This window comes from Salipiger sp. (assembly GCF_048261495.1).
GTDB lineage: Bacteria > Pseudomonadota > Alphaproteobacteria > Rhodobacterales > Rhodobacteraceae > Salipiger.
Genome location: NZ_JBLXFX010000004.1, coordinates 385,657 through 440,256, shown reverse-complemented (window position 1 = coordinate 440,256; position 54,600 = coordinate 385,657). Strand labels below are relative to the sequence as shown.

The 54,600-nt window shown below is 67.0% G+C and carries 48 protein-coding genes and 1 tRNA gene; 28 read left to right on the top strand and 21 right to left on the bottom strand.

Annotation, left to right across the window (positions count from 1 at the left end; genetic code table 11):
• The 7 genes from ACN0RJ_RS11365 to ACN0RJ_RS11335 form a co-directional block, all read right to left on the bottom strand.
• A partial coding sequence (locus tag ACN0RJ_RS11365) for an acetyl-coenzyme A synthetase N-terminal domain-containing protein (RefSeq protein ID WP_417724331.1) occupies positions 1 to 74 on the bottom strand: 74 nt, incomplete at its 3' end.
• A 164-nt stretch (positions 75 to 238) separates the two neighbouring features.
• The gene (locus ACN0RJ_RS11360; RefSeq protein ID WP_417718830.1) at positions 239 to 994 is read right to left on the bottom strand and encodes an ABC transporter ATP-binding protein; all 756 of its coding nucleotides are present in this window, start codon (positions 992 to 994) and stop codon (positions 239 to 241) included.
• 49 nt (positions 995 to 1,043) lie between these two features.
• A complete protein-coding gene (locus ACN0RJ_RS11355; RefSeq protein ID WP_417718831.1) occupies positions 1,044 to 1,208 on the bottom strand; it encodes a hypothetical protein in 165 nt (54 codons plus the stop codon).
• A gap of 27 nt (positions 1,209 to 1,235) precedes the next feature.
• A complete protein-coding gene (locus tag ACN0RJ_RS11350; protein WP_417718832.1) occupies positions 1,236 to 1,991 on the bottom strand; it encodes an ABC transporter ATP-binding protein in 756 nt (251 codons plus the stop codon).
• A gap of 10 nt (positions 1,992 to 2,001) precedes the next feature.
• Entirely contained in the window at positions 2,002 to 3,201 is a 1,200-nt protein-coding gene (locus ACN0RJ_RS11345) for a branched-chain amino acid ABC transporter permease (protein ID WP_417724328.1), read from the bottom strand.
• A 4-nt stretch (positions 3,202 to 3,205) separates the two neighbouring features.
• Positions 3,206 to 4,237 carry a branched-chain amino acid ABC transporter permease gene (locus tag ACN0RJ_RS11340; protein ID WP_417718834.1) on the bottom strand — a complete coding sequence of 344 codons (1,032 nt, stop codon included), beginning with the start codon at positions 4,235 to 4,237 and terminating at the stop codon, positions 3,206 to 3,208.
• 108 nt (positions 4,238 to 4,345) lie between these two features.
• Positions 4,346 to 5,737, bottom strand: coding sequence for an ABC transporter substrate-binding protein (locus ACN0RJ_RS11335; RefSeq protein ID WP_417718835.1), 1,392 nt, complete (start codon positions 5,735 to 5,737; stop codon positions 4,346 to 4,348).
• 225 nt (positions 5,738 to 5,962) lie between these two features.
• Between ACN0RJ_RS11335 and ACN0RJ_RS11330 the strand changes: the two genes are divergently transcribed.
• The 5 genes from ACN0RJ_RS11330 (at position 5,963) to ACN0RJ_RS11310 (ending at position 12,049) form a co-directional block, all read left to right on the top strand.
• Positions 5,963 to 7,273 (top strand): short-chain fatty acyl-CoA regulator family protein, encoded by a 1,311-nt coding sequence (locus ACN0RJ_RS11330; RefSeq protein ID WP_417724327.1) that lies wholly within the window; start codon positions 5,963 to 5,965, stop codon positions 7,271 to 7,273.
• 95 nt (positions 7,274 to 7,368) lie between these two features.
• On the top strand, positions 7,369 to 7,743 hold the full coding sequence (locus tag ACN0RJ_RS11325; RefSeq protein ID WP_417718837.1) for a response regulator transcription factor: 375 nt from the start codon (positions 7,369 to 7,371) through the stop codon (positions 7,741 to 7,743).
• A complete protein-coding gene (locus ACN0RJ_RS11320; RefSeq protein WP_417724326.1) occupies positions 7,740 to 8,102 on the top strand; it encodes a hypothetical protein in 363 nt (120 codons plus the stop codon). Before ACN0RJ_RS11325 ends, ACN0RJ_RS11320 begins: the two co-directional genes overlap by 4 nt.
• Positions 8,099 to 10,780: an ATP-binding protein gene (locus tag ACN0RJ_RS11315; RefSeq protein ID WP_417718839.1), complete on the top strand. Its 2,682-nt coding sequence runs from the start codon at positions 8,099 to 8,101 to the stop codon at positions 10,778 to 10,780. Before ACN0RJ_RS11320 ends, ACN0RJ_RS11315 begins: the two co-directional genes overlap by 4 nt.
• A 96-nt stretch (positions 10,781 to 10,876) precedes the next feature.
• Positions 10,877 to 12,049 carry a FliM/FliN family flagellar motor C-terminal domain-containing protein gene (locus ACN0RJ_RS11310; protein ID WP_417724325.1) on the top strand — a complete coding sequence of 391 codons (1,173 nt, stop codon included), beginning with the start codon at positions 10,877 to 10,879 and terminating at the stop codon, positions 12,047 to 12,049.
• Positions 12,050 to 12,059: 10 nt separating this feature from the next.
• On the opposite strand, the gene ACN0RJ_RS11305 is transcribed toward ACN0RJ_RS11310, so the two are convergent.
• From ACN0RJ_RS11305 to ACN0RJ_RS11290, 4 genes are read right to left on the bottom strand one after another with little or no spacing between them, the layout of a single operon-like run.
• Positions 12,060 to 12,491: a TIGR01244 family sulfur transferase gene (locus ACN0RJ_RS11305; protein ID WP_417718841.1), complete on the bottom strand. Its 432-nt coding sequence runs from the start codon at positions 12,489 to 12,491 to the stop codon at positions 12,060 to 12,062.
• A gap of 11 nt (positions 12,492 to 12,502) precedes the next feature.
• Positions 12,503 to 12,940 carry a DUF6691 family protein gene (locus ACN0RJ_RS11300; RefSeq protein WP_417718842.1) on the bottom strand — a complete coding sequence of 146 codons (438 nt, stop codon included), beginning with the start codon at positions 12,938 to 12,940 and terminating at the stop codon, positions 12,503 to 12,505.
• A gap of 1 nt (position 12,941) precedes the next feature.
• Positions 12,942 to 13,367 (bottom strand): YeeE/YedE family protein, encoded by a 426-nt coding sequence (locus ACN0RJ_RS11295; RefSeq protein WP_417724324.1) that lies wholly within the window; start codon positions 13,365 to 13,367, stop codon positions 12,942 to 12,944.
• 35 nt (positions 13,368 to 13,402) lie between these two features.
• A complete protein-coding gene (locus ACN0RJ_RS11290) occupies positions 13,403 to 14,266 on the bottom strand; it encodes an MBL fold metallo-hydrolase (protein WP_417724323.1) in 864 nt (287 codons plus the stop codon).
• A gap of 208 nt (positions 14,267 to 14,474) precedes the next feature.
• On the opposite strand from ACN0RJ_RS11290, the gene ACN0RJ_RS11285 reads away from it, so the two are divergent.
• Positions 14,475 to 14,687 carry a hypothetical protein gene (locus ACN0RJ_RS11285; protein WP_417724322.1) on the top strand — a complete coding sequence of 71 codons (213 nt, stop codon included), beginning with the start codon at positions 14,475 to 14,477 and terminating at the stop codon, positions 14,685 to 14,687.
• Between the two features lie 124 nt (positions 14,688 to 14,811).
• Positions 14,812 to 16,818, top strand: coding sequence for an enoyl-CoA hydratase-related protein (locus ACN0RJ_RS11280; RefSeq protein ID WP_417724321.1), 2,007 nt, complete (start codon positions 14,812 to 14,814; stop codon positions 16,816 to 16,818).
• Between the two features lie 48 nt (positions 16,819 to 16,866).
• Here ACN0RJ_RS11280 and ACN0RJ_RS11275 read toward each other — a convergent pair whose 3' ends face one another.
• Complete coding sequence (locus ACN0RJ_RS11275) at positions 16,867 to 17,082, bottom strand: hypothetical protein (RefSeq protein ID WP_417724320.1); 216 nt, start codon at positions 17,080 to 17,082, stop codon at positions 16,867 to 16,869.
• Between the two features lie 131 nt (positions 17,083 to 17,213).
• Between ACN0RJ_RS11275 and ACN0RJ_RS11270 the strand changes: the two genes are divergently transcribed.
• Positions 17,214 to 17,468 (top strand): DUF2312 domain-containing protein, encoded by a 255-nt coding sequence (locus tag ACN0RJ_RS11270; protein ID WP_417718848.1) that lies wholly within the window; start codon positions 17,214 to 17,216, stop codon positions 17,466 to 17,468.
• 58 nt (positions 17,469 to 17,526) lie between these two features.
• Here the strand turns inward: ACN0RJ_RS11270 and ACN0RJ_RS11265 are convergent, their stop codons facing one another.
• Positions 17,527 to 18,408, bottom strand: coding sequence for a hypothetical protein (locus tag ACN0RJ_RS11265; RefSeq protein ID WP_417718849.1), 882 nt, complete (start codon positions 18,406 to 18,408; stop codon positions 17,527 to 17,529).
• 83 nt (positions 18,409 to 18,491) lie between these two features.
• Here ACN0RJ_RS11265 and ACN0RJ_RS11260 point away from each other — a divergent pair, with 83 nt between their 5' ends.
• The 3 genes from ACN0RJ_RS11260 (at position 18,492) to ACN0RJ_RS11250 (ending at position 21,014) form a co-directional block, all read left to right on the top strand.
• Positions 18,492 to 20,147 (top strand): ABC transporter permease, encoded by a 1,656-nt coding sequence (locus tag ACN0RJ_RS11260; RefSeq protein ID WP_417724319.1) that lies wholly within the window; start codon positions 18,492 to 18,494, stop codon positions 20,145 to 20,147.
• A gap of 49 nt (positions 20,148 to 20,196) precedes the next feature.
• Positions 20,197 to 20,272: transfer RNA gene (locus ACN0RJ_RS11255), tRNA-Thr, on the top strand.
• A 115-nt stretch (positions 20,273 to 20,387) separates the two neighbouring features.
• Entirely contained in the window at positions 20,388 to 21,014 is a 627-nt protein-coding gene (locus ACN0RJ_RS11250) for an SOS response-associated peptidase (RefSeq protein WP_417718851.1), read from the top strand.
• 16 nt (positions 21,015 to 21,030) lie between these two features.
• Here the strand turns inward: ACN0RJ_RS11250 and ACN0RJ_RS11245 are convergent, their stop codons facing one another.
• The gene (locus tag ACN0RJ_RS11245; RefSeq protein WP_417718852.1) at positions 21,031 to 21,495 is read right to left on the bottom strand and encodes an Lrp/AsnC family transcriptional regulator; all 465 of its coding nucleotides are present in this window, start codon (positions 21,493 to 21,495) and stop codon (positions 21,031 to 21,033) included.
• A 107-nt stretch (positions 21,496 to 21,602) separates the two neighbouring features.
• Here ACN0RJ_RS11245 and ACN0RJ_RS11240 point away from each other — a divergent pair, with 107 nt between their 5' ends.
• From ACN0RJ_RS11240 to ACN0RJ_RS11185, 12 genes are all read left to right on the top strand, one after another.
• Positions 21,603 to 23,063 (top strand): aminotransferase class V-fold PLP-dependent enzyme, encoded by a 1,461-nt coding sequence (locus tag ACN0RJ_RS11240; protein WP_417724318.1) that lies wholly within the window; start codon positions 21,603 to 21,605, stop codon positions 23,061 to 23,063.
• Positions 23,060 to 24,394: an MFS transporter gene (locus tag ACN0RJ_RS11235; protein ID WP_417718854.1), complete on the top strand. Its 1,335-nt coding sequence runs from the start codon at positions 23,060 to 23,062 to the stop codon at positions 24,392 to 24,394. The genes ACN0RJ_RS11240 and ACN0RJ_RS11235 overlap by 4 nt, the downstream gene beginning before the upstream one ends.
• A gap of 38 nt (positions 24,395 to 24,432) precedes the next feature.
• Positions 24,433 to 25,896, top strand: coding sequence for an NAD(P)-binding domain-containing protein (locus ACN0RJ_RS11230; RefSeq protein WP_417724317.1), 1,464 nt, complete (start codon positions 24,433 to 24,435; stop codon positions 25,894 to 25,896).
• Complete coding sequence (locus ACN0RJ_RS11225) at positions 25,893 to 26,372, top strand: hypothetical protein (RefSeq protein ID WP_417724316.1); 480 nt, start codon at positions 25,893 to 25,895, stop codon at positions 26,370 to 26,372. The genes ACN0RJ_RS11230 and ACN0RJ_RS11225 overlap by 4 nt, the downstream gene beginning before the upstream one ends.
• Complete coding sequence (locus tag ACN0RJ_RS11220) at positions 26,369 to 26,956, top strand: peroxidase-related enzyme (RefSeq protein WP_417724315.1); 588 nt, start codon at positions 26,369 to 26,371, stop codon at positions 26,954 to 26,956. The genes ACN0RJ_RS11225 and ACN0RJ_RS11220 overlap by 4 nt, the downstream gene beginning before the upstream one ends.
• Positions 26,953 to 28,059 (top strand): NAD/NADP octopine/nopaline dehydrogenase family protein, encoded by a 1,107-nt coding sequence (locus ACN0RJ_RS11215; RefSeq protein WP_417724314.1) that lies wholly within the window; start codon positions 26,953 to 26,955, stop codon positions 28,057 to 28,059. Before ACN0RJ_RS11220 ends, ACN0RJ_RS11215 begins: the two co-directional genes overlap by 4 nt.
• Before the next feature lie 48 nt (positions 28,060 to 28,107).
• The gene (locus tag ACN0RJ_RS11210; protein ID WP_417718859.1) at positions 28,108 to 29,208 is read left to right on the top strand and encodes an ABC transporter substrate-binding protein; all 1,101 of its coding nucleotides are present in this window, start codon (positions 28,108 to 28,110) and stop codon (positions 29,206 to 29,208) included.
• 73 nt (positions 29,209 to 29,281) lie between these two features.
• Positions 29,282 to 30,268, top strand: coding sequence for an ABC transporter permease (locus tag ACN0RJ_RS11205; protein WP_417724313.1), 987 nt, complete (start codon positions 29,282 to 29,284; stop codon positions 30,266 to 30,268).
• Positions 30,265 to 31,050, top strand: a complete 786-nt coding sequence (locus ACN0RJ_RS11200; protein ID WP_417718861.1) for an ABC transporter permease — start codon at positions 30,265 to 30,267, stop codon at positions 31,048 to 31,050. Before ACN0RJ_RS11205 ends, ACN0RJ_RS11200 begins: the two co-directional genes overlap by 4 nt.
• Before the next feature lie 3 nt (positions 31,051 to 31,053).
• Positions 31,054 to 32,136 carry an ABC transporter ATP-binding protein gene (locus ACN0RJ_RS11195; RefSeq protein ID WP_417718862.1) on the top strand — a complete coding sequence of 361 codons (1,083 nt, stop codon included), beginning with the start codon at positions 31,054 to 31,056 and terminating at the stop codon, positions 32,134 to 32,136.
• Between the two features lie 212 nt (positions 32,137 to 32,348).
• A complete protein-coding gene (locus ACN0RJ_RS11190; RefSeq protein ID WP_417724312.1) occupies positions 32,349 to 33,125 on the top strand; it encodes a siderophore-interacting protein in 777 nt (258 codons plus the stop codon).
• Between the two features lie 188 nt (positions 33,126 to 33,313).
• A complete protein-coding gene (locus ACN0RJ_RS11185; protein WP_417718864.1) occupies positions 33,314 to 35,809 on the top strand; it encodes a pre-peptidase C-terminal domain-containing protein in 2,496 nt (831 codons plus the stop codon).
• Positions 35,810 to 35,869: 60 nt separating this feature from the next.
• Here the strand turns inward: ACN0RJ_RS11185 and ACN0RJ_RS11180 are convergent, their stop codons facing one another.
• The 3 genes from ACN0RJ_RS11180 to ACN0RJ_RS11170 all read right to left on the bottom strand — a co-directional run bounded on the left by ACN0RJ_RS11180 (position 35,870) and on the right by ACN0RJ_RS11170 (position 41,235).
• On the bottom strand, positions 35,870 to 37,039 hold the full coding sequence (locus ACN0RJ_RS11180) for a pyridoxal phosphate-dependent aminotransferase (protein WP_417724311.1): 1,170 nt from the start codon (positions 37,037 to 37,039) through the stop codon (positions 35,870 to 35,872).
• Positions 37,040 to 37,172: 133 nt separating this feature from the next.
• The gene (locus tag ACN0RJ_RS11175; RefSeq protein WP_417718866.1) at positions 37,173 to 37,874 is read right to left on the bottom strand and encodes a hypothetical protein; all 702 of its coding nucleotides are present in this window, start codon (positions 37,872 to 37,874) and stop codon (positions 37,173 to 37,175) included.
• Positions 37,875 to 37,965: 91 nt separating this feature from the next.
• Positions 37,966 to 41,235, bottom strand: a complete 3,270-nt coding sequence (locus ACN0RJ_RS11170) for a chemotaxis protein CheB (protein ID WP_417718867.1) — start codon at positions 41,233 to 41,235, stop codon at positions 37,966 to 37,968.
• 271 nt (positions 41,236 to 41,506) lie between these two features.
• Between ACN0RJ_RS11170 and ACN0RJ_RS11165 the strand changes: the two genes are divergently transcribed.
• The 5 genes from ACN0RJ_RS11165 (at position 41,507) to ACN0RJ_RS11145 (ending at position 50,181) form a co-directional block, all read left to right on the top strand.
• On the top strand, positions 41,507 to 44,917 hold the full coding sequence (locus ACN0RJ_RS11165; RefSeq protein WP_417718868.1) for a DUF2126 domain-containing protein: 3,411 nt from the start codon (positions 41,507 to 41,509) through the stop codon (positions 44,915 to 44,917).
• 4 nt (positions 44,918 to 44,921) lie between these two features.
• On the top strand, positions 44,922 to 47,327 hold the full coding sequence (locus tag ACN0RJ_RS11160) for a circularly permuted type 2 ATP-grasp protein (RefSeq protein ID WP_417724310.1): 2,406 nt from the start codon (positions 44,922 to 44,924) through the stop codon (positions 47,325 to 47,327).
• A 4-nt stretch (positions 47,328 to 47,331) separates the two neighbouring features.
• Entirely contained in the window at positions 47,332 to 48,210 is an 879-nt protein-coding gene (locus ACN0RJ_RS11155) for a transglutaminase family protein (protein ID WP_417718870.1), read from the top strand.
• Positions 48,211 to 48,361: 151 nt separating this feature from the next.
• Positions 48,362 to 49,351, top strand: a complete 990-nt coding sequence (locus tag ACN0RJ_RS11150; RefSeq protein WP_417718871.1) for a hypothetical protein — start codon at positions 48,362 to 48,364, stop codon at positions 49,349 to 49,351.
• A gap of 98 nt (positions 49,352 to 49,449) precedes the next feature.
• The gene (locus tag ACN0RJ_RS11145) at positions 49,450 to 50,181 is read left to right on the top strand and encodes a sulfite exporter TauE/SafE family protein (RefSeq protein WP_417724309.1); all 732 of its coding nucleotides are present in this window, start codon (positions 49,450 to 49,452) and stop codon (positions 50,179 to 50,181) included.
• Between the two features lie 9 nt (positions 50,182 to 50,190).
• Here the strand turns inward: ACN0RJ_RS11145 and ugpC are convergent, their stop codons facing one another.
• The 4 genes from ugpC to ugpB all read right to left on the bottom strand — a co-directional run bounded on the left by ugpC (position 50,191) and on the right by ugpB (position 54,348).
• Positions 50,191 to 51,201 (bottom strand): sn-glycerol-3-phosphate ABC transporter ATP-binding protein UgpC, encoded by a 1,011-nt coding sequence (ugpC, locus tag ACN0RJ_RS11140; RefSeq protein WP_417724308.1) that lies wholly within the window; start codon positions 51,199 to 51,201, stop codon positions 50,191 to 50,193.
• Positions 51,202 to 52,038, bottom strand: coding sequence for a sn-glycerol-3-phosphate ABC transporter permease UgpE (ugpE, locus tag ACN0RJ_RS11135; protein WP_417719221.1), 837 nt, complete (start codon positions 52,036 to 52,038; stop codon positions 51,202 to 51,204).
• A gap of 17 nt (positions 52,039 to 52,055) precedes the next feature.
• Positions 52,056 to 52,937, bottom strand: coding sequence for a sn-glycerol-3-phosphate ABC transporter permease UgpA (gene ugpA, locus ACN0RJ_RS11130; RefSeq protein ID WP_417718874.1), 882 nt, complete (start codon positions 52,935 to 52,937; stop codon positions 52,056 to 52,058).
• Between the two features lie 103 nt (positions 52,938 to 53,040).
• Positions 53,041 to 54,348, bottom strand: a complete 1,308-nt coding sequence (ugpB, locus tag ACN0RJ_RS11125) for a sn-glycerol-3-phosphate ABC transporter substrate-binding protein UgpB (RefSeq protein WP_417724307.1) — start codon at positions 54,346 to 54,348, stop codon at positions 53,041 to 53,043.
• Positions 54,349 to 54,600 lie beyond the last annotated feature (252 nt).

Below are 54,600 nucleotides of genomic sequence, written 5' to 3'. Positions count from 1 at the left end.
GCCGAGATCCACTCCAGCCGCTCCGCCTGCTCCGCCCAGAACCCGTCCGGATCGCTCAGCGACCGCGCATACATCTCGTCATACCGCGCCGCATCGACATGCGCACCAGACGTGAACGACGGCGACGGCGGGTAGGATTTGTTCGTCATGGGATTGCTCCTCCTGTTTCGGGGGCAGGGAAACGCGCCCGGCCCCCGATGACAAGGCTGCTTTGGTCGCAGGAGGGGCCGGAGCGCGTTCAGATGGCAAGATATTCTGCCCGCAGGCTTTCATTTTCAAGCACTTCCGCGGCGGTTCCGTCGAAGACGATGGATCCGGTGTCCAGGATGATCGCCCGGTCGGCCAGTTGCAGCGCCCGCACGGCGTTCTGTTCGACGATGATCGTGGTCATGCCCTGCTCCTTCACGTGGCGCAGGGTCTTTTCGATCTCGTCGACGATCACAGGGGCAAGACCTTCGTAGGGTTCGTCCAGCAGCAACACCTTGATATCGCGCGCGAGCGCCCGGGCGATGGACAACATCTGCTGCTCGCCGCCGGAGAGGGTGACGCCCTCCTGCCTGCGGCGTTCTCCGAGTCGCGGGAAGAGTTCGTAGATCCGCTCGATCGACCAGCCCACCGGCGGCGCGATCTGGGCAAGCTGCAGGTTCTCCTCGACCGTGAGGCCGGGAATGATGCAGCGATCCTCGGGCACGAGGCCGAGGCCCGCGCCCGCCGCCTCGTAGGAGGTCATCTTGTGCAGCGGCTGGTGATCGAGCCAGATCTCGCCCTTCTGCACCTGCGGCGAGCCCATGCGCGCGATCGAGCGCAGCGTCGTCGTCTTGCCCGCCCCGTTGCGCCCGAGCAGGGCGAGGATCTCGCCCTCGTGGACGTTGAAATTGATGCCCTGAACGATGTAGCTCTCGCCGTAATAGGAATGCATGTCCCAGACGGAGAGGAAGGCCGGCGCGGTTTCGGCCATGTTGGCGTTCTTGGAAAAGTCCGGTCTGACGTTCATCTTTTCAGCTCCGTGATTTTGCACTTCGATGGCCGCCCGCGCGGGGCGGTCATATGGGGACGCAGTCGGCTTCGATCCTGTCGGCCCGGTTCCGGGTCCGGATGCGAATGGCGTCCTCTGCCGCTTCGCACTGTTGCCGGGTCTCGAAGACTTCCGTCACGACCTGGCCCAGCGAGTCGTCGGCGGTGTAGATGACGAAGATCAGAAGAAACATCCCGGCCCCCATTCCTGCCCTCCGCCGTCACGCGTGTTCGCCAAGGTAGGCTTCCTGCACCTTGGGATGGCCCTTGATGTTCTCGGGCACGTCCTCGACCAGCGGCGTGCCCTGCGCCAGCACGGTGATCCGGTCGGCGAGCGAGAACACCACGTGCATGTCGTGCTCGATGATCGCCATGGTGATGTCACGCGTGTCCCGGATCTGCTTCAGCAGGTCGATGGTGTTGTTGGTGTCGGCGCGCGCCATGCCGGCGGTCGGTTCGTCCAGCAGCAACAGGCGCGGCTCCTGCACGAGGCACATGGCCATCTCGAGCCTCCGCTTGTCGCCGCGCGACATGGAGGCGGCGTGCATGTTGCGCTTGTCCAGCATCCGGACCTCGGCCAGCATCGCCTCGGCCCGAGTGATCAGGTCGGACTCGGACTGCACGGATTTCACCGCATGCAGGCGGAAGATGCCGTCGCGCCGCGCAAAGAGCGGGATCAGCATGTTCTCCATCACCGTCAGATCGCCGAAGATCTCGGGCGTCTGGAATACGCGGGAAATGCCCATCTGGTTGATTTCGTAGGGTTTGCGCCCCAGCACCGACTGCCCGTCGAACATGACCGAGCCGGTGTCGGGGATCAGCTTGCCGACGAGGCAGTTCAGCAGGGTCGACTTGCCCGCGCCGTTCGGCCCGATGATCGCGTGGACGGTGTTTTCCCGGACCGAGAGGTTGACCTCGGACAGGGCCTTGAGACCGCCGAAGCGCTTGTTCACGTCCTTGACTTCGAGAATGCCCATGGTGCGCTCCTTATTCGGCCGGATCGGTGACGGCGGACTTGCTGTCGCGGGTCTTGCGACCGCGCAGGGCGCGACCGATGCGCTGGCCGCCCTCGACGAGGCCTCCCGGCAGGAAGATCACGATCAGCATGAACATCAGGCCCAGCGTCAGGTGCCAGCCCTTGCCCACGAAGGGATGGACGAGGGTGACGACCACATCCTCCAGCCCGTCGGGCAGCCAGGCGAACCAGCCGTGCAGCACCTGATCGTTGATCTTGGAGAAGATGTTCTCGAAATACTTGATGAAGCCCGCGCCCAGCACCGGGCCGATCAGCGTGCCCGCTCCGCCGAGAATGGTCATCAGCACCACTTCGCCCGAGGCGGTCCACTGCATCCGCTCGGCCCCGGCAAGCGGGTCCATGCAGGCCAGCAACCCGCCGGCGAGCCCCGCATACATGCCGGAAATCACGAAGGCGGCCAGCGTGTAGGGCTTGGCGTTGAGGCCGGTGTAGTAGAGCCGGTTCTGGTTCGACTTGATCGCCCGCAGCATCATCCCGAAGGGCGAGCGGAAGATGCGGATCGCCAGGTAGAAGGCGAGGATCATGATGATCGCGCAGACGTAGTAGCCGACGGAGAAGTTGAAGCTCCAGGCGCCCATGTCGAGCGTGGTGAAGCTGCGCATCTCGAAGCCGAAGAGGCTGGTGACCGGGATGCCGCCGTCCGGCGTCACCGAGACGCCCAGCACGCGCGGATCGTCGAGAGAGATCTGCAGCCCGGTCTCGCCGTTGGTGATCGGTGTCAGCACCGAATAGGCGAGGTTGTAGGACATCTGCGCGAAGGCCAGCGTGAGGATCGAGAAGTAGATCCCCGAGCGGCGCAGCGAGATGTAGCCGATCAGCACCGCGAACAGGCCGGACACGACGATCGCCAGCAGGATCGCGGGGATGACGTTCATGCTGAGCAGCTTGAACATCCACACCGCCGCATAGGAACCCACGCCGAGAAAGGCGGCATGGCCGAAGGACAGGTAGCCCGTCAGGCCGAACAGGATGTTGAAGCCGATGGCGAAGATCCCGAAGATCACGAACCTCTGCATGAGGTCGGGATATCCGGCGTTGAACTGCGCCAGCGTGCTGTCGGTGGGGAAGGGGTTCAGGATGAAGGGCGCGAACAGGGCCAGCGCCACGACGATCAGGAACAGGGTGAAGTCTTTCTTGCCGAGACCGAACATTGACTTAGTCCTCCATCACGCCCTTGCGGCCCATGAGGCCGCGCGGACGGGTCAGCAGAATGATGATGGCGACGAGATAGATGATGATCTGGTCGATACCGGGAAGGATCGCCTTGACCTGGTTCATCGAGGCAAAGCTTTCGAGCACTCCGAGAAGGAAGCCGGCGGCAACGGCACCCGGAAGGGAGCCCATGCCGCCGACGACAACCACCACGAAACTGAGAACCAGGAAATCCATACCCATGTGGTAGTTAGGCGAGTTGATCGGGGCGTACATCACGCCCGCAAGCCCGGCCACCGCGGCCGCGAGGCCGAACATGATGGTGAACTTCCGGTCGATATTGATGCCGAGCAGCCCCACGGTCTCGCGGTCCGCCATGCCCGCGCGCACCACCATGCCGAAGGTGGTGAACTGCAGGAAGGCGAAGACCGCGCCGATGATGAGTGCCGAGAAGGTGAAATAGACGAGGCGCCAGTAGGGGTAGATGATCACGTTGGGATCGAAGCCCAGCATGGTGCCGAAATCGAAGGAGCCGCGAAAGGCGTCGGGCGCCGGGGTGGGGATCGGGTTGGCGCCGAAGATCTGCTTGATGATCTCCTGCATGACGATGGCGAGGCCGAAGGTCACGAGGATCTGATCCGCGTGGGGGCGCTTGTAGAAATGCTTGATGAGACCGCGTTCCATGATGACGCCGAGCGCGATCATCACCGGGATCGAGAACAGGATGGCCAGCGGCACCGCCCAGTCGATGATGGCGCTGCCGGTGGCTTCGCCGAACCAGTCCATGACATAGGGCACGTCGACCTTGAGCGGGTTGCCGAGAAAGTCGGTGCGGCTCTCGTCGATCACCTGGTGGGAGGCTTGCAGCACCCGGCTCAGGGTGACGGCGCAGAACGAGCCGATCATGAACAGCGCGCCGTGGGCGAAGTTGACGACGCCGAGCGTGCCGAAGATCAGCGTGAGTCCCAGCGCGATCAGCGCATAGGCCGAGCCCTTGTCGAGCCCGTTCAGGATTTGCAGGATGATTGCGTCCATTGTCCCAGCCTTCGCGGTCGAAAGAACAGGAAGAGGTCCCGGCACGGGGCCGGGACGCGAGGGTCCCGGCCGCGGCTTGCGCGCGGCCGGGTCAGCGGTGGAGTCGGATCAGGCGCCCGGGTTGCAGCTGCCGAGCGAGCCACCCGCGAACATCGGGTGATCGGGCTCGTACCAGACCTGGGAGACCGGCGTGACTTCGACCACTTCGAGAAGGTCGAACTCGGAGGTCGGGTTTTCCTTCCCGCGCACGACGAGCACGTCCTTGAAGCACTGGTGGTCGGCCGAACGGTAGAGCGTCTGGCCGTTGCCCAGCCCGTCGAACAGGAAGCCCTTGTTGGAGGGCGAGGAGATGCCCGGCAACGAGCTGTCGCCGCCTTCCAGCGCCTCGACCACGGCGCAGGGATCGAAGGAGCCCGCGCGCTGGACCGCGTCCGCATAGAGCAGGGTCTGCACGTAGCAGGTGTGCGCGGCCTGGCTCGGCGGGAAGCCGTACTTGGTTCCGAAGGATTTCACGAAGGTCTTGGTGCCCTCGTCCTGCAGCGACCAGTGCCAGTTGGTCGACCCGAGGATGCCCTTGATCGCCTCACCGGCGCCGCGCGCCATCAGGCGCGAGAACAGCGGCACCACGATCTCGAACTGCTTGCCGTTCACCTGCTTTTCGCGCAGGCCGAACTGCACGGCGTTGGTCAGCGAGTTGACCATGTTTCCGCCGTAGTGGTTCAGGATCAGCACGTCGGCGCCCGAGTTCAGGACCGGCGCGATGTAGGACGAGAAATCGGTCTGTGCCAGCGGGGTGAGCACGTTCTCGACGGTCTCCCAGCCCAGTGCCTCGGTGGCGGCGGCGATGGATTCCTGCTGCGTCCAGCCCCAGGTGTAGTCGGCGGTCAGGTGGTAGGCCTTGCGGTCGGTGCCGTACTGCTTGGCCAGCACCGGCGCCATCGCGGCGGCGGACATGTAGGCGTCGAAGAAGTGACGGAAACCGTTGGCCTTCTTGTCCTTGCCGGTGGTGTCGTTGGAGTGGGTGAGACCCGCCATGAAGATCACGCCGGCCTCCTGGCAGAGGCCCTGCACCGCAACGGCCACGCCCGAGGACGACCCCCCGGTGATCATGATCGCGCCGTCCTTCTGGATCATCGACTGCGCGGAGGCGCGGGCGGCGTCGGATTTGGTCTGGGTGTCGCCGGTGACGTATTCCACCTTCTTGCCCATGATGCCCGTCCCGTCGAGAACCTTGGACGAGAAGGTGTTCAGCATGCCGCCGTCGCCGCCGCCGTTCAGATGCTCGACCGCCAGTTCGTAGGCGCGCAGCTCGTCGGCGCCCTCGTCGGCATAGGGACCGGTCTGCGGCACGTTGAAGCCCAGCGTCACCGAGCCGCCTGTCGGTTCGTTGGTGAACGCGCGGGCCGAGCCTGCGGTGAAGATCGTCGGCAGCGCCACACCCGCGCCGGCGATGGCGCCGGTCTTGAGCATGCCGCGTCGAGTCAGATTGCTCTTGGACATCTAGTTCCTCCCATGTTGCGATTTGCGCGCGGCGGGCCCCTCTTCCCGCCAGGCGCAGGCATGGTTTCCCATGCAAAGCCGATCTTTGCGGGTGAAAGAAAATCACGCAACAACTGCCGCCGGAGAAACAATTTTTTTGTCAAGGAATGCACAGTGTGACATGGTTAACTGTAAATTAATTGATATTGCGCCGCAGAAAGGCGTTGAAAGGACTGGAAAAGGCGGATGGCGCGCGACACGCTCACCGGCTCCCGCATCCGCGAACGGCGGATCATCCTGGGAATGAAGCAGGCCGATCTGGCCCGCGAGGCGGATATCTCTGCCTCCTATCTCAATCTCATCGAACACAACCGCCGCAGAATCGGCGGCAAGCTGCTGCTGCGGATCGCCGGTGTGCTCGCGGTCGAACCCTCGATCCTGACCGAGGGGGCGGAGGCCGCGCTCATCGCCTCCCTGCGCGAGGCGGCGGGGCGGGCGCGCGACAGCAGCGCCGAGCTCGACCGCGTCGACGAATTCGCCGGCCGCTTTCCCGGGTGGGCGCGCCTGCTGGCCGAGAACCGCGCCCGCATCGACACGCTGGAACGCACGGTCGAGACCCTGACGGACCGGCTGGCCCACGATCCCCACCTGGCGGATTCCCTGCACGAGATCCTGTCGACCGTGACCGCGATCCGCTCCGCCGCCTCGATCCTGGTCGAGCCGGGCGGGGTCGATCCCGACTGGCAGCGCCGGTTCCATCGCAACATCCACGAGGACAGCGCCCGGCTGGCCGACAGCAGCCGCAGCCTTGCCGCCTATCTCGAAGCCGAGGGGCAGGCCGCGGCGGGGCGCGGCACGCCGCAGGAAGAGGTCGACGCGGTTCTCGAGGCGCAGGCCTACCATATCGCGGCACTGGACGCGGGCGAGAGCGTCGCCGCCGTGCTGCCGGTTCTGGGCGGCGATCTCACCCCTATGGCGCGGGCGCTTCTGGCGCGGGTGCTCGGGCGCTATGCCGAGGATGCGGCGCGGATGCCGCTCGACGCGGTGCTCGGGGCGCTGGACCGGACCGGGGCCGATCCGCTGAAACTGTCGCGCGCCTTCGGCACCGATCCGGCCTGCGCCATGCGCCGCCTCGCGACGCTGCCGCCGGACGCGCCCTGCGGGGCGGTGGGGCTTGCCATCTGCGACGCCTCCGGTGCGCTGACCTTCCGCAAGCCGCTGCCGGATTTCCCGATCCCGCGCTTCGGGGCGGATTGTCCGCTCTGGCCGCTGTTCCCGGCCCTGAGCCGCCCGATGACGGTCCTGGTGCGGCTGCTGCGCTCGGCCGGGCGGCAGACCGGCACGGTGCGCGCCTTTGCCGTCGCCCATCCCGCGACCCTGCCGGAAGCCAACCGCGAACCGGTCTACGAGGCGCACATGATGATCGCGCCCGTCCGCCACGGGCCCGAGGACACGGTGGAGGAGGTCGGCGTCACCTGCCGCATCTGCCCGCGCGCCGGATGCCCGGCGCGGCGCGAACCGTCCCTGATGGGCGGCGCGGGTCAAGAGGAGTTTTGACACCCGCGAAAACATTGGCGATAACGAATGCGTCACGGGGGAGGAACACCGCGGTGGGGATCGAAGGGGGGTCCTCGACCGGGGGAAGGGAGCGCATGTCGAAACATGTCCTGCTGATCGAGGACGAGCCGAACATCATCGAGGCGATCAGCTTCATCCTGTCCCGCGAGGGGCTGCATGTGGAGACGCACTCCGATGGCACGACCGCGAACGACCGGCTCCGGGCGAACACGCCCGACCTGCTGATCCTCGACGTCATGCTGCCGGGCAAGAGCGGCTACGACATCCTGCGCGACCTGCGCGAGGAGGCGGCGACCGCGCAGCTTCCGGTGCTCATGCTGACCGCGCGCGGCCAGACGCGCGACCGCGAGATGGCCGAACGGGCCGGGGTGAGCGCCTTCATGTCCAAGCCGTTCTCCAATGCCGAGATGGTCCGCATGGTGCGCAGCCTCGTGAACGGGGTGCCATGAGCGAGCGCGATCTGCCCCGCCCCAAGCCGCCGGTCTTTCTGGAACGGCAGGGCTACCGGCGGCGGCGGATGATGGATGCGGCGCGGGTGCTGCCGTTCTTCGGGCTGGTGCTCTGGCTCATTCCGCTGCTGTGGGAAGAGACGGGTTTCGGCGTGGTGCGGTCCTCTTCGGCCATCATCTATCTCTTCGGGGTCTGGGCGCTGCTGGTGATCGGCGCGGCGCTGATCGCCACCGCCCTGCGCGGCAGCGATTCCGATCCGGGCGCCGCCCCGACGCCGAATGCGGCGCCCGAACCGGACCCGGCGACCGCGAGCGGGCCGTCGCAGGAGGCGCCGCCGGGCAGGATCTCCGCGCCATGAGCATGCTCAACACGCTGATCCTGATCGGCATCGCCTATGCGCTGTTCCTGTTCGGCGTGGCCTTCGCCGCCGAGCGCGTGGCCAAGCGCGGGCAGGTGCGCTGGCTGCGCTCGGCCACGGTCTATACCCTGTCGCTGTCGATCTACTGCACCGCCTGGACCTTTTACGGCGCGGTGGGATCGGCGGTGCGGTCGGGGTTCGAATACCTCACCATCTACCTCGGCCCGTCGCTGGTGCTGGTCGGCTGGTGGTGGGTGCTGCGCAAGCTGGTCCGCATCGGGCGGACGCAGCGCATCACCTCGGTCGCGGACCTGATCTCGTCACGCTACGGAAAGTCCAACCTGCTCGGCATCGGGGTCACCATCCTCGCCGTCGTCGGCACCACGCCCTACATCGCGCTTCAGTTGCAATCGGTCACTCTCAGCTTCGAGGTCTTCTCGGCCGGGGATCTCGCCGCGGGCGAGGAAAAGGGCCATACCGCGCTCTGGGTCGCGGCGGGGCTGGCGCTGTTCACGGTGATCTTCGGCACCCGCAACCTCGATGCGAACGAACGGCACAACGGCGTGGTCATGGCCATCGCGGTCGAGGCCATCGTGAAGCTCGCCGCGCTGCTGGCGGTCGGGGTCTTCGTGGTCTGGGGCGCGGCGGACGGCATCGGCGACGTGCTGTCGCGGATCGACGCCTCGCCGCTCGGCCGCTGGCATATCGACGGCGGCCGCTGGGCCGGGCTGATGCTGCTGTCGGCGGCGGCCTTCCTGTGCCTGCCGCGCATCTTCCAGGTGCTGGTGGTCGAGAACGACAACGAGATGCACCTGCGCACGGCAAGCTGGGCCTTTCCGCTCTACCTCGGGCTGATGAGCCTCTTCGTCGTGCCGATCGCGGTGGTCGGCCTCGACCTGCTGCCGCCCGGATCGAACCCGGATCTCTTCGTGCTGACCCTGCCGCTGAGCCTCGGTCACGACGGGTTGGCGGTGCTGTCCTTCCTCGGCGGCTTCAGCTCGGCCACCTCCATGGTGATCGTCGCGGCGATCGCGCTGTCGACGATGGTCTCGAACCACGTGGTCATGCCGATCTGGCTGAAGGTGGCCGAAACCGGGGCCAAGGTTTCGGGGGACGTGCGCAACGTGGTGCTGCTGTCGCGGCGGCTGTCGATCATCGGCGTGGTGATGCTCGGCTTCATGTACTACCGCGTCTCGGGGGGCGGCGCGGCGCTCGCCACCATCGGGCTGGTGAGCTTTGCCGGGGTGGCGCAGGTGCTGCCCGCGATGCTCGGCGGGATCTTCTGGCGCGGCGCGACGCGGGTGGGGGCGCTGACCGGGCTCACGCTGGGGTTCGGCTGCTGGGGCTACACGCTGTTCCTGCCCAGCTTCGGCGAAGGCATCTTCCTGCCCGATGCCTGGATGACCCACGGGGCGTTCGGACTGTCCTTCCTGCGGCCGCAGGCGCTGTTCGGGATCTCGGGCATGGACCCGCTGCTGCACGCGCTGTTCTGGTCGATGACGCTCAACACCTCGGGCTTCGTGCTAGCCTCGCTCGCCAGTTTCCCCTCGCCGCTGGAGCGGTTGCAGGGCGCGCAGTTCGTCAATGTCTTCGATCATTCCACCGGGCCGCGCAGTTGGGCCGGGGGCGTCGCCCAGACCGAGGACCTGATGATCATGGCGCAGCGCATCCTCGGCCCGCGCGAGGCGCAGGCGCTGTTCAACCGCGAGGCGCAGCGCCAGGGTCTGCGGGGCATGCTGCCCGAACCCTCGCCCGAGTTCCTCGAGACGCTGGAGCGGGAGCTGTCGGGCTCCGTCGGGGCGGCGACGGCGCATGCAATGGTGGGGCAGATCGTCGGCGGCATGTCGGTGTCGGTCCAGGATCTCATGGCCGTGGCCGACGAGACCGCGCAGATGATGGAATATTCCGCCCGGCTCGAAACCCAGTCGCGGGAACTGGCGCGTACGGCGGCGCAGCTGCGCGAGGCGAATGCCAAGCTCACGCGCCTCTCGGTGCAGAAGGATGCCTTCCTCAGCCAGATCAGCCACGAGCTGCGCACGCCCATGACCTCGATCCGGGCCTTTTCCGAGATCCTGCGCGACACCGACGGGCTGAGCCCCGCGGACAAGAGCAAGTACGCCTCGATCATCCACGACGAGGCGATTCGCCTCACCCGGCTGCTGGACGACCTGCTGGACCTGTCGGTGCTGGAGAACGGGCAGGTGAGCCTGAACCTGCGCCAGGGCACGCTTGCCGGGGTGCTGGACCGCGCCATCGCGGCGGCGGCGGCCGACGACGAGGGGGTGCGCCTGCGCATCCGGCGCGATCCGGCGGCCGAACAGGTGATGCTGCACACCGATCTCGACCGGCTCGCGCAGGTCTTCATCAACCTGATCGCAAATGCCCGGAAATATTGCGATTCTCCGGTGCCGAAGCTGGATATCCGCATCCAGACCGGCGCCCGCATCGTGGTGGATTTCGTCGACAACGGCACCGGGATCAGCCGTGACGCGCAGGACATGATCTTCGAGAAATTCGCCCGTGTCAGCGATCAGAAGGCGGGCGGCGCCGGGCTCGGCCTCGCGATCTGCCGCCAGATCATGGCCCGCCTCGGAGGCGAGATCACCTATCTTCCGGGGCAGGGCGGCGCGGCCTTTCGGGTGGTGCTTCCGGCCGATCTCGCGCTTGCGGCACAATGAGCCGCGCAGCCCCGGATTCCCGGCAATCTAAAGTGCTTGGTAACCAAATCACGCCATAACTCCGGGGAGATCAGCCGGAGAACAGGCCAGAATATCATGGGAGAAGCCGCAAGACAGGATGTGCTGGGCCAGAAGGCGACAGCCGCGCGCCGCGCTTTCGAGGCGCGCGCCATGTCGCCTGCCAAGGCCCTGCGCCGGGCGCTGTCGCGCACGGCGGATGTCCTGTGGGATCTTGCGCTGGTCACGCATGGCGTCAGCCAGGAAATGCTGGATCAGGACGGGGTGATCGAATCGCTGGCGCCCGACGTGCTGCTCCTGCTGCTGGACGGTCCCGACGGGGCGATCGGCCTTGCCGCCGTCGACCGGGAGGTGATGACCGGCCTGATCGAGATCCAGACCATCCTCCAGGTCACCCAGATGCCGGTCGAGGATCGCCCCCTGACCCAGACCGACGCGGCGATGATGGGGCCGCTGATCGACGGCACCATGACCCGGCTGACGCGCTATCTCGAAGAGCATCCGCTGCTGCCGCAACTCGACGGGTTCCGCTATGGCGCGATGGTCGAGGATGCGCGCACCGCCGCGCTGCTGCTCGACGCGGCGTCCTACCGGATGTTCCGCGTCTCGATCGACCTTGCGCTCGGCCGGCGGCGCGGGGATCTGCTGCTGATCATGCCGGAACGTCCCGGCGCCGTGAAACATGCCGGCGTCGACAGCGCCGCGCCCGCCGACGAACCCGGCCCGCACGAACGCAAGATGAAGCTTCTTCCGGTGCGGATGGACGCGGTGCTGGGCCGCATCAGCCTGCCGCTGAAGGCGGCGCAGGCGCTGAAGCCGGGCGATCTGCTGCCGCTGAAGCCCGAGGCGATGGATGGGGTTACGCTGCAGGCGAGCTACGGCGTGGCCATCGCGGGCGGGCGGCTGGGGCAGATGAACGGCATGCGCGCGGTCCGCATCACCTGGCCGGAGGGTGCCGGTGCCGCCGCCGACGACGACTCGGATCAGGAGGAGCTGCCGAAGAAATCGCGCGACACGCCGAAGGCGGAGCCGGATTTTGCCGCGGAACTGGCGCAGATCGAGGATGCGGAGGAGGTGGCGCTTCCCGCCGACGCCATGACGGAGGAGCTTCCGGACCTGCCGTCCATGGCCTTCGACTCCGGCGATTTCGATCTGGATGCCGCCCTCGGCGATGGCCCGGACGAGGGGGAGGAGGCCGTACCGCTCGATTTCGACTTCGCGGCGGCCCCTCTCGATCTCCCCGAAAGCTGAGCGCGGACGCTCAGCCCTGGCGCAGCGCGATGGCGTCCAGGGTCGGGCGCAGCCCGTCGAGCTGGTAGCCCTGGCGCGCGGCCGCAAACAGGATTTCCTCGGTCGGAAGCGTTCCCGCCTGACCCAGCGCCCACATGATCGTGCTGCGCGTTCCGGACCGGCAATAGGCCAGCACCGCACCGGAGGCCCCGGCGATCAGTTCGGCATGTTGCGCGACGTCGTCCATGGACATGCCGTCGGTCGTCACGGGGATGGTGGCGAAGTCCAGCCCGGCAGCCTGCACCGCCGCGCCGATTGTTTGCGCCTGATGATCGGCCATGACCTCTTCATCGGGGCGGTTGCAGATCACGCGGGTGATGCCGGCCGCAACGATCTGCGGCACGTCTTCGACCGCGATTTGCGGGGATACGAAATATCCGGGGGCGATCTCTTTGAGTTCCATGGCCGCAATCTCTATTCTGCCGGAAGAGCCTTGTCGAGATGTGTGCGCAGATATGGTGCGATCGCCATGCCCGCCAGCATCGCCGCGACGAAGACGTAGAGCGGGGGCCCGGCAAAGCCGAGCGCCGCGATCGACGGTCCGGGGCAGAGCCCGGCCAGCCCCCAGCCCGCGCCGAAGGCGACCGAGCCGAGGATCAGCTTGCGGTCGATCCGGGTCGAGGGCGCCGGCGGAAACGGCGCGCCGGTCAGCGCGCTGCGGCGGCGCGCGGCGATCCGCCATGCCAGCGCCATCGGGATCATCGCGCCGCCCATCACGAAGGCCAGCGTCGGGTCCCAGTCGCCGAAGATGTCGAGCCAGCCCTGCACCTTGGTGGTGTCGGTCATGCCCGAGACGAGCAGTCCGGCCCCGAACAGGCTCCCGGAGAGAAGGGCGAACAGAAGTCGGATCATGTCAGATCGCTCCCAGAAGGTGGCGGAAGATCACGACGCTGACGCCGCCCGCGACGATGTAGACCAGCGTGGCGACGATCCCCCGCAGCGACAGCCGCGAGATGCCGCAGACCCCGTGACCCGAGGTGCAGCCATTGGCGATCCGCGTGCCGATCCCGACCAGCAGCCCGGCCGCGACGAGCACGGGAATCGATCCGGTGATGTGCGTGTCGGCCTCGCCGTAGAGCGGCAGGAGCAGCAGCGGCATGAGCGCCACCCCGGCCAGGAACACCGCGTTCTGCAGGCGGTCGGCGCGGGCCGAGCCGTCCACCAGCCCGCCGATGAGGCCCGAGGCCCCCATGATCCTGCCGTTGAACAGCAGGAAGACGGCCCCGGCGGTGCCGATCAGCAGGCCGCCGATCAGCCCGAGGATCCAGTCGATGTGCATGTTGCGTCCTTGTGGAAGAGGGATCCGCGCGGGGATCAGAGCTTGTTGACGGGCACCTTGAGAAAGACATCGCCGTTCTCGTCCTCGGGCGGCATCTGCCCGGCGCGCATGTTTACCTGCAGCGACGGGATGATGAGCTTCGGCATGCCGAGGGTCGCATCGCGGGCGTCGCGCATCTTCACGAAGTCCTCGGCGGAGGTGCCGCCGCCGACATGGATGTTGCGCGCCTTCTGCTCGCCCACCGTTGTCTCCCAGGCATATTCGTCGCGCCCCGGCGCCTTGTAGTCGTGGCCGACGAAGATGCGGGTGGCGTCGGGCAGGGCGAGGATCTTCTGGATCGAGGCGAACATGGTCCCGGACGAGCCTCCGGGAAAATCGCAGCGCGCCGTGCCGAAATCCGGCATGAACAACGTGTCCCCGACAAAGGCCGCATCCCCGATGACATAGGTCAGGCAGGCGGGGGTGTGGCCCGGCGTGTGCAGCACGTCGCCGCGCAGCTGGCCGATGTGCAGGCTGTCGCCCTCGACGAAGAGCCGGTCGAACTGCGACCCGTCGCGCCGGAACTCCGTCCCCTCGTTGAAGACCTTGCCGAAGGTGTCCTGCACCACGGTGATGCGGTCCCCGATGCCGATCCTTCCGCCGATCTCGCGCTGGAGATAGGGCGCGGCGGACAGGTGGTCGGCGTGGACATGGGTTTCCAGCAGCCATTCGACCTTGAGCCCGTTGTCCCGCACGAAGGCGATGACGGCATCGGCGGACCGGGTGTCGGTCCGCCCCGACGCGTAGTCGAAGTCCAGAACGCTGTCGATCACCGCGCAGGCGCTGCCGGCGGGATCACGGACCACATAGGAAATCGTGTTGGTGGCGTCGTCGAAGAATGCGTGTACCTTCGGGATCATGATGGGCCTCTCCTTCGTGTCGATCAATCATATAAGTAAAGTTGAATATGATGGCAAGGGGGGAACGGCATTGACCTCGGTCAATGTGACGCCGCGTCGGATCGGGCAGGATGCGGCCAGGGTGCGGGGCAGGGTTGCCCCGTGCGCATGAGGCCCCCGGCACCCCGGCGCAACCGCCGCGGCGTGCCATCCGGAGGAGGAAAGACCGATGACCGAAGAACTCGCGACACGTCTGGAAGATCTTGTCAGGTCGATCGCGCAGGCCGAGATCGCGGAACGCGAGGCCCTGCTGATCAAGCTTGAAAAGCTGGTCTTCGACCTCGAGGCGCGGGGGCAGGATGTCCCCCGCGAGGCGCGCGCCCATGTGCGCCCGGAATGCGACGACGGCATCGAGGACCGCTTCGACAACATGCCGGTCTGACCGCCCGGACGTTCGATTCTTGCCTTGACCGGGAGTTTGCCGTCTAATGCCGCGTAAACGCGCGGAAAACCGCGCAGAACCGGGATCAACCAGCCCCGAGGGGGCCGGAAACGGGGGCAGGCGCATGAGCGATCCGGCAGTGGTGGCGGAACAGGTGGAGCATGTGGTGCAGGACGGCATCGCGTGGCTGTCGGTGGCGAACCCCCCGGTCAACGCCCTGTCCCGGAGCACGCGGGTCGCCCTGATCGACGCGCTCGACCGCGCCGAGGCGGATCCCGGGGTCAGGATCGTCGTGCTGCAGGGGCGGGGCCATACCTTTCCCGCCGGTGCCGATATCGCGGAGTTCGACGCCCCGCTCGAAGCGCCGTGGATTCCCGAGCTTTGCGCGCGGGTCGAGGGATTCCCGAAACCGGTCGTCGCCTCGCTGCACGGCACGGTGCTGGGCGGCGGGCTGGAACTGGCGCTGGCGGCGCATTACCGCATCGCGCTTGCCTCGACCCGGGTCGGCCTGCCGGAGGTCCGGCTGGGACTGATCCCCGGCGCGGGCGGAACGCAGCGGGTGCCGCGCATGCTCGGCGCCGGGCCCGCACTGGACCTGATGCTGTCGGGGGCGATGATGCCGGTCGACGTGGCGCCGGGGCGGGCGCTGGTCGATGCGCTGGCGGACGGCGATCTGCGCGCCGCGACCGAAACCTACTGCCGCACCCTGCTGGACGAGGGCAAGGGGCCGCGCCGCAGCTCGGACATCCGCAAGGGCTTTGCCGATGCCGCCACCTATCAGAAGGCCGTCGCCGAGCGGCGGGCGATGGTCGCGCAACGCCCCGAAATCGCGCCGAGGGAGATCGTCGCCGCGGTCGAGGCGGCCTGGCTTCTGCCCTTCGAGGCGGGCCTCGCCTTCGAGGAGGACGCCTTTGCCACCTGTCTGAAATCCGACCAGTCCCGCGCGCTGCGCGGTGCCTTCTTTGCCGAACGCCGTGCGCACCGCTTCGGCTTTCCCAAGGGCACGGCGATTCCGGCGCTGGACCGGATCGCGGTGCTGGGCGGGGGGCCGCTGGCGGCGCAGCTGGTCATCACCGCGCTGAATGCGGGGCTGGGTGTCAACTGGGGCACGCGCGATCCCGATGCCATCCGCGCCGGCGTGATGCACGTGCGCGACGTCTTCCGCGAAGGGGTCGCCAAGGGCCTGCCGGAAGCGCAGGCCGAGGAGCGCATGGCGTTGCTCAAGGTCGGGGACAGCGCGCGCATGACCGAGGGCGCCGACATGATCCTGCACGCCGCGCGCGGGCAGGGCGATGTACCGGCCCCCGAGGGCGTGGTGCGCGCCGTGGTCTTTTCCGGCAGGGTGCAGGAACTCGGCCTGCGCTTTGCGCCGCCGGTCTACGGCACGCGGCTGGTCGAGGTCATCGCCGGCCCGCAGAGCACGGCGGCGCAACACGCGACGGCGCTGTCGCTGGCCCGTGCGCTGGGAAAGATCGCGATCAAGGTCCGCTCGGAGGGCGACAGCCTTGCCGGTCACCTCATGGCGGCCTGTCAGCGCGCCGCCGACGCGCTGGTCGACGCCGGCCAGACTCCCTACCGCATCGACCAGGCCTTCCGCGACTGGGGCTGGTCCCGGCCGCCGTTCCAGGCGCGCGACATGGCGGGTTTCAACGAGACGGCGGGTCAGTCCCGCGCCGAGGGCGCGCGCAACTGGTCGGTGGTCCTCGCGGATGCGGGGCGCAGCGGCCGGGCGGCCGGGCGCGGCTTCTACCTCTGGCCGGGCGACGGGCAGGCCCCGCGCGAGGAACCGGCGGTGCTGGCGGTGCTGGACGGTCTGCGCAGGCCCGCGCCGCCGATGCCGCTCGACGCGATCCGCCTCCTGGTGCTCGGCGCGATGGCGAACGAGGGCGCGCGGATGCTGGCTTCGGGCATGGCGAGCCGGCCGTCGGACATCGACATTGCGGCGGTGCTCGCGCTCGACATGCCGCGCTGGCGGGGCGGGCCGATGCACCTTGCCTCGGTGCCCGGACTGCTGGCGGTGCAGCGCGCGCTGCAGCGGTTCGATCACCCCGACCGGGCGTTCTGGACGCCCGAGCCGGTCTTTGCGGACCTCATCAAGAACGGGCGGACCTTCGACAGCCTGAACGTCTGAAGCGGGGCCGGGCCGGGGGGCAGGGTGGTCGGATAGCGGGCCGGGGCGTCAGCCGAGGAAGATCCCCATGATCACCATCATCAGCCCGATCACCGAGCAGAACAGCGAGCCCATGTTCAGCGGCACCACCCTGCGCACGACCTCGCGCAGCGCCTCGTCGGAGAGGGCGGCGCGGCGTGCCTTCCAGACCCGGACGATGCACCAGACCAGGCCCGCAAGCCCCGCGAACGAAATCGCCGCGCCCAACCAGATGAGCCAGTCCATGCCAAATCCCCCGTACTTGTGGTGCCGTCGTCGGCGGCTTGGCGGTAATCCATCCCGTCGCCTGCGGCAACCCCTTGATGGAGGCGCGATGCGGCGCTAGTCAGGCCGCACACCGGCAGGAGAGACAGGACATGCAGGACGAAGGCAGCAGCTACGGCGTCGCGGCGGGCGAACTCCGCTCGTTCATCGAGCGTTTCGAACGGCTCGAAATCGAGAAGAAGGAAGTCGCGGACCAGCAGAAGGAAGTCATGGCCGAGGCCAAGGGCCGCGGCTACGACGTGAAGGTCCTGCGCAAGGTCATCGCGCTGCGCAAGCGCGACAAGGACGACATCGCCGAGGAAGAGGCGGTGCTGGAGATGTACAAGGCCGCGCTCGGCATGGAATAGGCCGCGCCGCCCGGCGGAGGCGTGATCCTTCGGCGAAGGATCGCGGCCCCCGGCGGCGTCACGGGGCGATGACGGTGACTCCGGGGATGCGGCCGATCTCGAAGATGTCCTCTTCGTAGAGCTCGGTCAGCATCTCGACATAGACATCGTCCCAGCCGGGCAGGTCGAGTTCTTCCTCGATCGCCTCGTCCCGCGCGTATTTCTCCAGGAAGGCCGCCATCACCCGGCGCTTCTGGATCTCGTTGATGCCGGGGTTCTCCTTCAGGAAGGCGCGGAACCGTTTCATGCCCTCCGGCTCGATGATCTCCGAAAACAGATCGAAGGCACCGATGATCTTGCGGTTCATTTCGATCCCCGCCATCTCGCGGATCACCTGCCCCCAGATCAGCGGCGTATCCTCGTTGCACCACACGGTGAGCGGCATCTCGGGGCAGTCGGCGCGGATGCGGCGGATCAGGTCGGACCAGCGCAGGTGAAGCGGATCGACCCCCGACAGGAACTCGTCGAAGCTCGCCGCCGGCGTGGCCTCGTAGATCGCGGGCAGCCAGGTCGCGAAATCGCGAAGCCCGATGAAGACCTCGAACTCGTCGCCCCGGAACAGCTTCTGCATCGCGGCCAGCCTGCGCTCCGTGCGGCGGTAGAGCTTGCCGCCGCCCAGCGCCTGCTTGGGCACCGAAAGCAGGGTCTCGTGGCACAGCACCAGACGGTCGACATTCTCCGGGTCGTCGTCGAGGATCGCGTCGAGCAGGATCTCGCGCGCCTCGGCGCTCGGTTCGCCCTCGCCGAGCGAATGCAGCATGTCCAGAAGCAGCGCCCTGTAGCGCCCCGGGCCGGGTATCGCGACACCATCCTTACGAAAATCATCGGAATTGCGCAGCAGCCCCTTGAGAAGCCGGTCCTCGTCCGTACAATGCACGCCGATGTGAAGAATGACCTGCATCGCCTGTCCTGCCATTTGCTGCAAGGACGCACTATAAGCGCTTTCGTTGCAAACGAAACTGCATTCGCCCGAGAGGATCCGCGATGAGTCCGGCAGAGCACACCGCCCGGTCCGGCAGACGCCGGGCGATGCCCGAGCCCTGGTCGCTCGGGGCGGCGGTGATCGCGATCCTGGTGCTCGCGCCGATCGTCGCGGTGATCTGGATCGCGCTGTTTCCGTCCGAGAACATCTGGCCGCACCTGTTGGCGACCACCCTGCCGCGCTACTTCGGCACCACGCTGATGCTGATGGCCGGGGTCGGGGCGCTGGCCGGAAGCGCGGGGGCGGGGGCCGCCTGGCTGATCTCGCGCTACACCTTTCCGGGGCGGCGCTGGCTCGAATGGCTGCTGCTGCTGCCGCTGGCGATCCCCGCCTATGTCGGGGCCTACGCGCTGGTCGATTTCCTCGAATACGCCGGGCCCGTGCAGACCGGCCTGCGCCACCTTTTCGGCTGGCGCTCGGCGCGCGACTACTGGTTCCCCGAGATCCGCTCGCTCGGCGCGGCGGTGATCGTGCTGTCGGCGGCGCTCTATCCCTATGTCTACCTGCTGGCGCGAAATGCCTTCCGCGAACAGTCCGGCGCCTCAGAGGAGGTGGCCCGATCGCTCGGCGCCGGGGCCTTCGGGCGGTTCTGGCGCGTCGGCCTGCCGCTGGCCCGTCCCGCCATCGCCGCGGGCATGGCCATCGCCATGATGGAAAGCGTCAACGATTTCGGCACGGTCGATTATTTCGCCGTGCAGACCCTCACCACCGGCATCTTCTCGGTCTGGCTGCAAAGCAACAACGCCGGCGGCGCGGCGCAGATCGCCTCGACCGTGCTGGCCCTGGTGATCCTGCTGGTGCTGTTCGAGAAGACCTCCCGCCGCCGCATGCGGTTCTTCAACCTCTCGACGCGGCACCGCCCGGTGGAACGCAGGACGCTGCACGGCGGCGCGGCCTGGCTGGCGACACTGGCCTGCATCCTGCCCTTCGCCATGGGGTTCGTCCTGCCCGCCGCGGTGATCCTCAGCCACGCGCTCGACAATGCCCGCTTCTGGAGCGACGGGGCGCTCTGGAAGGCGGTCTGGCACACGGTTTCCGTGGGCGGCATCGCCTCGGTGGTGACGGTGCTCGGCGGCGTGTTTCTGGTCTACGGCGTGCGCCTCTCCGGGCGGGCGCTCCCGAGGCTTCTGCTGCCCGCCACCACCATCGGCTACGCCGCGCCGGGCGCGGTTCTGGGGGTCGGCATCCTGATCCCGCTCGCGGCACTCGATCACGCGCTGGCGGACACGGTCGAAACCGTCACCGGCCGTGACATCGGCCTGGTGCTGACCGGATCGGCCTTTGCGCTTGTCCTGGCCTATTTCGTGCGCTTCTTCGCCATCGCGCAGGGGGCGGCGGATGCGGCCATGGGGCGGGTGTCGCCGAACCTCGCGCATGCGGCGCGCTCGCTCGGGCGCACCCGCGGGCGCACCCTGGCCGAGATCTACTACCCCCTGATGCGCGCCTCCGTCGCCTCGGCGCTGCTGCTGGTCTTCGTCGATTGCGTCAAGGAACTCCCCGCGACCCTGCTGCTGCGCCCCTTCAACTACGAGACCCTGGCCACGCGCGTCCACGACCAGGCCTCGTTGGAAAACCTCGGAGGCGCCGCCCCCGCGGCCATCCTTGTCATCGCCGTCGGCCTCGTCGCCGTCGGCATGCTGGCGCGCGCAAACCGCTAGTTGCCTCTTGCATCGGAGGCGCGGGCTGTCATATCTCTCCCCCCACGGTGCCCCTATAGCTCAGCTGGTAGAGCAACTGATTTGTAATCAGTAGGTCCGCGGTTCGAGTCCGTGTGGGGGCACCAACTTTATCCCGAACTGGATGGTCCGTGCCTCGATCCGTCGCCGGCGGTTGCGGGGGCTGTCGCGGGACGGTCGGGGGGGCTTGCGCGGGGCGTTTCGGCGGCGTGAGATCGGGGGATGTGCGGTCGATTCGTGGATCCCAACCTCAGAAGCATCGGGCTCGATACCTCGTGGCTCAAGATCGACCCCTTTGCGGGGTGGACGCGGCGGTACAATGTCAAGCCGACGCAGGATGCGGTGATCCTGACGCCGGATCTCGTTCCGATGGTCGCGCGGTGGTGGCTGGTGCCGTCCTGGCATCGCGGCGATCTCGGGGACTGGAAGGCCACGACCTTCAACGCCCGGTTCGAGGATGCGAAGGACAAGCCGTCGTTCCGGGCGGTCTGGCGGCGGGGACGCTGCCTGATCCCGGTCGGGGGCTTCTACGAATGGACCGGGGAGAAGGGGGCCAAGCGGCCGCATTTCATCACCTCGGCCGGCAATGCCGAGACGCTGTTCCTGGCCGGTCTCGCCTCGCGCTGGCAGGAGCTTCTGACCTGCACCATCCTCACCCGTGCGGCGAACGCGGACATGCAGCCGCTGCACACGCGCATGCCCGTCATCCTCGACCCCGAGGAGCAGGACGCCTGGCTGTCGGGCTCGGACGATCCGGACCTCGGCGCGGGCGCGCGGCTGCGCCATCACCCGGTGGAGAAATTCGCGATCGCCGACGACGGGCCGGAGCTGATCGAACCGGCGGAATAGGCCGCCCGTCCGTGGCTCAGGTCAGGGGAATGGGGCGCTGTTCCACGATGGCTTCCATCGCGAAGAAGGAGGTGACGGTTTCCAGCTCCACCTCCTCGATCAGGCGCTTGTAGACCTCGTCGTAGCTGGCCATGTCGCGGGTCACGATCTTGAGCATGTAGTCGTATTCGCCGCCGATGCGGAAGAATTCGATCACGTCGGGGATCGAGGCCACATGGGTGCGGAACTGCTTGAGCCAGGCGGCGGAGTGGTAGCGCGTCTTGACCATCACGAAGACCACGAGGCCAACGCCCAGCCGCTTGCGGTCGAGCACGACCGTCCGGCTGCGGATCACGCCGGAGGCATCCAGCGCCTTGAGCCTGCGCCAGCAGGCGTTCTGGGACAGGCCGACCTTGTCGCTCAGGGCGCGCTGGGACTGGGTCGCGTCGCGCTGAAGCTCTTCGAGGATGCGGCAGTCGATATGATCTATTTTATCGGCCATTTGTCTATCATATGATTGAAAAATGCCATGTACCATCTAAATTTTTGTGAAGTTTTTTCCGTTCGTCGTGTCAGACTCTGCCCGAAGACACTTTGTGCGGAGTTGCCATGTCCCCCCTCGATCATTTTCGCGAATCCCTGGCGCGGCCGGACCTGCGGTCCTGGATCCGGGACGGGCTGATCGGCGAGAGGGCGCAGGTGCACGGGCCCTACGGGGCCAAGCCGTTGATCTATGCCGATTATGTCGCCTCCGGACGGGCGCTGGCGCAGGTCGAGGATTTCATCCGCGACGAGGTGCTGCCCTATTACGCCAACAGCCACACGCAGGCCTCCTACTGCGGGGCCTTCTCGACCCGGCTGCGCGAGGCGGCACGGGCCGAGATCGCGCGGCTCACCGGCGCGGGCGAGGGGACGACGGTGATCTTCGCCGGCTCCGGCTCGACCGCGGGGATCAACCGGGTGCTCGGGCTGGTCGACATCGCGGGCACCCTGGCGCGCGGCGCGCGGGCGGTGGTGCTGGTCGGTCCCTACGAGCACCACTCGAACCTGCTGCCCTGGCGCGAGAGCGGGGCGGAGGTCGTCGAGATCCCCGAAGCCGACGCGGGCGGCCCCGACATGGCCGCGCTGGAACGGGCGCTGGAGGCGGCGCGGGGGGCGGAGCTGATCGTCGGCACCTTCTCGGCGGCCTCCAACGTCACCGGCATCCTGACCGATGCGGACGCGGTCACGCGCCTGCTCAAGCGCCACGGGGCGATGGCGATCTGGGATTACGGCTGCGGCGCGCCCTATGTCGCGATGGACATGCGGTCGGGCACGGATGCGGCGAAGGATGCGATCGTGTTCTCGCCGCACAAGTTCCCCGGCGGGCCGGGGGCTTCGGGGGTGCTGGTGGTGCGGGATGCCGTCGCGCTTCGCAGCACGCCGACCCTTCCCGGCGGCGGCACGGTCAGTTTCGTGTCGCCCTGGGGCCATGCCTATTCCAGCCATCTCGCCGACCGGGAAGAGGGCGGTACGCCCAATGTGGTCGGCGACATCCGCGCCGCGCTTGCCATGCTGGTTAAGGAGGCGCTCGACCAGGACTGGCTGAGCAGCCGCCAGCAGGCGCTGCGCGACCGGGCGCTGGCGGTCTGGCGGCAGAACCCGCGGATCGAGATCCTCGGCAATCTCGGGGCGGCATCGCTGCCGATCTTTTCCTTCCGCATCCGCGATGCTTCCGGAAATCTCGTGCATCATCAGTTCTTCACCCGGCTTCTGAGCGACCTTCACGGCATTCAGGCGCGCGGCGGCTGCGCCTGTGCGGGCTCCTATGCGCACCGCCTTCTGAACCTCGGCAAGGCCGAGTCCGACGCCATGTTCGCCGCGCTGGACAGCGGTGCCGAGATGGAAAAACCCGGCTGGGTGCGACTGAACCTTTCGGCGCTGATGTCAGATGATAAGGTGGAGCGCATCATCACCGCCGTGAACAGCCTGGCCATGGTTGCCTCGGACTATCTGCCCGATTATCAGGCAGACCCGTCCACCGCCCGGTTCTCACCGCGCCACCCCGTCGAGGAGAGTCTCGCATCGTGACCGGCCCGCTTGCCAACCCGTCCTTCCGCACCTTGTTCATCGCGCAGGTCTGTTCGCTGGTCGGGGTCGGGTTGCTGACCGTCGCCCTGTCGCTCGCTGCCTACGACCTCGGCGGAGACGCGGCGGGCGGGCGCATCCTCGGGCTGTTGCTGGCGCTCAAGATGGTGGCCTACGTGGGCCTCGCGCCCCTTGCCGAAACGCTGCTGTCGACGGTGTCGCGCAAGCGGGCGATGGTGGCGCTGGACCTGGGGCGGATGCTGCTGCTGCTGCCGATGGTCTTTGTCGCGGCGACCTGGCAGATCGCGGCGCTGGCCTTCGTGTTCTTCGTCCTCGCGGCGGGATTCACGCCGCTGTTCCAGTCGGTCATCCCGGACGTGCTGCCGGACGAGGCGGACTATACCCGCGCGCTGGCCTGGTCGCGCATCGCCTACACGCTGGAATCGGTCCTCAGCCCGGTCCTCGCCGCGGTGGTCCTGCGGGTGGTGGCGCCGGAACAGCTCTTCCTGTTCGCCGCGCTGGCCTTTCTCGGATCGGTCGCGGCGCTGATGGCGACGCGCTTTCCGGTCGCCGAATTCCTCGACCGCAAGGGGCCGTTCCTGAAACGCGCGATGCGGGGCATGCAGATCTACCGCCGAACCCCGCGCCTGCGGGGCCTGTTCCTGCTGAACTTCGCGCTCTCGCTGGCGATGGCCTGGGTGCTGGTCAATACCGTGGTCTACGCGGGCCGGCATCTGGGCGATGCGGAACACGGCTACCCGATCCTGATGGCCTTCTACGGGCTCGGCGCCGCCTGCGGGGCGGTGATCGTGCCGCGCCTGATCCCGCGCCTGGGCGAGCGCGGAGTGATGATTGCCGGGGCGCTGGCCTTCGGCCTCCTGGGGGCGGGCTTTGCCCTGGTGCCGCCGGTGCAGGCCCTGTTCTGGCCGGTCTGGGCGGGCTTCGGGCTGGCCTCGTCGTTGGTCCTGACACCCGGCGGCCTGGTCATCACCCGCTCGGCCGCACGCAAGGACCGCCCGGCGGTCTTTGCCGCGCAATTCTCGCTCAGCCATGCCGGCTGGCTCGTGGCCTATCCGCTCGCGGGCTGGCTCGGCAGCGTGCTGTCGCTGGAATCCGCGCTGCTGGCCCTGTCCGCCGCCAGCGTCGCCGTCGCCGTCGTCGCGACACGGGTCTGGCCCTCGGCCGATCCGCTGGAACGGGTCCACAGCCACCCCGAACTGCCCGACGATCACCCCCATCTGCGCGATCTGCCCGCAGAGGGACCGGCCCACCGCCACGTTCACGCCTATCACATAGACGAACTGCATCCTTTCTGGATGTCTCGTCCAGCTTGATGCTGAACCGCACCACGGACTTGCTCTAGGATATTCGTATGCAAACGATCGACACCTCTCCCATCGACGGCCGGGGCCTTGCCGCCCTCGAAGCCCGCCTGCACGAAGACCTGGAGTTCCTGTGCTATCCCGGCAAGGACTGGGTGCCCGCCCGCGCCGGCATCACCGATGTGGTCATCATCGGCGGCGGCATGTGCGGGATGGTCGCCTGGCTGGCGCTGAGGACGGGGGGGATGCACGATGTCCGCGTGCTCGACCGGTCGCCCGAGGGGCTGGAGGGCCCCTGGCTGACCTACGCGCGGATGGAGACGCTGCGCTCGCCCAAGGTGCTGACGGGCCCGGCCTTTGGTCACGGCGCGCTTACCTTCCAGGCCTGGTTCCGCGCGCAGTTCGGCACCGAAGCCTGGGACAAGCTGGACAAGATCCCCCGGCCGCAGTGGATGCAATACCTGAAGTGGTACCGGCAGGCGCTTGATATTCCGATAGAAAACGGCGTCTCGGTCGACAGGGTCGAACCCGAGGGCGACCTGCTGCGCCTGCACCTCTCCGGCGCGGAAGAGGACAGCATCCTCTGCCGCAAGCTGATCTTCGCCACCGGACGCGACGGCACCGGCGGGCCGAACATTCCCGGTTTCGTCAAGGACCTGCCGCGCGGCGAGCTCTGGGCACACAGCGCCGACGACATCGACTTCGAACGCCTGCGCGGCAAGCGCGTGGCGGTGATCGGGGTCGGCGCCTCGGCCGTGGACAATGCCGCCGAGGCGCTGGAACACGGTGCCGCCGAGGTCCGCCACCTCGTGCGCCGCAAGCAGATGCCGACGATCAACAAGATGATGGGAATCGGCAGCTTCGGCTTTACCGCGGGCTATGCCGATCTGCCGGACGAATGGCGCTGGCGGTTCATGCAGTACAGCTTTGCCACCCAGACGCCGCCGCCGCACGGCTCGACCAGGCGGGTCAGCCGGCACGCGAATGCCCATTTCCATTTCGGCAAGGCCACGACGCGGATCGAGAAACGCGGCGCGGGGGTCGAGATCTTCTTTGCCGACGGCACCAGCTACGAGACGGATTTCGTGATCCTCGGCACCGGCTTCGTCATCGACCCCATGGCGCGCACCGAATTCGGTGCGGTTGCGGGCCAGATCCAGCTGTGGAAGGATGTGTACACGCCGCCGGAGGACGAGCAGTCGCGCGACCTGGCACAGTTTCCCTACCTCAACCCCGATTTCACCTTCCGCGAGAAGGTGCCGGGGCAGGTGCCGTGGCTGTCCAGCGTCTACTGCTTCAACTACGGCGCCTCGGCCAGCCTCGGCAAGGTCAGCGGGGATATTCCCGGCATTTCCGAAGGCGCGGCCTGGCTCGCGCGCTCGGTCGCGGCGAGGCTCTATGCCGAGGATGTCGACCTGCACTGGCAGGCGATGCAGGATTACGCCACGCCCGAACTGCAGGGCCATGAATGGACGCCTTCGGAGCTGAAGGCGAAGGAAGGACAGACCGTATGAGCATTTTCGAGACCACCACGCTGGACGCCGCGGGCATCACGCCCGGCAGCCCCGCCGGCACGGCGGCCGAAACCCGCGCCAACATTCTCGACATGGGGCAGGCGGTCGAAGCCGCCGTGCTGCGCCCGCTCTACACCGGCGGCCTCGCCCACGACCTGCGCGCCGCCCTGGCCGCGCGCATCGCCCGCCTGAACGGCGACGAGGCGCTGGCGCTGCGCTATCTCGACGGCGCCGGGGACAAGGCCGCGCTGGCCGATCCGGCAGAGCCGGGCGCGGGGCGCGAGGCCGTGATGCTGGCGTTCATGGACAAGGTCGCCGCCAGGACCCGCGATGTGGCGGCCGAGGATATCTCGGCGCTGCAGGCCGAGGGCATCTCCGACGCCGATATCGTGAAACTCTGCGAACTCAACGCCTTCATGGCCTACCAGATCCGCGTGATCGCGGGCCTGCGCCTGATGAAGGGAGAGACCGCATGAGCCGCGTCATTCACAAGTTCACCCGCAATGTCCCGCACTGGCAGCCCCGGGTGGTGCCCGTCGACCTGGCGACCGCAACGCCCGAACAGCTCGAGGCGCTGCAGGTCACGCCGTCCAACACCAAGGTGTCGGACTACGTGCTGACGCTGGCGCATGACGTGGAAAGCCTCAAGGTCCGCTCGCCGCTGTTCAACGCGATCATGTACGACCCCGGCGGCATGTCGCGGGCCGAGCGCGAACTCGGCGCCATCGCCGCGAGCATGGTCAACCGCTGCGTCTATTGTGCCGCCGTGCATGCCGACCGTCACGCCAAGATCGAAAAGGACGATTCCGTCACCGACGAACTTTTCGCAAAAGGTGAGAAAGCTGATCTAAGCCCCCGCAATCGCGCGATTTTCGACTTTTCGCGCAAGCTGTCCGAAGCGCCGTCTCAGGCCGCGCCCGAAGACATGGCGGCGCTGCGCGCGGCGGGGCTGAACGAGGAGGAGATCCTCGACCTGATCCTGTCCGCCGCGCTGTTCGGCTGGGCCAACCGGCTGATGCATGTGCTGGGCGATCCCGTCCGTCAGGAGGAAACCGCATGAGCGAGGGCGCAAGGGTCGGCATCGCGGGGGCGGGCTCCATCGCCTTCGGCACCGCGGCGCTGCTGCACACGCGGGGGCACGACCCGATGCTGTGGTCGCCCTCGGGCGCCTCGACCGAGGCGCTGAAGGGCGCGCCGCTGGTCGCGACCGGGGCCATCGAGGCCAGCTTCGCGCCGCGGGTGGCCTCCTCCGCGGCGGAGCTTGCGCGGGACAACGACGTGCTGGTGATCGCGGTGCCGGGCTACGGCCACAAGGCGGTGTTCGACGCGCTGATCCCGCACATCCGCGAGGGGCACAAGATCATCGTCTCGTCCCATGCCTCGTTCGGCGCGCTCTACCTGCGGCAGGCGCTCGAGGCGCGCGAGGTGCGCGTGCCGGTCACCGCCTGGGGCACCACCGCCGTCACCGGGCGGCGCGGAGAGGGGGCGACCGTCAAGGTCAACACCGTGCGCAAGAAGGTCGACCTCTGCACCATCCCCGAAACCTGTTCGGATTGCGCCCTTGCGGTCAGCACCTGCCTGTTCGGGGACGTCTTCGTGCAGCGCGACGGCTTGCTGGCGATCACGCTGTCCAACCTCAACCCGCAGAACCACCTCGGCATCGCGCTCGGCAACATCACCCGGATGGAGCGCGGCGAGACCTGGTCGCAGGGCCAGAACGTGACGCCGAAGGTGGGCGCGCTGCTCGAGGCGCTGGATGCCGAACGGCTGAGGATCGCCGAGGCGCTGGGGCTGAAGACCAAGACCATCTTCGAGCACTTCTCGCTGTCCTTCCATGTGCCGATCTCGTCGATTTCGGAGATGAACCAGCAGATGCACGCGCAGGGCAACGGCGGCACCGGCCCGGCCACAGCCGACAGCCGCTACGTCACCGAAGATGTGCCCTACGGCCTTGTTCCGGTTGCCATACTGGGGCGCCTTGCGGGCCATCCGGCGGAACTGCACGAGGCGGGGATCAAGATATTCTCCGCCATGTACGACCGCGATTTCACCACCGGAAACGAGCTTCTGAACGCGCTGGAGCTTGACCGCTTCAGCCTAGACGACCTGCGGCAGGCCGCCCGTACCGGGCTGTTGCAGACGGCACCGGAAACGGTGTCCTGACCCATAACGCTACGGACAAAAACTGAGCGACCCAACAGGAGAGACATGATGACAACTTTCAACCGCCGCCGTTTCCTCGGCACCGCCGCCCTGACCGGCGCGGCCCTTGCCAGCCCCGCCTACCTGCGCCGCGCCCATGCGGCCGGGGGCGAGGTCAATATCTGGACCTACAACGACTTCGTGCCCGCCGCCTTCAAGGAGCAGTTCGAATCCGAGACCGGCATCAAGGTCAACGTCCGCCTGGTCGACGACCAGGGCAAGCAGTTCAACCTGCTCGCCGCCGAAGCGCCGAACCCCACCGTGGACATCATGACCGTCGCCGGTCACCGCTTTCTGCAGTTCATCGACAGCGACCTGCTCGCGCCGCTCGACACCGACCGGCTGAGCAACTGGGGCAAGATCAACCCGACCTTCTCGGAAAGCGACTGGGCCACGATCAAGGGCGAGAAGTGGGGCGCGCCGATCCTGTCGGGGATGGAAGTGCTGTCCTACAACACCGAGCTCGTGAGCGAGGAAGAGGCGCAGACCTGGAACACCCTGTTCGACGACAAGTACAAGGGCCAGACCGCCTACGTGATCCAGGACATGATGTCGCTCATCATGCTCAAGATGGGCTATGACGGCAACATGGTCGCCTATCTGGACGATCCCGAAAAGGCCGCCGCCATCGTCGAGGAGGCCAAGCAGTTCCTGATCGAGAAGAAGCCGCTGGTGCGCAAGTACTACGACGGCGGCGCCGAGCTTCAGCAGATGTTCGTCAACCAGGACATCGCGCTGGCGCAATCCTGGAACGGCCCGGCGGCGGCGCTGATCAACGACGGCTTCCCGCTCGGCATGGCGATCCCCAAGGAAGGGTCGTACGGCTTTGTCTACACCTACAACATCGCCAACAACGCGCCGAACCTCGACAACGCCTACACCTTCCTGAACGCCATCCTCGCCTCGCCCGAGATCGGCGCGCAGATGACCAAGGCTTCGGGCTTCATCTCGACCTACAAGGGCGCGTCGGAGTTCCTGACCGAGGCGGAGCGCAAGGCGACCTCCTTCCCGGAAGAGCAACTGGCCAACCTCCAGTTCTTCCGCGCCGAGGCGAACGACATGAAGTACAAGCTCGTCGATCCGGCAGTCGAGGCCGTCAAGGCGGCCTGATCCGCCCCGCCGGCACCCGAACCCGCCCGGTGGCATCGCCGGGCGGGCCCACTCCCTCCGGGAAGGATATCCCATGACCTATGACGCATCCGCGCCCGAAGAACGCGGGGCTGTCGCGGGCGCCGAAAGCGCCCGCACCTTCTGGGGCAGGCTGGCCTCCTGGCCGCCGTACCGGGCGCTGATGGGCGTCGTGACCGCGTCGCCGCGGCGCCAGTTCCTGATCCTCGTTGCCTTTCCGGTGCTCTGGGTGCTGACCCAGCATCTCGGACCGATGCTGCAGATGCTGCGGGTGTCGCTGACCGATGCCTACCCGGTCGCGCCGGGGGTCGAGCAGCATTTCACCATCGTCCACTACCTGAAGTTCTTTCAGGACCCGCTGTTCTGGCAGCCGTTCTTCCGGACCCTGGCCTTTGCCGGGGTGTTCACCTTCTGCACGTTGATCCTGACCTATCCGGTGGCCTATTTCCTGGCCCGCCACGTCAGCCCGAAGAACCGGATGCTGCTGCTGCTGATGCTTCTCATCCCGTTCTGGGTGGGCGAGATCGTGCGCACCTATGCCATCATGATCCTGCTCGGCAACACCGGGGCGGTGAACCTCGCGCTGAAATGGCTGGGGCTGATCGACCGGCCGATCCCGTTCATGTACACGAGCTTTTCCATGGGCGTCGGCATCGTCTACCTGACCGCGCTCTACATGCTGCTGCCGCTCTATTCCGCGCTTGAGAAGCTGCCCAAGAGCCTCAACGAAGCCGCCGCCGACCTCGGGGCGGGGGCCTGGACCCGGTTCCGCCGGATCACGCTGCCGCTGACGATCGAGGGCATCTCCTCGGGCTGTACGCTGGTGTTCCTGATCTCGACAGGTTTCTACGCCACGCCGGTGCTGCTCGGCGGGCCCTCGACCACGGTCTTTGCCGAAACCATCGCGGGTTTCTTCCACGTCGCGGGGGACCAGTGGCCCACGGGTGCGGCCTTTGCCACCATCATGTTCCTCGCCGCGCTGATCATCACCGCCGCCTTCCAGCCCCTGATGAACGCGCTGCGCAAGGGAGACACGAAATGAACCGCTCCAACCGCATCCTGCTGTCCTGCACCTACTGGGCCTTCGTGCTCTATGTCTTCGTGCCGCTGATCCTGATGGTGCTGATGGGCTTCAAGGACAGCAAATTCATCGGCTTCCCGATCCGGTCCTGGACGCTCGACTGGTACACCGGCGTCTTCGCGGATGCCGAGGTGCTGTCGACCTTCGGCTACTCGGTCGCCATCGCGGTGCTCTCGACGCTGATCTCGGTCGCGGTGGGGACGTGGATCGCCGTCCTGCTGGAAGGGCGCAGGTTCTGGGGCCGCATGGCGATCTTCGGGCTGACCGTGCTGCCGGCGCTGGTGCCGGGCATCATCTCGGCCATCGCCTTCCGCATCTATGCGCGCTACCTCGGGATCGAGCCGGGCATGGGCGCGATCATCTGGGCCCACGCGGTGCACAACGTGCCCTTCGTGGTGCTGGTGGTCATGGCGCGGCTCTCGACCCTGCCGAAAAGCCAGATCGAGGCGGCGCGCGACCTCGGCGCCGATCCGATCATCGCCTTCCTGCGCATCACGCTGCCCTACCTGGTCCCGGCCATCATGGGCGCGAGCATCTTCTGCCTTCTTCTCAGCTTCGACGATTTCGTGCGCTCGTTCTTCCTCGGGGGATACGACCCCACGCTGCCCGTGCTGATCTTCGCCAAGCTGAAATCGGGCATGTCGCCCGAAATCAATGCCATCGCCACGGTGGCGCTGCTGCTGACCGCCGTCATCGGCGTCTGGGCCGAGCGTTTCACCCGCCGCATGAACAAGGACACCTGAGCCATGACCACCCATCCCCTTGTCCGCATCGACGGCGTGACCAAGCGTTTCGGCGATGCCGTGGCGCTGGAGAGCCTGAACCTCGACATCGCGGAGGGCGAATTCGTGACCTTCCTCGGCCCGTCCGGCTGCGGCAAGTCCACGACGCTGCGCATCCTCGGCGGCTTCGAACAGCCCACCACGGGGCGCGTGATCCTCGAAGGCACCGACGTGACCGCGCTGCCGCCGGAAAAGCGCCCGGTGAACATGGTCTTCCAGGACTACGCGCTGTTCCCGCACATGACGGTGCGGCAGAACATCTCGTTCGGGCTGGAACTGAAGGGCATGAGCAAGGCCGGGATCCGCAAGCGCCAGGACGAGATCATGGCCTTTCTCGAACTCGACGCCTACGGCGACCGCTACCCGGCGCAGCTTTCGGGCGGCCAGCGGCAGCGCGTGGCGCTGGCCCGCGCGCTGGCCCCCGATCCGGCGCTTCTGCTGCTCGACGAACCGCTCGGCGCGCTCGATGCCAAGCTGCGCGGGCAGGTGCAGCAGGAGCTGAAGTCGATCCAGCGGCGCACCAGCAAGACCTTCTTCTTCGTCACCCACGACCAGGAAGAGGCGCTGACCATGTCCGACCGCATCGTCGTGATGAACAAGGGCCGGATCGAGCAGGACGGCACCCCGGAAGAGCTGTATTTCCACCCCGCCAGCCGCTTCGTCGCCGAGTTCATCGGCGAGACCAACCTGCTGACCGGCGAGATGAAGGGCACCGAGGGCGGCGCAGTGGTGATGGACTGGTTCGGCCAGACGCTGAAGGGCCACGCGCCCGGCGGGGTGCCGCAGGCGGGCACGCCGATCACCGCCTCGGTGCGGCTGGAAAAGCTGGGCTTTCACAGCGCCCGGCCCGAGACCGCCAACGCGATCCGCGGCCGCGTCACGGGCAAGACCTTCCTCGGCAGCCGCATGGCGCTGGATCTCTGCCTCGACGAGGTGCCCGGTGCCACGCTCAAGGCCTACGTGGATTCCGCCACCGGCCAGTCCGTCGGGGCCGAGCCGGTGTGGATCGGCTGGGACAGCGACAGCATGGCGGTTCTGCGCGACTGAGCGAGAAACGGGGCAGGGCGGGGAAGCCGGCGCGGCGTCCCTGCGCCTGCGCACAGGCTCTTGCAGGGCGGCGGCCTTGATCCCGGGTTGCGGCCGCCCGCATCTTCGGTAGGGATGGGAACACGCGGTAACGCCAGCCAAAAGCACGGCCCCCCGGGGGCCGCGTCCGGTCGCAAGCAAACATGCCGTTCATGGCTGCGAAAGGACGACCCATGGCCGAGACCACCACATTTACCGATACCGGAGACATCCCCCGCACCCGCCGGGTGCGCCACGAACTGCGCCGCCGCACGCTGAGCGTGACCGCGGTCGAGCGGTTCACCCCGGTGATGATTCGCGTCACCCTCGGCGGCGAGGATCTGGCCGATTTCGCCAGCGCGGGGGCCGACGACCACCTCAAACTGATCCTGCCCGGTGCCGACGGCGAGGAACAGCGCCGCGACTACACCCCGCGCCGCTTCGACACCGCGCGGCGCGAGCTGGTGATCGACCTCGTCGACCATGTCGGCGGACCCGCGGCGGACTGGGCGCGGGGCCTGAGCGCCGGCGACACCGTTTCCATCGCCGGGCCGCGCGGCTCCAGGGTGGTCGAGGGCGATATCCCGGACTGGCTGCTGATCGGGGACGAGACGGCGCTGCCCGCCATCGGCCGCCGGATCGAGGAACTGCCCGCCGGGACGCGGGTGACGAGCCTCGTCGCCGTGCCGGGCGCGCAGGACGAGCAGAGCTTCGAGACCGCCGCCGCACACACCGCCCGCTGGATCCACCGGCCGCTGTCGCAGGCGGATGCGGCGGCGCCGCTGCTGGAGGCGCTCGCGGATCTGAACGTGCCGCCGCGCTGCCTCGTCTGGATCGCGGCCGAGGCGGCCGTCGCCCGCGCCCTGCGCGAGGCGCTGTTGGAACGCGGCGTGCCCAAGGTCTGGATGCAGGCGTCGGGCTACTGGATTTCCGGGGTTGCGGATGCCTCCGTCAAGGCGATGGAGGACTGAGCGGACCGCCGGACAGGACCCTCCCCGGGCGGTGCCGCCCGGGGGCGAAGCTGCGCCCCTCAGCCGAAAGAATCCGCGTTTCTGTCTCAAAACGGAAATTGTTAACCGTAGGTCAACCATGTTAACTTCCCAACGGGATTCCCGGTGCTTTTGCCGTTCTGACGGACCCCATTTCAGGAGTTATTGACATGACCATCTCGACCAGAAGTTTTTCCATCGGTGCGGCCTCCTTCTGCGTGGAGCCGACCGATTCCGGCGTGACCACGACGTCCCTGCCGAAATCCACTTCGCCCATCGAGGCGCCCAAACCGGGTGGCGACGGCAGCACCGTGACCCCGCTCGCGACGGTCAACGAAACCACCGATGCCGCAAACAACACCTCCACGACCTATTCGATCAACGTGGGCGACAGCTTTACCGGAGAGCTCAATCCCGTCGCGGACGACGACTGGATCGCGTTGACCCTCGCGGCCGGGGAGATGGTCCAGATCAACATGAACGGCAGCTCCGTCGGCGGCGGCACGATCAGCGACCCCTACCTGCGGCTTTATGACAGCTCCGGCACGCTTCTTGCGCAGAACGACGATTCCAACGGCACGCTCAACAGCCAGATCAATTTCACCGCGACGACCGCCGGTACCTATTACATCTCGGCCCGGGAATTCGGCGACAACAATACCGGCACCTACACGATCACCACCTCCGACGGGTCCTATGACCCGCTGGACAGCATCGACTGGGGCTCCGCGCTTGCCGATACGAGCGTGTCCTACTATTTCGCGCCCAACGGGTTCACCGCGGACGGCATCACCTCCGAAGGGTTCAACGCCTACCAGATGGGGCAGTTCGCACTCGCCCTGGATGTCTTCGCCAGCTACACCGGCCTGACCTTCACCGAGGTCTTCAGCTCGGCCAGCGCGGATTTCATCTTCATCCTCGACACCAACGAAATGCCGAGCAACCTCTACGGCTATTTCAACCCTCCGGGTGAGACGAACGAGGGCGTCGGCGCCTTCAACGGCAACAACATCGGCAGCGCGCCGGGCGGAGACCTGGAACGCGGCGGCTTCGGCTTCATGGTGCTGATCCACGAACTCGGCCACGGCTTCGGCCTTGCCCACCCGCATGACACGGGCGGTACGTCCACGGTCATGCCGGGCGTGACCTCCTCCGCGTCGCTGGGACCGCACCTGCTCAACCAGGGTGTGTTCACCACGATGAGCTACAGCGCCGGTTTCGTGTCCGGGCCGGTGGGCACCGCGCGCAGCGGCACGCTGTTCGGCAGCCAGGGCGGCCCGATGGCGCTCGACCTCGCGATCCTGCAGGACCGCTACGGTTTCAATCCGACGCAGAACGCCGGCAACACGATCTTCAACCTGCCGACCACCAACGGCACCGGCACCTTCTGGGAGGCGATCTCCGACGTTTCCGGTATCGATACCATCGTCAACCCCGGCGCCGCCAATTCGACCATCGACCTGCGCTCGGCCACGCTTCAGGGCGACTTCAACGGCGGCGGGTTCATCTCGGCGGTCGACGGCATCCAGGGCGGCTTCACCATCGTGAACACCACGGTGATCGAGAATGCCATCGGTGGCAGCGGCAATGACATCATCATCGGCAACGATGTCGGCAACGGCCTGACCGGCGGCAGCGGGGACGACACGCTCGACGGCGGCGCCGGCAACGACCTGCTCAACGGCGATACCGGGCGCGACAGCCTGACCGGCGGTTCCGGCAACGACACGGTGAACGGCGGCGGTGGTCACGATACCATCAGCGGCGGACCCGGAGCGGACACGCTGCGCGGCAACGACGGCGACGACGATATCTCGGGCGGCACCTTCGGAGACCTGATCTACGGCGGCAACCAGCACGACACCATCCGCGGCGAGGACGGTCCGGACACGATCATCGGCGGCAGCGGCAACGACAGCCTGATCGGGGGCGGTCATACCGACAGCATCCTCGGCGGTGACGGCAACGACACCATCATCGGCAACCTCGGCAACGACACGCTCGAAGGCGGCACCGGCACCGACAGCATCACCGGTGGGGACGGGCGCGACCTGATCTCGGGCAACACCGGCAACGATACCCTCATCGGCAACAAGGCCGACGACACCATCGACGGCGGCGGCGGCTCGGACAGCATCCTCGGCGGGGACGACAACGACTCGCTGATCGGCCAGAGCGGCGTGGACACGATCCGCGGCGGCAACGGCAACGACTACATCGAGGGCAACGACTTCGGCGACCTGCTCGAAGGCAACGGCGGCCTCGACACGATCATGGGCGGGACCGGCGGCGACACCATCGACGGCGGCGGCGACGCGGATCTTATCTACGGCGAGGACGGCGACGACATCATCATCGGTGCCGAGGGCAACGACACGCTGTACGGCAACAACGGCAACGACACGCTGATCGGGCAGCAGGGCGATGACCGGCTGTTCGGCGGCAGCAATGCCGACACCTTCGAGTTCCAGGGGGTGTTCGGCGACGACACCATCCAGGGCTTCGCCCACGGGACCGATGACGTCAGCATGGTCGGCTATGTCCAGGGCGATCTGACCATGAGCACCTCGGGCGGCAACACGCTGGTCGAAGTCAACGGACAGTCGGATTCGATCCTGTTCGTGGGCGTGATCCTGACCGATTTCTCGGATTTCGTGTTCAGCTGATCCGGTACGGACCTGCGGAAAGGACAAGGGCCGCCCCCGACCGGGGCGGCCCTTTTCGCATCACAGCAGCTTGCGGATGCGCGCCATGGCTTCGAGGATGTTCTCGGTGCTGTTGGCATAGGAAAAGCGCAGGTAGCCTTCGCCCCGGGCGCCGAAGGAGGTGCCCGCAACGGTGGCCACCCCGGCCTCGTCGAGGAAGCGGTCCTGCGCCTGCTTTGCCGTCAGCCCGGTGCCGGTGATGTTGGGGAAGGCATAGAAGGCGCCGCCGCAGTCGGTGCAGCTGATGCCGGGCAGGGTGTTCAGCTCGCGCACGATGACCTCGCGCCGGGCGTCGAACTGGGCGACCATGTCGCGCACCGCGTCCTGCGGGCCGGTCAGCGCGGCAAGGCCCGCATATTGCGTCGGTGCGTTCACGCAGGAATGGTCGTTGATGCAGAGCCGGGTGACATGGTCCACCGCCGCGTCCGGCCAGACCGCGTAGCCCAGCCGCCAGCCGGTCATGGCATAGGTCTTGGACCAGCCGTCGAGCATGATGAGACGGTCGCGGATTTCGGGATACTGAAGCAGAGAGACATGCTCGCGGCCCCCGTAGAGCATCTGCGAGTAGATCTCGTCGGACATGAGCGCCACATGCGGGTGATCCAGCAGCCCGGCGACGAGCTTGTCGATCTCTTCCTTGGGGGTGACGCCGCCGGTGGGGTTCGCGGGCGAGTTGATGATGATGAGTCGCGTACGATCGGTGATCTTCGACAGCACGTCCTCGGCCGAGAAGGCAAAGCCGTTCTTCTCCTCGAGCGAGATCGGCACCGGGGTGGCGCCGGAATACCGGATGACCGATTCGTAGATCGGAAAGCCGGGGTTGGGATACATGATCTCCACGCCCGGCTGGCCGAACATCATCACGGCAAAGAACATCGTCGGCTTGCCGCCGGGAACCACGACCACGTTGTCGGGATTGACCTCGACACCGTGGCGGGCGTTCAGATCGGCGGCGACCGCCTCGCGCAGGGCGGGAATGCCGTTGGCCGGGGTATAGCCGTGATGACCGTCGCGCAGGGCCTTGATGCCCGCTTCGACGATATGGTCCGGCGTGCGGAAATCCGGCTGGCCGATGCCGAGGTTGATGATGTCCTTGCCCTGTGCCGCGAGTTTCTGGGCGCGCGCCAGCACCATGAAGGCGCTTTCGGTGCCAAGCCGGGACAGGCTGTCGGCAAAGATCATTCCGGTCATTTGGGTCTCCTCCGTCTTTCGGCGGAGGTGTAACGGCTTTGAGCGCGAAGCAAAGCGAAATTCTGCTTCATGCTGCCGTTAGCTGACCTTCATTCCGGAATTGCCCGGCGGCAGGGGGGCGCCGGGAGCGGGGTCAGGCCTGGCGGTGTTCCTCGAGCGATTGCCACGCGCTGGTGGCCCTGTCGCGATTGGCCGCCGAGGGACCGCTCAGTTGCTCCAGCCGCTCGGGCGGGATGGGGCGGGTGAGGAACCGCTGCAGCATGTAGGCGAAGAAGGACAGCTCCGACTTCTTTTCCGACAGGGATTTCAGCCGGCGCGCGACGATCTCGGAATTGGTCTCGTCGGTGATCAGCGACTGTTCGACTTCGACCAGGTCGAGGCAGGGCTGCAGCACCGTCAGCAGGGCGTCCACGGCGGTGTGGTGCAGCGCGGTTTCGGTGGCCGAGGCGGTGCGGTGTTCCGGCAGCAGAAAGGCCTGCAGCATGCCGAAGGCCCGCTTGAAGCGCACCGTCACCTTCTGAAGTCCCAGCATCACCGCATGGGTGACGATGCGGATGCCGCCCAGAACGAGGTGCGGCAGTTCGATCATGCCCCGCGCATCAACGTGCACGGATTGTTCGAGGGAACTGGGCAGATAGCGCCGCAGTCCGTCGAGGAACTGATCGGTGAAGGCCCGCTCGAGCGGGAGCGGTCTGGCGAAGGTCATGCGATTGCGCACCTCCCCCAGATGAAACGCAAGTTTCTCGGCGAACCATTCGCCTGACAGCTCGTCCCGGCACAGACCGATTTCCACGAGAAACCCGTCCGGGTGATGCGCCGCATGTTCCAGTTGCACGTCCAAAGTCCCCAAAGATGCTGCTCTGACCGGATACTAAAACTCTACGAATTAGGTTAATGGATGTTTAAGTCCGGGACGTTAACCAAGGTCAGGCAGAGGTTGCGGACGCGTTTCTTGCAACACCCTCCCGTTCCAGCACTTCGAACGAGCCGTAGACATGGGTCGCCTTGCCCCGCCGGTCCTTGTATGTCCGTCCGGTGCAGCGGCATTTGAGCCGGGTGCCGTCGGGCCGGGTGATGGTCTCGACGAAGTTGAACGGTTCGTTGGTCTTGATCGCGGTTTCCATCGCCTCGCCGAAGGTGTTCCGGCTGCCGTCCTCGAAGCCGTCCTCCTGGATCGAGAGAGAGGGCGGGCGGTTGGGATCCGCTCCAAGAATTTCAAAGAGTTGCGGGCTCCAGTACGGCAGATCGTTTTCGATGTCGTAGGAGTAGAAGGCGATGCCGTGCTCCGAGGTGATCTCGTCGTAGTGACGGACGAGCAGATCCTCGTTGCGCATGCGGGTGTGATCACGCAGCACGCCCACCAGCGCGACGACATTTCCGCCGGCATCCGAAACCGCGGACCCGGCGCATTCGACCACCACGACGCGGTCGTCGGCGCGTTTCAGCCGGGCGAAGAAGGACAGGCTGCCGCCCTCGCGGGTTGCCGCCTGGAACTTCTCGCGCACCATCTCGCGATCGTCGGCGTGAAAAAACGCAATACTATCGTTAAGACTCCGGCGCACGTGGTCGGGGTCGAGACCATGAATTGCGTAAACTTCTTCCGACCAGCGGAGTTCGTCCGAGATCAGGTTCACCTCCCAGGTGCCGATATCCTCGAATCGGCGCAGGGTCCGGTTGAGCACGTAATCGGCGCGCATGTCCGCGGAGCTGACCACCAGGATGAGCCCGATCAGGTCCTCGTTGTCGGCCAGCAGCGGCGAGACGTTGAGGTTGTACTGCCGGTCCTTCATCTCGAACTGGTGCTGCACGGGCTTGCGTTCGAGCAGGACCTGCGAACAGATCTCCAGCAGAGACGGCCAGCCCGACGGGATGCGGCATTGCGAGATATGGCCGAAGGATTGCCCGTTCTTGGTGAGATCGAAGGTCCTGAGCGCCCGCTTGGAGGCGTGACGGATCAGAAGTCCCTGATCCAGCATCAGCATTTCCGTCGGCAGGCCCTGCACCAGCCCGTTCAGCTCGGCCGTGGTGCGTTCCAGTTCCGAGGAGTTGACGATCAGCTCCTCGTTGACGGTGATGAGCTCTTCGTTGGTGGACTGGAGTTCCTCGTTCGAGGTCTCCATCTCCTCGTTGGTGGATTGCAGTTCCTCGTTGGAGGACTGCAATTCCTCGTTGAGCGACTGCAGTTCCTCGTTCGAGGTCTGCAGTTCCTCGATGGTGACGTTGAGCGTGTCCTTGGTCCGCGACAGCTCGGTCTCGAGATATTCGAGATAGTCGGACCGTTCGATGTTGCTGGTGTCGGGCTGGGTGCGCAGCTCCGTCTCAAAGGCGATCAGCACCAGGGGCGGAGAATCGCGGTTCTCCATGATCGGGTAGGCGACCAGCCGGACCGAGTTGAAGCCCGGCCCGTTCAGATCCTGCCACTGGCCGGCGCGCCGCTCGCCGTGCTTCAGCACGTAGCGGATCAGGCTGTTGGTGGCGTAGGACAGCGATTTCTTCAGCACCTTGATGGTCATGCCACCGTGGAAGGGCTCGCGGATCTCGATGAAATGCGCGAGGTCGCCGTAGATCTTGAGGATGCCGGTGTCGGCATTGGTGAGAAAGCCGTTGGTGACGACGGCCTTGGCCAGCGCGTCGAACTGGGCCTGGCTTTCGCTGAGCTGGGCCTGGTTGGCGTGCGATTGCGAACTGCCGCGCTGGCGCGCGCTGCGCGCGGGCATGGCGTCGACGCCGGGCGAGGGCATGGCCGAACTGCTGGTGACGCGCTTGCGGTGGATCTTGTAGCGCTGCGACACCGGGACGAAGTAATCCTCGAGCGCGCCGGTGGATTCCGAGGTGCCGAGGAACAGCAGGCCTTCGGGATTCAGCGCGTACTGGATGCGCGACAGCACCCGTTCCTGAAGCTTGGAATTGAAATAGATCAGCACGTTGCGAATGCTGACGAGATCGAGCGAGATGAAAGGCGCGTCCTGGAACACGTTGTGATGGGTGAACATCACGAGGTTCTTGAGCCGCGGCTTCACGACCATGTGGTCGCCCATCAGGTCGAAGTAGCTTTGCAGGAAGGGCCGGGGGATGTCGTTGATCGCGGCGGAGGGATAGATCCCCTTGCGCCCGATCTCGAGCGCGCGGTCGTCGATGTCGGTGGCAAAGATCTGGAGCCGGTTCTTGTCTACCTTCTCGATCCCGCCGAGGGCCTCGGCGATGATGATGGCGATGGAATAGGCCTCTTCGCCGGTGGCACAGCCCGGCACCCAGACCCGCAGGGACGAGGGTTCGTGTTCCTTGAAACGCTCGCGCAGGGTCTCGGCCAGGGCCTCGAACTGCTGGGGATCGCGGAAGAAGCTGGTGACCGAGATCAGCAGATCGCGGTAGAGCGCGTCGACCTCCTCGGTCGACTTGCGGCAGAGGTCGACATAGTCGCTGATCCCGTCGATGCCGCGCGCGATCATCCGGCGGTGGATGCGGCGGTTGATCGTGCTTTCCTTGTACTGGCGGAAATCGACCAGCGTGCGGGCGAGCAGGATCTGGAACAGGTCGGAATTGTTGCGCGCGCTCTCATGCGCCTTCTTGAGCGCCCCGAGGTCGCGCGGCCGCTGCAGGATCTCGGTCAGGTGCTGGCCGATCTGCTGCGGGGTGAGCGTGAGGTCCACGCAGCCGGTGCGGATCGCCGACATCGGCATGCCGTCGAATTTCGACGAGGAGGGTTCCTGCGCGATGGTGATGCCGCCGGCCTCTCGGATCGCCTGGATGCCGTAGCTGCCGTCGCTGCCGGTGCCCGACAGGACGATGCCGATCGACATCTCGCCGACCTCGTTGGCGATGGACTTGAACAGCCGGTCCGCCGAGGGCTTGGGCGTGGCCGCGTGGCCCTGCGGGGTCTCGGGAATCAGTTCGCCCTTTTCATAGACCACGTCGGCGCCGGAGGGCGGCACGTAGATCGTGTTGGGCACCGGCGTCGTGCGCTCTTCCAGCTCCTCGACGGCGAGGCTGGTTTCCCGCGACAAGAGCTGCACCAGCATGCTCTTGTGGCTGGGAGACATGTGCTGCGCCAGAACATAGACGCAATTCTGGTTGGTCGGCAGGTTCTGGGCGAGCAAGGATGTCGCCTCGAGTCCGCCCGCCGATGCCGCGATGCCGACGATGAACAGTCCGGTTTCTTCCGTCGTGTCCGGCGTCGTGTCCTCCGCTTCCGTCATCCGTGTAACCTCGATCCCTTTTCCCCGCAGGCATGTATCTCAGGAAATGCAGCGCGTTGGAAGACCCAAGCGCCCTCCCGGGGCGCCCCTGACGGCGATTCCCCGGACGATTCGTCCGACATCCGGACGCGGGATTCCGAAACTGCGCGGTTTCCGGTCAAAGCGCCTCGGATCAGGGCAGGGGCGGGGTCCATCCGATCCCGCGCACTTTACAAGCCGGGGCATAGAGGGTCTGTTGATCGCGGAAATCCTATGCGCGGAACAGACCTTCATGGCCATCACGGCAAGCATCCATCACCTCACCCATTACAAGTACGACCGCCCCGTGTCGCTGGGCCCCCAGATCATCCGCCTGCGACCGGCACCGCACAGCCGGACCCGGGTGATCTCGCATTCGCTCAAGGTCTCGCCCGCCGGGCATTTCGTCAGCCACCAGCAGGACCCCTACGGCAACTGGCTGGCGCGCTTCGTGTTTCCCGAGCCGGTGACCGAATTCCGGATCGAGGTGGATCTGGTCGCCGACATGACCGTCTACAATCCCTTCGACTTCTTCGTGGACGAGGATGCGCAGGACTGGCCCTTCGAATACCCGTCGGAATTTGCCGAGGACCTGTCGATCTACCGCAAGCCCGAACCGGTCGGGCCGCTGCTGCAGGCCTATCTCGACACGATCCCGCGGGCCGAAACCAACACCGTCAACTTCCTCGTCGACATCAACGCCAAGCTGCAGCAGGCCATCGGCTACATCGTGCGGCTGGAGCCGGGCGTGCAGACGCCCGAGGAAACGCTGGGCCTCGCCAAGGGGTCGTGCCGCGACACCTCCTGGCTGCTGGTGCAGATCCTGCGCAACCTCGGGTTTGCCGCGCGCTTCTGCTCGGGTTATCTGATCCAGCTCAAGCCGGACCTCGTGTCGCTCGACGGACCCGCGGGGACGGATCACGATTTCACCGACCTGCACGCCTGGTGCGAGGTCTTCCTTCCCGGCGCGGGCTGGATCGGGCTTGATCCGACCTCCGGCCTGCTGACCGGGGAATCGCACATCCCGCTGGCCGCCACCCCGCATTACCGCAACGCCGCGCCCATCGCGGGCGGATTCTCGGCCGCGGGCACGCCGCAGGTGGATTTCGACTTCGACATGCAGGTGACGCGGGTCGCCGAACATCCGCGCATCACCAAGCCGTTCTCGGAAGAGGCCTGGAACGAGCTGAACGTGCTCGGCAAGCAGGTCGACACTGTGATGGACGAACAGGACATGCGCCTGACGATGGGGGGCGAACCGACCTTCGTCTCCATCGACGATTTCGAAAGCGCCGAGTGGAACACCGCCGCCGTCGGCCCGCAGAAGCGGGCGCTGGCGGACCAACTGATCCGCAAGCTGCGCGACCGCTTCGCGCCGGGCGGGTTCCTGCATTACGGGCAGGGCAAGTGGTATCCCGGCGAAACCCTGCCGCGCTGGACCTTCTCGCTCTACTGGCGGCGGGACGGCAAGCCGGTCTGGAAGAACGCGGACCTGGTCGCCAAGGAGAAATCCGCCGTCAAGGCCACGGCCGAGGATGCCGACAAGTTCCTGACGGGCTTTGCCGAGAACCTCGGGATCGAACCGGACTACGTGCGCCCGACCTACGAGGATCCGGTGGAATGGATCATGAAGGAGGCGGACCTTCCCGCGAACGTGACCCCCGAGGACAGCAAGCTCAAGGATCCCGAAACCCGCGCCCGCATCGCGCGCGTCTTCTCGCGCGGGCTCGAGAATGCGGCGGGCTACATCCTGCCGATCCAGCGCTGGCAGTCCAAGGCCAGGCCGTCGACCCGCTGGCGGTCCGAGCACTGGAAGACCCGGCGCGGGCAGATCTTTCTCGTGCCCGGCGATAGCCCGCTGGGCTTCCGCCTGCCGCTCGGGGCGCTGCCCTACGTGCCGCCGTCCTCCTATCCGTATGTCTATCCGACCGATCCCACCGTGCCGCGTGACGCGCTGCCGGATTTCCACGCCCGGAAGGAGGCGCAGCGCGCCGAACTGATGAGCGAGCTCGAACGCATCGCAAAGGAAGAGGCCGACACGCTGCCCGAGGTCACCAAGGGCCGCGAACAGCCGGTCTCGGGGGCACGGGATGCCGGGGAACGCCAGAAGATCATGGAGCAGGGCGTCGACCCGGAAGGCGGGCAGGTGCGCACCGCCATCGCCATCGAGCCCCGCGACGGGCGGCTCTGCCTGTTCATGCCCCCGGTCGAGGCGCTGGAGGATTACCTCGAATTGCTCGCCACCGCCGAGCTGACCGCCGAAGAGCTGGGTCTGCCGATCCATATCGAAGGCTACACGCCCCCCGACGATCCGCGTCTCAACGTGATCCGCGTCGCGCCCGATCCCGGCGTGATCGAGGTCAACATCCACCCCGCCCACAGCTGGGACGATTGCGTCGCGATCACCAACGCGGTCTACGAAGAGGCCCGCCAGTGCCGCCTCGGCGCCGACAAGTTCATGATCGACGGCAAGCACACCGGCACCGGGGGCGGCAATCACGTGGTGGTCGGCGGCCTGACGCCGGGGGATTCCCCGTTCCTGCGCCGTCCCGACCTGCTGAAATCGCTGATCCTGCACTGGCAGCGGCATCCGTCGATGTCCTACCTGTTCTCGGGCCTGTTCATCGGCCCGACCTCGCAGGCGCCGCGCATCGACGAGGCGCGCCACGACAGCCTGTTCGAGCTGGAAATCGCCCTGTCGCATTTCCCCGGGCCCGAGGACGGCGAGCCGCCGCAGCCCTGGCTGGTCGACCGGCTTCTGCGCAACATCCTGATCGACGTCACCGGCAACACCCACCGGGCCGAGATCTGCATCGACAAGCTGTTCTCGCCCGACGGTCCCACGGGCCGGCTGGGTCTCGTGGAATTCCGCGGCTTCGAGATGCCGCCGGATGCCAAGATGAGCCTGGCCCAGCAGGTGCTGATCCGCGCGCTTCTGGCGCGGTTCTGGAAGGAGCCGCTGCAGGGCAAGCCGGTGCGCTGGGGCACCACGTTGCATGACCGCTTCATGCTGCCCTATTTCGTCTGGGAGGATTTCCTCGACGTGCTGCGCGATCTCGGCGACCACGGGTTCCGGATGCGGCCCGACTGGTACGAGGCGCAGAAGGAATTCCGCTTCCCCTTCGCGGGAGAGGTCGAATACGAGGGCGTGCACCTCGAGGTGCGTCAGGCGCTGGAACCCTGGCACGTGCTGGGCGAACGCGGGGCGATCGGCGGCACGGTGCGCTATACCGACAGCTCGGTCGAGCGGATGCAGGTTCAGCTTTCGGCCACCGATCCCGACCGCTACATCGTCTGCTGCAACAAGCGGCCGGTGCCGCTGGCTCAGACCAAGGAAAGCGGCGTGAAGGTCGGCGGGGTGCGCTTCAAGGCCTGGCAACCGGCCGAGGCGCTGCATCCGACGCTGCCGGTCAATGCGCCGCTCACCTTCGACATCTTCGACACCTGGTCGGGGCGGGCGCTGGGCGGGTGCACCTATCACGTCGCCCACCCGGGCGGGCGCAATTACGACACCTTCCCGGTCAACACCAACGAAGCGGACGCGCGACGTCTGGCGCGGTTCGAAAAGCTGGGCCATACTGCGGGCAGCTACTGGCCCGAGACCGAGTACCCCCATCCGGAGTTTCCGATGACCCTCGATCTGCGGCGCGTTCCGGGGATCTGAAAACGTGGACGACAGCTCGGACATCAAGGCGCCGGACAAGATCCGGCGCCTTCTTGCAGGATATGAACCGCCTCACGGGGTGGCGGACGAACTGCTGCGGCTGGACGGCAGCCTGCGCCCGGTCTGGGCGCCGCTGATCCGCCACCTCGCCGGGCTGAGCCCCGAGGCGCGCGCCCGCAGCTTTGCGCGCGGCGACCAGTACCTGCGCGACACCGGGGTCTATTACCGCCAGTACACCGGCCCGGATTCGACCGAACGCAGCTGGCCGTTCAGCCATATCCCGGTGATGATCGATTCCGGCGAATGGCAGACCCTCGCCGAAGGCATCGCGCAGCGCGCGGAGCTGCTGGAGCGGGTGATGGCCGATCTCTACGGTCCCGGCACGCTGGTGCGCGACGGCTACCTGCCGGCCGACCTGGTGGCGCAGAACCCCGAATGGCTGCGCCCCATCGTCGGCATCCGCCCGAAGTCCGAACATTTCCTGCATTTCATCGCCTTCGAGATCGGCCGCTCTCCCGATGGAAGCTGGTTCGTGCTGGGCGACCGGACGCAGGCGCCCTCCGGTGCGGGCTTTGCGCTGGAAAACCGCATGGCGACGGGGCGGGTGTTCCACGACCTCTTTCCCAATGCCAATATCGAGCGCCTCGCCGGGTTCTTTCGCGGGTTCCGCGACGCGGTGAACGGGCTGCGCGAGGAGGACGGAGGCCGCGTCGCGATCCTGACGCCCGGCCAGCATACCGACACCTATTACGAACACGCCTACATCGCCCGCTACCTCGGCTTCATGCTGCTGGAATGCGAGGACCTGAAGGAGGTCAACGGCAAGCTCACCGTGTCCACGATCAACGGGCCCGAGCCGGTGTCGGTCCTGTGGCGGCGGCTGGATTCGCGCTTTGCCGATCCGCTGGAACTGGACGAGACCTCGGCCCTCGGCACGCCGGGGATGGTGGCGGCGCTGCGCGGGCAGGCGATGACCATGGTCAACTGCCTCGGCTCCGGGGTGCTCGAGGCGCGCGCGCTCATGGCCTTCCTGCCGCGGATCTCCGAGGCGCTGATGGGCGCGCCGCTGAAGCTGCCCAACATCGCGACCTGGTGGTGCGGCCAGCGGAACGAACGCGACTACGTGCTGAACAACCTCTCGCGCATGATGATCGGACCGGCGCTGTCGACCAAGCTGCCCTTCGACATCGACGCGACCACCGCGCTCGGCGGCAAGTTCCGGGGCGAGGCGCATATCCCCATCGCCGACTGGCTCGAACAGGAGGGCAACGCGCTGGTCGGGCAGGAGGCGGTGACCCTGTCCACCACCCCGGCGATGATCGATGGCCAGCTCGTGCCGCGCCCGATGGTGGTGCGGGTCTTTGCCGCCCGCACGCCGCAGGGCTGGACGGTGATGCCCGGCGGCTATGCCCGCATCGGGCGCACCGACGATCCCACGGCGCTGGCGATGCAGTCGGGCGGCTCGGTCGCCGACGTCTGGATCGTGGGCGGCCGCCCGGTGCTGCACGACACGCTGACCGCGCAGGATCGGGGTCCCTACCTGCGCCGTACCCCCGGCCATCTGCCCGCCCGCGCCGCCGACAACCTCTACTGGCTCGGCCGCTACGTGGAGCGCGCCGAAACCGGGGTGCGCGAGCTGCGCGCCTATCACCTCCGGCTCGAGGAATACGGCCGTGACACGGTGCCACTGGTGGTGACGCTGGAAGGCTTTCTCGACAGCTTCGGCTTTGATCCGGACGAGGCTTTCCCGGCCACGCTGCTCGGCCTCTTCGACGCCTCGCGCGGCTGCGCCTCCAAGGTGCGGGACCGGTTTTCGACCGATGGCTGGAACGCGCTGACCGACCTTGCCCGCACCGGGCGCGAGATGGCCCCCCGACTGCGTCACGGCGATGATGCCGCCCGCGCCATGAGCGTCCTGCTGCGCAAGCTCGCCGGCTTCTCCGGCCTCGTGCATGACAACATGTTCCGCTTCGACGGCTGGCGCTTTCTCACCCTCGGGCGGGCGCTGGAGCGGGCCGAACAGATCGCCGCCGTGCTGTCGGTCTTTGCGGACCCCGCCGCGCCCTCCGGCGGCTTCGATGTCGCGGTCGAGGTCGGGGACAGCGTGATGACCCACCGCCGCCGCTATTCCGTCGAGAGCAGCCGCGACACGCTGATCGACCTGCTGGCGCTCGACCGGGACAACCCGCGGTCGATCCGGTTCCAGCTCGACGTGCTGCGCGAAGAGGAGGAACGCCTCTCGCGCGAGATGAACGCCCCGCAGATGAGCGACGTGGCCAAGCGCATCCTGCGGCTGCAGACCGCGCTGTCCATCGCCGAACCCGTGCATATCACGACCAAGCGCCTGCGCAGCATCCGCCGCGAGATCGCGGGCATTTCCGAAGCCCTTTCCTCCAGATACCTGAGCTGAGCCCATGCCGACGGTCTATGACATCAGCCTGAAGATCACCTACCTCTACGACAGCCCGGCCGCGGCCAGCCGGACGCTGCTGCGGATGCTGCCGCGCTCGCTCTCCGACCAGAACCTGCTCTACGGCGTCGTGACCTCGGACCCGGCGCCGGGCTACCGGCTCGACGATCTGGACTTCTTCGGCAATGCCACCACCGAAATGTCCCACGACATCCGTCTGAGCGAGATCACCTTTTCCTTCTCCGGGCGGGTGCGGCGCTGGCCGGCCTCCGGCGGGCTCGACCTGTCGCCGCCCTGGACGACGATCCGGCAGGAGGTGGCGGCCATCGCCAGCATCGCCCCGGAAAGCCCGCATCATTTCCTCGGCGCCTCGCCGCGGCTGCGCCACGAACCCGAGATCGCCGCCTTTGCCCGCGCCACCGTGGACGAGGGCATGTCGGCGCTGGCCGCGATCACCGCCGTTTCGCATCGCCTGCACGAGGAATTCACCTTCGATCCGGAGGCGACCGAGGTCACGACCACCCCGATCGAAGCCTTCCGCGAGCGGCGCGGCGTCTGCCAGGACATCAGCCACGTGACGATCACCGCCCTGCGCGCGCTGGGCATTCCGGCGGGCTATGTCTCGGGGTTCCTGCGCACCATCCCGCCCGAGGGCAAGCCGCGCCTCGAGGGGGCGGATGCGATGCACGCCTGGGTGCGGGCCTGGTGCGGGGCGGAAACCGGCTGGATCGAGATCGACCCCACCAACGACATGCGCGCCGGGGTCGATCACGTCACCGTCGCCATCGGCCGGGATTATTCCGACGTCGCGCCCTCCAAGGGATCGCTGCGCTCGGCCGGATCGCACGAGACCACGCACCAGGTGGACGTGCTCGCCGTCTGATCCCGCGCGCGCCCGGAAAACTGCGCGCGCGTTGACGAATGCAAAACCAATTGCCGCGTAAGATGCCGCCGATCGGGGGCGCTTCGGCTTGGGGGGCTCCGGGGAAGGGTCCCGGCACTTCCCGTCGCGAGGAGCTTGGAAAGGCGCAGGCATGAGACGGATCGACCAGAAGCTGGCAAAGACGTGTTCGGGCAATTACGAGCCGCGGGATTTCATCCTGACCTTCGCGAAGGATGCGGATCTGACCCGCGGCTGTTCCGCGACCGGGCGCGACGGCACCGGCCGGCTGCGCCCGCTGCGCGCCTATCGCGAGGATGTGCGCCGGGTCATCGAAAGCGATCTTGCCGACATCGTGCTCACCTCGCTCTCCACCGCCGAGGTGCTGGCGGAGGAGGGCGTCTATTCCCGCGCCAGCGCGACACCGGCCGTGCGGCTCAACGATCCCACCGACAGCTGGCGCGTGCGGGGCGGGGAATACCCAATGGAACCCGCGCTGCCGTTCCGGTCGTCGCGGCTCGACGCGGTCAAGCCGGTTGCCAGCCTCGGCCTCTACATCATGACCTTCTGCAACGAGGTGGGGCACGACCACGCCATGCTGCGCGCCTACAACGACTTCCGCGACCTCGCGGTGAAGGTCGGGTTGCGGCATTTCCTGCAGATCGCCGATCCGCAGATCGGCATGGATGTCGAACACGAGGATTACGCCGCCTTCCGCAACGACATGCTGACCCGCGCTATGGCCGGCATCGCGCGCAAGGAACGGCCGGTCTTCGTGCAGGTGGGCTATCTCGGCCCCGCCGCGATGGAGGAACTGTCCGGCTGGGACCCGGAGCGGCTGGTGGTCGGGCTGACCGGATGCGGCCGCGGGACGACGCGCGACTGCCTCGAACGTCTCGTCCAGGCGGAACGCTACGGCGCGCGCCTCGGCGGGTTCAGCCGGGAAAGCTTCGATTGCGACGACCCCGTGCACCTGCTGCGTGCCATGCGCCGGGTGATCCGCGACCGCATGAGTTCGTTCGAGGCGGTGAAGGCCTATCACGACGATCTGCGCCGCGAGGGCATCAAGCCGCTCCGCCCGCTGCAGGACGATGCGGAACTGACCGTGCCGCTTCTCAAGGCGAACGAGGCGCGCGCCGCCTGAGCCATTTGCCCTTTCCCTTTCCGCCCTCGGGGTGCATCTAGGGGGCAAAGGGCAGGGCAGGCATGGAACACTCCGTCGCGTATTGGGTCACGGCATCCTTGGCCGTCTATTTCATCGGCATGTCCAAGGGCGGGTTGCCGATGGTGGCGATGCTCGGCGTTCCGATCCTGTCGATCTTCATCCCGCCCGCCAAGGCCGCCGGTCTGCTGCTGCCGATGTACATCCTCGCCGATCTCTACGCGATCTGGCTGTTCCGCGGCTCCTATTCCGCGCGCAATCTCAAGATCCTGATACCGGCCTCGGCCATCGGCATCCTGCTGGCCTTCCTGTTCGTGTCGCGCATTCCCACCGCCGCGACCGAGCTGCTGGTGGCGCTGATCGGGCTCGGCTACCTCGCCAGCGCCTGGCGCAAGCGGCTGAAAAAGGATGACCGGGCGCGCCCGGCGGATGTGCCGCGCGGGCTGTTCTGGGGCGCGCTGGCCGGGTTCACCAGCTACATCTCGCACGCGGGCGGGCCGCCGTTCCAGGCCTATACCCTGCCGCAGAAGATGCCCAAGATGGTCTTTGCCGGCACCGCGACGATCCTGTTCGCCTGCATCAACTGGATGAAACTGCCGCCCTACATCCTTGCCGGGCAGGTCACGCTCGAAAGCCTCGAACAGATCGCCGTGCTTGCGCCGCTGGCCCTGTTCGGTGCCTGGTCGGGCTACCGCGTGATCCGCTGGCTGCCGGAAAAGATCTTTTTCGCGCTCATCAACATCGCGCTTCTGGCCGTCTCGCTGCGCCTGCTCTGGGACGTTTGGGAGGCCTGGGGCCCTGCCGCCGTCTGACCGCCGGCCTCAGCGGCGCAGGCGCTGCCCGTCGGCGTCGAAATGCATGGCCTGCGCCCAGTCCCAGTCGAGCCCCGCCGCGGCGCCCTCGGCGGGCACGGGCGCCGCGCCGTCCTGGCGGACGGTCACGTCGCCGCCATCCTCCAGCCGCAGGTGTATCAGCGTTTCCGCCCCGAGCGGCTCCACCGACAGGGTCCTGCCCGCGACCCGTCCGGCGCCCGGCTCGCACAGCGTCAGGTGTTCGGGGCGGATGCCCATCTGCGCGCCCTCGGGGCCGCCGAAACGCGCGGCGGGCAGGAAATTCGTCGGCGGAGAGCCGATGAACCCGGCGACGAAGGCGGTCTGCGGATCGGCATAGACGTCGAGCGGCCTGCCGATCTGGTCGGCGCGCCCGGCGTTCATCACGATCATCCGGTCGGCGAGGGTCATCGCCTCGACCTGATCGTGGGTCACGTACAGCGCGGTCACCCCGAGCGCGCGCTGCATCTGCTTGATCTCCAGTCGCATCTGCACCCGCAGCTTGGCGTCGAGGTTCGACAGCGGCTCGTCGAACAGGAACACCTTGGGGCGCCGTACGATGGCGCGTCCCATCGCCACGCGCTGCCGCTGCCCGCCCGACAATTCGCGCGGGCGCCGTGCGAGGTAGGGTTCGAGCTGGAGCAACCGCGCGGCCTCGCCCACGCGGGCGTCGATCTCGGCGCGCGGGGTCTTCGCGATCTTCAGCCCGTAGCCCATGTTCTCGGCCACCGACATATGCGGGTAGAGCGCGTAGTTCTGGAACACCATCGCGATGTCGCGGTCCATCGGCTCGGCCTCGTTCACGCGAAGGCCGTCGATGCGGATCTCGCCGTCCGAAACGCCTTCGAGCCCGGCCACCATGCGCAGCAGCGTGGACTTGCCGCAGCCCGACGGCCCGACGATCACGATGAACTCGCCGTCGGCGACGTCGATGTCGACGCCGTGGATCACCTGCGTGTCGCCGAAGCTCTTGCGGATCGTCTCAAGGGAAAGCGTGGCCATTCATTTCTCGCTGTCGACAAGGCCGCGGATGAACAGCTTCTGCATCGAGATGACGACGATCACCGGCGGGATCATGGCAAGGATCGAGGTCGCCATGATGACCGGCCAGTCTGCGATGTCGTCGCCGGAGGGGAACATCTGCTTGATGCCCATCACGATGGTGTTCATCTGCGGGTCGGTGGTGATGAGGAGCGGCCAGAGGTACTGGTTCCAGCCGTAGATGAAGAGGATGACGAAGAGCGCGGCGATGTTGGTGCGGCTCATCGGCAGCAGGATGTCGACGAAGAACCGCATCGGCCGCGCGCCGTCGACGCGGGCGGCTTCGGCCAGTTCGTCCGGCACGGTCAGGAAGAACTGCCGGAACAGGAAGGTGGCCGTCGCCGAGGCGATCAGCGGCAGGATCAGACCCTGATAGGAATTCAGCATGTCGAAACGGGCGGCCACCTCGTAGGTGGGCACGATGCGCACCTCGACCGGCAGCATCAGCGTGAGGAAGATCAGCCAGAAGAACAGCTTGCGGGCCGGGAAGCGGAAATAGACGATGGCAAAGGCCGAGAGCAGCGAGATGACGATCTTGCCGACCGCGATTCCGATGGCCATGACGGCGGAGTTGAACAGCATCCGCGCCACCGGCGCATTGACGCCGGACACCAGCGCCTTGCGATAGTTTTCGAAGAACTGGTCACCGGGGAGCAGCGGCATCGGCGGGCGCACGATCTCGGGCTGGCTGACGGTGGAGGCGACGAAGGCCAGCCAGATCGGGAAGAAGACGAAGAGCACGCCGACGATCAGCCCCGCATGGGTCAGCCAGAGCCCCGCGCCGCGTCGTTCCACCATTCCGGTATGACGGTCGCTCAATAGTGCACCCTCCGTTCGACGTAGCGGAACTGCAGCACTGTGAGCAGGCCGACCACGCCGAGCAGGATCACCGACTGCGCCGCGGAAGAGCCGAGATCCTGCCCGACGAAGCCGTCGGCATAAACCTTGTAGACGAGGATCGTGGTGGCCTGCTGCGGGCCGCCCGAGGTGATGGTGTGGATCACGCCGAAGGTCTCGAAGAAGGCGTAGACGATGTTGACCACCATGAGAAAGAAGGTGGTGGGCGACAGCAGCGGAAAGACGATGGTGCGGAAGCGGGTCCAGAATCCGGCGCCGTCGATGGCCGCGGCCTCGATCACGCTGCGCGGGATGGATTGCAGCCCCGCCAGGAAGAACAGGAAGTTGTAGCTGATCCGCCCCCAGGCGGAGGCGATGACCACGAGGCCCATCGCCTCGGTCGCGTTGAGGACGTGGTTCCAGTCGTAGCCGAGCAGGCCGAGATACCAGGTCACCACGCCGACGCGGGTGTTGAACATGAACATCCAGAGCACCCCGGCGACGGCGGGGGCCACGGCATAGGGCCAGATCAGCAGGGTGCGGTAGGTGCCCGAGCCCTTGATGAGCCGGTCCGCCAGCACCGCGAGGTAGAGCGCCAGCGCCATCGACACCAGCGTGACCAGCGTCGAGAAGATCGCCGTCGTCACGAAGGAGGCGCGGTAATAGGGATCGCCCAGCAGGTATTCGAAATTCCCGAGGCCGACGTATTGCATCGACAGGCCGAACGGGTCGGGAATGAACAACGATTGCCAGACGGCCTGGCCCGCCGGGTAGAAGAAGAACACCGCCGTCACGATCATCTGCGGCGCGATCAGCAGCAGGGGCAGCCAGAGGCCCTTGAAGATGACGCGTTTTTCCATGGGCGGGGTCTTTCGTTGCGGCGGAGGTCGGAACGCGCGCCCCCGTCGGAGCGGGAGCGCGGTGTGTCGGCCCCGGCGCGGGGCCGGGGCATCGGGTCGGGGATCAGCCGTTGGCCTGTTCGAAGCGGCGCAGAAGCTGGTTGCCGCGCTCGACCGCGCTGTCGAGCGCATCCTGCGCCGACTTGTCACCGGACCACACGGCCTCGAGCTCTTCGTCGATGATCGTGCGGATCTGATCGAAGTTCCCGAGGCGCACGCCCTTGGAATTGGCGGTCGGTTCCTTGGCCGTCATCTGTTTCACCGCGATGTCGGTGCCGGGGTTCGCTTCGTAGAAGCCCTGCTCGCGGGTGAGATCGGCGGCGGCTTCGGTGATCGGCAGGTAGCCGGTGTCCTGGTGCCACTTGGCCTGGATCTCGGGGGAGGAGAGGAAGTTCAGGAATTCGGCGACGCCCTTGTATTCCTCGTCGGTCTGGCCCTCCATGACCCAGAGCGAGGCGCCGCCGATGATGGTGTTCTGCGGCGCGCCCGCGGCGTCCGACCAGTAGGGCAGGGGACGGACGGAGAAGTCGAACTGCGCTTCGGACTTGATGCCCGCATACCCGGCCGAACTTTCGGTGAAGAGCGCGCATTCGCCGGCGCGGAAATTCGCGCCGCCCTCGTTGCGCCGGCCGGCATAGACGAACTTGCCGTCCCGCGCCCAGTCGCCGAGCGTCTGGATGTGCTTGACCTGGAGCGGGCCGTTGAATTCCAGCTCGGTGTCGAGCCCTGCAAAGCCGTTCTCCATCGAGGCGAAGGGCAGGTCGTGATAGGCCGACAGGTTTTCGAGCTGGATCCAGCTCTGCCAGGCGGTGGTCATCGGGCAATCGTTGCCCGAGGCCTTGAGCGTCTCCAGCACCTCGCCCACCTGCTCCCAGGTCGAGAGGTCGATCTCCGGGTCGATCCCGGCGGCGGAGAGGGCGTCCTTGTTGACCCAGAGGACCGGGGTCGAGGAGTTGAAGGGCAGCGACAGCATGTTGCCCTCGGTGTCGGTGTAGTAGCCCTTGACCGCGCCGATATAGGCCCCGGCGTCGAAATCGGCGCCCGCGTCGGCCATGACCTCGTAGACCGGCTTCACCGCGCCTGCGGCGGCCATCATCGTGGCGGTGCCGACCTCGAAGACCATGAGGATGTCGGGCTGTTCGCCGGCGCGGAAGGCGGCGATGCCGGCATTCAGGGTCTCGGAATAATTGCCCTTGTGGCTCGCGACGACGGTGTAGTCGCCCTGCGCGGCATTGAAGGTCTCGACCTGTTCGTCCACCAGTTCGCCCAGGCGGCCGGTGAAGGCGTGCCAGAAGTCGATCTGGGTCTGGGCGGCGGCGGAATGGCCGATCAGGGCCGTTCCGAGCGCCAGCGCGGAAATACGCGTGATCATTGAATTAGTCCTCCTTGTCGGCGGGGCGCGTACTGCCCCCCGCATGTCTTGCGAAAGCTCCCGCCCGTCGCGGATCGGACGGGCGTCGGCCCACCCCATGCCGCAGCAGGGCAACAGTTTCGTGACAGGCCCGGTGTCCGGTTATGATCCGGTTCGGGGCCTTCTCCGTCGTGACAGGACAAGTGGGGCGTGCCACCGACACCCCCGACTCCTCCCGGGGCTGAGTAGACCACGCGTCGCGCGATCCGCCAA

Coding starts and splice junctions, on each gene's coding strand:
- ACN0RJ_RS11360 (WP_417718830.1), bottom strand. CDS start 994: ATGAACGTCAGACCGGACTTTTCCAAGAACGCCAACATGGCCGAAACC.
- ACN0RJ_RS11355 (WP_417718831.1), bottom strand. CDS start 1,208: ATGTTTCTTCTGATCTTCGTCATCTACACCGCCGACGACTCGCTGGGC.
- ACN0RJ_RS11350 (WP_417718832.1), bottom strand. CDS start 1,991: ATGGGCATTCTCGAAGTCAAGGACGTGAACAAGCGCTTCGGCGGTCTC.
- ACN0RJ_RS11345 (WP_417724328.1), bottom strand. CDS start 3,201: ATGTTCGGTCTCGGCAAGAAAGACTTCACCCTGTTCCTGATCGTCGTG.
- ACN0RJ_RS11340 (WP_417718834.1), bottom strand. CDS start 4,237: ATGGACGCAATCATCCTGCAAATCCTGAACGGGCTCGACAAGGGCTCG.
- ACN0RJ_RS11335 (WP_417718835.1), bottom strand. CDS start 5,737: ATGTCCAAGAGCAATCTGACTCGACGCGGCATGCTCAAGACCGGCGCC.
- ACN0RJ_RS11330 (WP_417724327.1), top strand. CDS start 5,963: ATGGCGCGCGACACGCTCACCGGCTCCCGCATCCGCGAACGGCGGATC.
- ACN0RJ_RS11325 (WP_417718837.1), top strand. CDS start 7,369: ATGTCGAAACATGTCCTGCTGATCGAGGACGAGCCGAACATCATCGAG.
- ACN0RJ_RS11320 (WP_417724326.1), top strand. CDS start 7,740: ATGAGCGAGCGCGATCTGCCCCGCCCCAAGCCGCCGGTCTTTCTGGAA.
- ACN0RJ_RS11315 (WP_417718839.1), top strand. CDS start 8,099: ATGAGCATGCTCAACACGCTGATCCTGATCGGCATCGCCTATGCGCTG.
- ACN0RJ_RS11310 (WP_417724325.1), top strand. CDS start 10,877: ATGGGAGAAGCCGCAAGACAGGATGTGCTGGGCCAGAAGGCGACAGCC.
- ACN0RJ_RS11305 (WP_417718841.1), bottom strand. CDS start 12,491: ATGGAACTCAAAGAGATCGCCCCCGGATATTTCGTATCCCCGCAAATC.
- ACN0RJ_RS11300 (WP_417718842.1), bottom strand. CDS start 12,940: ATGATCCGACTTCTGTTCGCCCTTCTCTCCGGGAGCCTGTTCGGGGCC.
- ACN0RJ_RS11295 (WP_417724324.1), bottom strand. CDS start 13,367: ATGCACATCGACTGGATCCTCGGGCTGATCGGCGGCCTGCTGATCGGC.
- ACN0RJ_RS11290 (WP_417724323.1), bottom strand. CDS start 14,266: ATGATCCCGAAGGTACACGCATTCTTCGACGACGCCACCAACACGATT.
- ACN0RJ_RS11285 (WP_417724322.1), top strand. CDS start 14,475: ATGACCGAAGAACTCGCGACACGTCTGGAAGATCTTGTCAGGTCGATC.
- ACN0RJ_RS11280 (WP_417724321.1), top strand. CDS start 14,812: ATGAGCGATCCGGCAGTGGTGGCGGAACAGGTGGAGCATGTGGTGCAG.
- ACN0RJ_RS11275 (WP_417724320.1), bottom strand. CDS start 17,082: ATGGACTGGCTCATCTGGTTGGGCGCGGCGATTTCGTTCGCGGGGCTT.
- ACN0RJ_RS11270 (WP_417718848.1), top strand. CDS start 17,214: ATGCAGGACGAAGGCAGCAGCTACGGCGTCGCGGCGGGCGAACTCCGC.
- ACN0RJ_RS11265 (WP_417718849.1), bottom strand. CDS start 18,408: ATGCAGGTCATTCTTCACATCGGCGTGCATTGTACGGACGAGGACCGG.
- ACN0RJ_RS11260 (WP_417724319.1), top strand. CDS start 18,492: ATGAGTCCGGCAGAGCACACCGCCCGGTCCGGCAGACGCCGGGCGATG.
- ACN0RJ_RS11250 (WP_417718851.1), top strand. CDS start 20,388: ATGTGCGGTCGATTCGTGGATCCCAACCTCAGAAGCATCGGGCTCGAT.
- ACN0RJ_RS11245 (WP_417718852.1), bottom strand. CDS start 21,495: ATGGCCGATAAAATAGATCATATCGACTGCCGCATCCTCGAAGAGCTT.
- ACN0RJ_RS11240 (WP_417724318.1), top strand. CDS start 21,603: ATGTCCCCCCTCGATCATTTTCGCGAATCCCTGGCGCGGCCGGACCTG.
- ACN0RJ_RS11230 (WP_417724317.1), top strand. CDS start 24,433: ATGCAAACGATCGACACCTCTCCCATCGACGGCCGGGGCCTTGCCGCC.
- ACN0RJ_RS11225 (WP_417724316.1), top strand. CDS start 25,893: ATGAGCATTTTCGAGACCACCACGCTGGACGCCGCGGGCATCACGCCC.
- ACN0RJ_RS11220 (WP_417724315.1), top strand. CDS start 26,369: ATGAGCCGCGTCATTCACAAGTTCACCCGCAATGTCCCGCACTGGCAG.
- ACN0RJ_RS11215 (WP_417724314.1), top strand. CDS start 26,953: ATGAGCGAGGGCGCAAGGGTCGGCATCGCGGGGGCGGGCTCCATCGCC.
- ACN0RJ_RS11210 (WP_417718859.1), top strand. CDS start 28,108: ATGACAACTTTCAACCGCCGCCGTTTCCTCGGCACCGCCGCCCTGACC.
- ACN0RJ_RS11205 (WP_417724313.1), top strand. CDS start 29,282: ATGACCTATGACGCATCCGCGCCCGAAGAACGCGGGGCTGTCGCGGGC.
- ACN0RJ_RS11200 (WP_417718861.1), top strand. CDS start 30,265: ATGAACCGCTCCAACCGCATCCTGCTGTCCTGCACCTACTGGGCCTTC.
- ACN0RJ_RS11195 (WP_417718862.1), top strand. CDS start 31,054: ATGACCACCCATCCCCTTGTCCGCATCGACGGCGTGACCAAGCGTTTC.
- ACN0RJ_RS11190 (WP_417724312.1), top strand. CDS start 32,349: ATGGCCGAGACCACCACATTTACCGATACCGGAGACATCCCCCGCACC.
- ACN0RJ_RS11185 (WP_417718864.1), top strand. CDS start 33,314: ATGACCATCTCGACCAGAAGTTTTTCCATCGGTGCGGCCTCCTTCTGC.
- ACN0RJ_RS11180 (WP_417724311.1), bottom strand. CDS start 37,039: ATGACCGGAATGATCTTTGCCGACAGCCTGTCCCGGCTTGGCACCGAA.
- ACN0RJ_RS11170 (WP_417718867.1), bottom strand. CDS start 41,235: ATGACGGAAGCGGAGGACACGACGCCGGACACGACGGAAGAAACCGGA.
- ACN0RJ_RS11165 (WP_417718868.1), top strand. CDS start 41,507: ATGGCCATCACGGCAAGCATCCATCACCTCACCCATTACAAGTACGAC.
- ACN0RJ_RS11155 (WP_417718870.1), top strand. CDS start 47,332: ATGCCGACGGTCTATGACATCAGCCTGAAGATCACCTACCTCTACGAC.
- ACN0RJ_RS11150 (WP_417718871.1), top strand. CDS start 48,362: ATGAGACGGATCGACCAGAAGCTGGCAAAGACGTGTTCGGGCAATTAC.
- ugpC (WP_417724308.1), bottom strand. CDS start 51,201: ATGGCCACGCTTTCCCTTGAGACGATCCGCAAGAGCTTCGGCGACACG.
- ugpE (WP_417719221.1), bottom strand. CDS start 52,038: ATGGTGGAACGACGCGGCGCGGGGCTCTGGCTGACCCATGCGGGGCTG.
- ugpA (WP_417718874.1), bottom strand. CDS start 52,937: ATGGAAAAACGCGTCATCTTCAAGGGCCTCTGGCTGCCCCTGCTGCTG.
- ugpB (WP_417724307.1), bottom strand. CDS start 54,348: ATGATCACGCGTATTTCCGCGCTGGCGCTCGGAACGGCCCTGATCGGC.